This is a genomic window from Staphylococcus sp. GDY8P45P (assembly GCF_017892745.1).
Classification (GTDB): domain Bacteria; phylum Bacillota; class Bacilli; order Staphylococcales; family Staphylococcaceae; genus Staphylococcus; species Staphylococcus cohnii.
The window spans coordinates 288,708-346,378 of sequence record NZ_JAESLS010000004.1 but is presented as its reverse complement, the minus strand read 5'-3'; the positions used below and the strand labels follow the sequence as shown (position 1 = coordinate 346,378).

Sequence of the window (57,671 nt, the reverse complement as noted above, 5' to 3'; positions counted from 1 at the left end):
TTACATTCATCTTTTATCATGTCAAAAATGGCTTTAGCTGCATACGAAGGTGGGGCTGTAGGCATTAGAGCAAATTCTAAAGAAGATATTATTGCTATAAAACAAGAAGTGAATTTACCTGTCATCGGTATTGTAAAAAGAGATTATGCAAATTCTGATGTTTTTATCACTGCAACACGTAAAGAAGTCGATGAATTACTAGAAAGTAAATGTGAAGTCATTGCTCTTGATGCCACAAAGCAAGCACGTCCTAAAGAATCACTTAAAGAACTTGTTTCATATATACGTCAGCATGCACCAAATATAGAAATCATGGCTGATATTTCTACACTTGAAGAAGCACAATATGCTGATAAACTAGGTTTTGATTACATAGGAACTACCCTTCGTGGCTATACTAGTTATACAAAAGGACATATTTTGTATGAAGATAATTTCCAATTTTTAAAAGATGTGCTATCACATGTTCATGCGAAAGTCATAGCTGAAGGAAATGTCATCACACCTGAAATGTTTAAACAAGTTACAGAATTAAATGTTCACTGTACAGTCGTCGGCGGTGCGATTACACGCCCTAAAGAAATCACTAAAAGATTTATTCAAGCAATTGAAAATTAATAATTTAAAAAACCCGTATTCAAATACATGGTTCCTACATGGCTAATGAATATGGGTTTTTATATAATTTTTTATTTAGTATGCTATAGTTCCTCGGCAACAAATATTTTTCTATCTTCCCACTCACCTGTTTGCTCATTGTAATTATCACATGTAATTAATGTTAACTGCTTCTTATTCGATGCTTGTTCATCTAGCACTTCGACTTCATCTGGTTTCACATCATAAATTTTAGTAATCTTATACGTTCTTCGTTCATCTCCAACTTTAAAATAAACTTTACTTCCTTTTTTTGTTTCAGGTAACTTAGAAAACTGATAATCCGAATGACCCGTTAATGTATGACCTGCAATTGCGATATTTTGATCCTCTAATGTTTCGTTTGATTCCACAAAACTTACGCCTCTATCTAATTGTTTGGGCGTGGCAGGTCCTGGATAAACAGGTTTTTTAATATCTGCATCAGGGATTGATAAATATCCTGCCATTTTTGTCTTATCTTTAGGTATTTCTACTTTCTCATTTTCAGAGGTTTTAGATTGTTTGTCATAATGTTCTATTTTATTTTCATTGTCTTTTTGTGCAAAGTAATTATCAATTTTTGGTTTTATAAATAAATAAATCGCTATTATGATGAGTGCTACACCAATTAGTGTGACAAGCCTACTTCCCCATTTTTTCATGTAACGAATACTCCTTTTTCTAAATCAAAATATTCATTGTAAGTATAGCACAACTCATTATCTAACAACGTTAATTTCTCCATAAAACCTTTTATAGTTTTAAAAATTTCATAATGTGGTAGATACTAAAGTATTCAATATATATAAAGGATGTGTTTGTATGTCAGTATTTTCAGATGATGAACGTGTAAAAATATTATCTGACATTATTGAAATTCAATCTGTGAATGAAAATGAACTTGATGTCGCACATTATTTACAGGATTTATTTAATAAATACGGAATTCATACCAACATTGAAAAACTTGAAGGTGAAACTACGAGAGCTAACTTAGTGGCAGAAATTGGTGATGGCAAACCTGTTGTTGGTGTTTCAGGACATATGGATGTTGTCACTACGGGTGATGAAAATTTATGGAATTATGATCCATTTAAGCTCACAGAAGATGATCAAGGTAGATTACATGGACGTGGCGCTGCAGATATGAAATCTGGATTAGCTGCTTTAGCAATTAGTTTAATAGAAATTAAAGAAGCTGGTACATTAAATCAAGGTACAATCAGATTTATGGCGACTGCTGGAGAAGAAGTAACGAGTGATGGCGCTGCTTTATTACATGAAAAAGGTTATATGCATGACGTCGAAGCTTTATTAATTGCAGAACCTTCACAAGATGGCATTGTTTATACACATAAAGGTACAATGGATATTCAAGTTATATCCAAAGGTAAATCTTCACACAGCTCAATGCCTGAATTAGGTTATAATGCAATTAATCCTTTGGTTGATTTTATTCATTATTTAAACAAAGCTTATAACAAAGTAGATGTTAAAAGTGAATTACTCGGTACCCCAACAATGAATTCAACAATTATCTCCGGTGGTGATCAAGTCAACTCAATACCAGCTTATGCTGAATCATTGTTTAATATGCGTACTATACCAGATTACGATAATAATAAATTTGAAGCACTATTTAACAGTATAAAAGATCAAGTTAAACAAGAAAGTGACGCTGATATTACTGTTAATCCTTATGTAAATCGTGACCCTGTATATACTAAAGGGGATAATGAATTCTTAAAATTGGCTAAATCTTTAGGTGATTCTTATTTTGATAGAAACCTAGAAGTAACTTCTTCTACTGCAACTACAGACGCATCATATTTAATGAAGGATAAAGATGAACGTTTCTCATTTGTAATGTATGGTCCAGGCGAAACTGGCCAAGCACATCAAGTTGATGAATATGTTTATAAAGATACTTATCTAGCTTTTATAGATTTATATAGCCAATTATTACCACAATATTTAAATACTTCTAAATAAAATAACAAAACACATAATGTAACTACCATGAGCTCAATAAGTAAAGGCTAAAATATAAACCTCATACTCAAATAAAGGACGAATCCATATGAAGTGGATTCGTCCTTTTAGATTTAACGCCTTACAAATTTGACCGTAGCATGCTTGCTTGAAATATGATGTATGATAATCCGAGCGTGTACGCCATCTTTTCATCCAAGTCACTAAGACTTTTGGTTTCTTGTAATCATTATGGATGAACATGAATATTTATTTTTTCATCTCTAACCAATTAATTAATTCATTTAAATTATTAACTGTTATTGTAGGATTCTGTCCATTATAATCAAAATGTTCTTTTTGTCTATTCACCCAAACCGTATCAAAGCCAAAATTTGTTGCTCCAGTTACATCCCAAGAATTAGAAGAAACAAACAATATTTCTTCTCTTTTCAAATGATTATATTTCAAAATCAATGCATAACTTGCAGGGCTTGGTTTATATTGCTTAATTTCATTAACACTCATAACCGTATTGATATCTTCACTTAATTCAGAGTTATCAATCAATGGTCTAAGCATATTATCGTTTCCATTGGATAGTATGCCTACATTGATATTCATGCTGTTCAGCTGGGCAAGTACTTTAGGTACTTCGTGAAAATATTCTAAATTTAAAAAAGCATCAAACAAACGATTTATATCTTCTCGATCATATTTTATTTTGTGCTCATCCATTGTGTAACGTAAAGCTTCTTTTGTTAATTCATCAAATGGGATATATCGTTGCATAATTTGTTTTAAAAACATGTGATTTAATTGCGTTTTTCTCCACAGTTTAGAAATAGATGTTGCTAGTTCATCATCAAATTGGGTCATACCTTTTTTTAAAGAGGACATGTCAAAAAGTGTTCCATAAACATCAAAAATAATTGCTTTATACATTTTAAACCTCCTATTCAAAACACACATTTACTATTCTTTATCACGTTTCAACAAAGTCAAACAGTTTCTTATCATTTTTGTAAAATGATAAAGGTCATTGAAAGGTGATGCATTCTATCATTTATTAATTTTTTGTAAATTTTTTAATTATAGCTTTATTATACTACAAAACGGTTATAGAACAGTAAGAAGGGAGGCTGGTTGTTATGAGAAGAATGTTTCTATTAGATTTATTAAACCTCTTTTTTATCGCCACAGGTTATATGTTGATGATTACTTTAATTTTATTTTCATTTGACTTCTTACAAATACAAACAACCGGTTCAGTATTTTTAGAATCATTGAGCGCTATTACCATTTTTCAATTTTTTAGCAATCCTATTTTCAATGGTTTATTCACTTTGTTTTTAATCATCTCTTTCCTATTATTTCTGTACAAAGCATTTGAACTTTATCAAAAAGAAAAGTAAATATCATTGTTATTCAATCATTCAAAGCTCAATTTTATATTATTACAGTAAAGTAACTATTTTTTATTTATAACGCGTATCATCTAACTATTTTAATTTTTATAAATTTTATATTGTAACAATACATTTTAAGTTATATAATATTCTAAGAGAATGTTTCGTGCTATACCTCTAGGCTTTTATTGCCATCTATCATCATAGTTATATTCCATTCCCAGAATTAAACTTTATGCACCCATTAACACAAATGGTATCGCACTGCATTCTCAACAAATGTGCAAAAATTGCTCATTTGAAAAGAGATCTAAAATCACTTTCAGGCAGTGATTTTAGATCTTCTTATAATGCGCTTACTTTAATTTTCCATTAGGATAAACCATAACTTTTAATGAACCACTTTTGTTTGTTCTCGCTCTTTCCATAGCCTCTTGTGCATTTTCTAAATCATATGAATCGGTAAACATTGTATTTAAATTTGCTGCAGTTGAAGATAACATTTCAATGCCCATTGGATAAGTATTAGCATATCTAAAAATACCTACAACATTGATTTCGTGATTAGCAATAAACGGTATATTTAATTCAATGTTTTCTTGTTGAGGCAAGCCAACTATTGCTAAAGTTCCTCCATTGTTCAAGGCCGCTAATGCATTTTGTAGTGCAGTAGGATTGCCTGCAGTTTCAAAAGCATAATCTACACCTCTATGATTTGTTATTTCATTGATACGAGTTATAACATCCTCTTCTTTAATATTTATAGCATGTGTTGCACCGAGTTCTAATGCTTCATCCAATCTTATTCGTTCAAGATCTGACACGATAATTTTTGTAGCTCCAAAAGCTTTTGCTGCTACGACAGCCATCAACCCCACTGGGCCCATGCCCATAATTACTACTGTAGAACCTGGTTGAACGTTCGCACGTTTACATGCTTGTACACCGACTGAGAATGGTTCATTTAATGTTGCTTCTTCATATGATAACGCATCAGGAATATGAAATAGAAACCCTTCAGGATGACTTATATATTGACTAAAAGCGCCGTCAATAGGAGGTGTGGCTAAAAACTTAACGTCTGGACATAAGTTATATTTACCAGATTTACAGTATTCACACTCTCCACATGGAACACCAGGTTCAATAGCAACTCTATCTCCAGGTTTAAAATGTGTTACTTCTGGACCAATATCAGCAACAATTCCCGAACATTCATGTCCTAAAATTAGTGGTTTTTCAACTACAAATTCTCCTACACGACCGTGTTCATAATAATGAACATCTGAACCACAAACACCTACTGCCATCACTTTTACTAAAACATCTGTCGGTCCTAACTTAGGTACATCTACTTCTTTAAGTTCCATCTCAAATGGTTTATTTAATATTGAAATATTCATTGTTTCTGGAATATTATTACTCATTTTAAATTCCTCCTAAAAGTTAATTAATCTTTAATAAGCTCTCTGTCATCGTTTTTGTCTGTGCGTATATATTCTTATAAACTTCAAAATACTGCTTATATTTTTTATGATTTTCTTTATTAGGTTTATATGTCTCTCCTAATGCTATAAATGTTTCAGCACAAGCTTCCATTGTATTGAACCAGCCTAAACCATATGCAGCGAGCATCGCTGCACCTACACCTGGTCCTTCTTCATATTTCAATGCAGTGACTTGAGTATTGAAAATATCGGCTTGCATTTGTAACCAAAATCTGTTTTTTGCACCTCCACCAATTGAAATAATTTCATCAATTTGCCTACCGTTTTCTCTCATATATACAATAGATTCATACAGTGAATAAGTAATACCTTCGACTGTAGCTCGTGCAAAATCCGCTTCTTCTGTATTACTATTTATGCCAATAAAACTTCCTCTAATATATGCATCACCATGTGGTGTCCGCTCTCCTTGAATATATGGTGAAAACAATAACCCATTTGCTCCAATTGTAGATTTCTCAGCAAAATTCAAGATTTCATCAAAAGAATACGCTTTAAAAAGCATTTCTTTTAACCAATTTAAACTATGACCTGCACTTAACGTAACGCCCATTGCATATGACATATTAGGCATGGCATGTTTAAAGAAATGAATATTGTGGCCATAATCTACTTCATTGTTTGAAGTACACGATAAAATCACACCTGAAGTTCCTATACTACATAACGTTTGACCTTCTTTTATAACACCAGAACCTAGTGCACCACATGCGTTATCTGCGCCACCTGCAAAAACAGCAATATCTTCGGTAATGTTAAGTTCATTTTTTACAATTTCTGTAACGTTACCGACGTAGCTATGCGACTGTACTAACGGTGGATATATATCACCAAAGCTCAACTTATCACCTATTTCTTTTTCCCAGTTATTTGTTTTAGGATTGAAGAGAAGCGTACCTGCTGAATCACTATATTCCATAGCAATATGACCTGTTAATCGATAGCGTACATAATCTTTAGGCAGCAAAAACACAGATAATTGTTGCCAATAATCCGGCTCATTCTGTTTCATCCATAAAAGTTTAGGTAATGTAAAACCTTCGAGTATAGGATTATTTAAAAGCGTTTTTCCAAATTTATTTTCTAGTTCTTCGCATTGTTTAGTAGTTCTAGTGTCATTCCATAATATTGCATTTCTAATAGGTTTGTATGATTTATCCAATGGTACTAAACCGTGCATTTGTCCAGAAAATGAAAGACCGCTAATACGTATATTTGCCATTGCATCTTTATTTATCAATTTTTTTATACCTTCTTTTACTGCATCAACCCACGATTCAGGATCCTGTTCATTATAACCAGCATATGGTTGACTCAATTTCAAAGGAATACTTGACTGTTCAATAACATGACCACATTTATTCACAGCGATAATTTTCACTGAACTCGTACCTAAATCTACACCAAGTACAACATTTTCCACTTTACCTCTCCCTTTCTTAATAATTTTCAACTTGTGTGTTTAATGTTCTAACTTTATCGTCTCCAAAGCCAGGTTGGTGAACTTTAATATAATAAGTGATTGCTGCACCTACGAAATAACAAATTGCAAAAGCCCATACAACGCCCACTTCATTAAATAATGGTAAAATAAGCGTAGCAATTAATGGTGCAATAAAATTACTCAATCCTGCCGCAAGATTATGTGAAGAAAGTGTAGCACCAATATGATCGGGCTCTAAGGCTGTAAAAATCGCAAAAATAGGAACAAATGCTGATTGAGTGATACCAAATAATACTGCACATAAAATTGCGATTGCAAACACATCACCACTTAGAATTGGTAAGTAATAGAATAATAATGTCGTGATGCCACAACCAATACAACCGAATAACATTACTTGGCGTTTCCAACCAATTTTATCAGCGATAATACCCCAAACTACATCTCCAACGATACATGTCACATGCATTGTCCCCCATGTCCATAACCATTGTTGCATTGAAAAACCAATAGTTTCCGTAAATAATACTGGGAAGATAATAACTAACCCAAATAATGATAATTGATTGATGATACGTACGATAAAAACTTTAATAATGTCTGGATTTTTATACACGACGCCGATATCTTTTAATACTTTAGTATATCTTTGTTTAACTGAAAGCGTTATATTCGGTTTTACATCGCGTTTTCCTACAACTATAAATGCGATTAAACCGCCGATAAAAATCCATATTAAAGACATCCATAATGTTCCATTAAAACCTATAAATGGAATAGTGAAACTAGGCAAATAAGTACCAATTACTCCCATACCTACTGAGAACATTGCCCAAAACCAACCTATTGCTGTGGCTAGTCTTGCTTTATCAGTAATATAGGTCACCCATACTAAGAAACCATATAAAAACAAAGGATAACCCAATCCTCTAATACCGTATAACACTAACATCATGGGTAAATTTTCCATTCCTATTCCAAACAGTAAAAAAAGCACATGGAAAATCAGCCATATCACCGTTCCTAATGCCATTATTTTCCTAGGACCGTAAACATCAGATAAAACAGCCGCTAGCCATGACCCCACAACTACCATCACACCATAAACTGTAAAAACTAAAGAAGCCTGACCACTAGAAAAGCCGATATCAACAATATTTTTTGATAAAAATGCCTGTTCAATACCATCTCCTGTCATAAAAATAAATATAGCTATAAGTGCAATAAAAATAATTTTCGGAATACCCATCCATGTTTTTGGACTATCTTTAGAAATTGTAACGTTATCCAAAATATTTCCCCCTTATTTAAAAAATGATTAAAATAAACTTAAACGTTTAAGTTTTAGTGATTAAGTTAACGGGATTAAAATCAAATGATTTTAAAAACCCGTCTTGCTTAAATAATCTATATAACTATAGCTTTTCAACTGTATATAACCATAACAAGCATCAACAGCTATTAGATTAAGAATATGTTTTCAAGTTTTAATCATAATGTCTTATCCTCAGCAAATGAACATGATTCACGGATAATTAATTTCGTATCTAGTTCTACCGAAGAAACATTTTCCCCTTGAATTAGATGATTGATCATTTCTCCAGCGACACGACCTATCTCTTTTGTAGGTTGTGAAATGACTGATAATTTCGGAGTATAAATTTCATTCCAATAACTATCATCAAAACCAATTATAATTACATCTTTAGAGATTTTTTTGCCACTCTCTTTTATTGCTTGTAACGCACCTAATAACAATAAATGATTAGTTGCCACAATGGCTTGAACATGTTTATTAATTAATGATTTCGTCGCATGATAGCCGCTATCAATTTGCGCATCCGTGCCCAGTTGCTGATTACTATAATAAATAATTTGTTCATCTAACTTTATATTATTTTTCTTCAACGCTTGTTCATAACCCAATTTTCTCTCTGAGGTTGTGCTAATATCAGGATTTGCTAACAATAACCCTATATTTTTACAGGTACTATCAATAATTCTTTGAGTTGCATTAAACGCTGCTTTTTTGTTATCTACGCTTATAGAAGGTAAATCTGCGCCATCTATTTTTCTATCTATTGTCAAGATAGGTGTTTGCTTCCACTCTTTCTTTAACTTCAATTTAGATTTTACAGGCACTAATATAATAGCGCTTACATTTTGTGCGATAAACGTTTCTATTAAGGCTTGTTGCTTTAGTTCATTTTCCTCTGACGACACAACAGCTACATGTAATTGATGTTTTTGACATTCGTTATTTAATTCTGTCAGTATTTCTGTGAAAAAGGGATTTTGATCAGGTACAATGAAAACAATTAAATTAGATTGTCCAGTTTTTAAACTTCTTGCAAATTGGTTTGGTTCATAGTGCAGTTTATCAATTGCATCTAATACTCTTTGCCTCGTCTTTTTTCCTAATTCAGTACTTTTGTTATTTAAAACATTAGAAACGGTCGCAATAGATACATCAGCAACTTTTGCTACATCATGAAGTGTAGGTTTGTTTTTTACCATATCCCCCACCTTAAACGTTTAAGTTATTTGTTTCGACATATTCTTGTCAGCTAAATTCATTATATATATTTATAATAATAAATGCAAACGCTATCATAAATTTTGGAAATTTTTCATTATCGCGTAATTTGAATGGACACTAATCATTTTATTACTTCAAAGGGTGTTTTATTTTCCAAAATAAAGATTTTGCAATTTACCCTTATATTCAAAATACGAATTATTAATTCTTACTATCATTTTAATAAACTTTATTTGTAACCTAACTATTTTGTATGCGTCAGTTGTACAATAACGTTAATAATTTAATTGTGAGTGTCACATAATAAAGTAAAGGTGATCTTTGTGATAAGTTCTCTATCAATAAAAAATCATTATATGACTGAATTAGCGAGATGCATAAATGAAATCATTATCTTAATTCCTATAAATAAGTCGTGTAAAATAAATTTAAATGGATCGATGATAACCATTGACCATGCTTGTATAATTAATAATGCAGATTTATATCAATATATTGATATTGAAAATCTAATAGAACTTAAAATACCACTCCCTTTATTTATAGAAAAGGATAAATCCATCGTTAACGCCTTTTTTGATATCAAACAAGTTAAATATATAGAGCAATTTCGTAACTTAATTTTGCAAAAATTACATAATCACATTCAAAATCGAAAATACATGCATCTTTATATATCAAATATTATTGAATTTTTACTTAAAGAAGCAAAAGTCCATTTAGATGATCAATATCTACCAACTTTGTATACCAAGCATCCTTTAGTTCAACGTCTGACTCAATACATACATAAACATATCAATGAACCCTTAACTACAAAGCAAGTGTCTAAAGCTTTTTATATATCACAATCGTATATATCTATTTTATTTTCCAAAATATTAAATATGAATTTCAAACAATATACAAGTTCTCTTAAAATTGCATTATCCCTATTTGATTTATTAGAAAAGGAACAAAGTATTTACGATGTCGCATTAAAATATAGTTACACTAACGTTAGTACATATTCTAAAAACTTCAAATTTTATGTAAAAATGCCACCCAAATACTATATTCATCAATTCAGGAAAAATGATTTGAATTCACCGTACCAAGTTTCTTTAAGCACATCTAACTTAACTAAGATTATCAACAAAATGTATAACTTTCCTCATAATCAACATATTTCGTCTAATCAAATCGTTTTGGATAAACTGAAATATACTCACAAATTTAATGTGACACGTACTTTTATCACATTTGAAGATTTACATAAGTTAATTTCATTTAATCGATCAAATTTTTCAATTAAAATACTATCGCTAATTTCAAAGCCAAATTTAATTTTACTTCACACTAATTTCGATGATTTAAACAAATTAGATTATCACAACGTCTTTGAAGCGATCAAGCAATTGCTTATCAAAGGTTTTGAAATAACTTTAAAAGTTGACAACCCGCCTTTTTCGCAAACAATTGATTATCAAATCATCAAAATATTAAATTTATTAACACTACTTAATGATAATATTTCAAATGTTAGTTTGCTTGTTGAGACAAATCATAAAACGTTTAAAAATGATCAAAGATTAATTGAAAACTTTAAACAACAATTTCCCACTTTGAAATGTGCGGTAAATGTTAGACACATCTTAGAAAATAGTGGGAATTTTGCAAGGTTCCAAAAAAATATTGGTACATTGAATGCAGATTATTATTTTATTGATACTGATTGCTACTTACTAAAAAGCATACTATCAAAAAATTGGTTCAACTCTGATAATACTTTTGATACCCGTCAGCTCATCATGCTATTTTTAAACCAATTACATCCATCTATTGCTAAAAAGATAATTTTTAATAATGTCACGCACTCTAATTTAAAACATTACTATAAAGCAATGTCCGTATCACCACATATTTTACTTATGCATTTATTAACTGAATTCCAAACATTAATTGGTGGCTTTGCATTTCCATATTTTTCTGAAGATGATGACCAATTTATGTTGGTTAACCATAATTGTAGTACGATGCCAATTGTTCACGTTTTCAGTTTATTAAAACCTTTTTTTAATTTGCATATCGCTAAATTGCCTTACGGTTTAATTGGAAAATCTAAGCACCACTTTCACATACTATTATTTAATACTTTAAATTATTCAACACAAAAATCTGACCTGGTTGCAAATATCGTTCATAATTACATCACCGATTTTCCAGTTTACACTCGAGTACTTAATGAAAATCACGGTCTCATATCACAGTTAATCCCAAATAATCTCGACTTAAGTTATATTGATTCCAAAATTCTCGAACAAATCAACAATGCAAATATTCCTCTTTCTAAGTTAACGATGCATAGTTATCATAATTTATTGACGATTAAAGTTTCAGAATCAGAAATAAAATATATCATGTTTCCGATTCACTCTTGATGAACAAAATGATTCGAAAGCAAAGTAAAAGAGACTGTGACATAAATCCCCATTCTCAAAATAAGTGGGCAAATCCTTAACAATGGATTTGTCCTCTTTATATTTAAAATCTTCCGATTTTGACCGTGCATGCTTGCCTGGGGTATGGCTCGAGCCTGTAGTCTCTCACTCATACTATTCCCCCGGGCGTCAGCACGTTACAAAATCAGTACAATTTGCATTTTTATTCAAAAAATAAGGCCCTTTCGTATAATTTAATAAACACTACTAAACCAAATTAACGAGGTGCCTTATGTATAAAGATTATAACATGACTCAAATTATACGAATGTGATGATTGTTTAAAATGTCCACTTAAAAATTTATGTATGAAAAAATAATTCAAAAACGAATAAGAAGATAATGAAGCATTTTAATTGGGAATATTTTAAATCTCAAATTAATCAACAGCTTTCAGAACCAGAGACTAAAAAAAATCTACAGTCAAAGAAAAATTGATGTAGAACCAGTTTTTGGATTCATGAAGGCTATTTTGGGTTTCACTCGAATGCCAGTTCGAGGGATAGAGAAAGGCAAAAGAGAATTAGGATTTGTCCTAATGGCATTAAATTTAAGGAAAATAAAGAAAACGACAAATTTCTACATATTTCAATAGAAATTATCGTTTTCTGTTTAGTCAGATACATTTATATCCCGAACTCGTTTACTCATTTATAATATTTAAATCTTTTATTTTTTAAACGATATTAAAAAATGATTGCAAATATCCAACAGTATCTTCGTTAATCTCATATTGTTTTTTAACTTTACCTTTTTCCAAATGAAGCACTTCATCTGCACATGAAAGTAACATTTCATAATCATGAGTTATAACTAACACAGTATGCCCTTCATTTGCTAATTTATTAATGATTGTACTCATTTCACGCATATGATGACCATCTAGACCGCTAGAAGGCTCATCAAAAATCAGAATATCTCGTTTCGTTTCTACTGCGCTAGCAATAGCTAAACGCTGCTTCTCTCCTCCAGATAGCGATAAAGGATGTCTATCAAAATGTTCAGATATATTGTAGTTTTGCAAACATCGCTTTATTGTCTCATCATCTAAAGTTGGATTACTCAACCTCAGTTCTTCTTCCACACTTTCAGCAAACAATTGATTATTAACATCTTGAAATACCAAATAAGTATCTACTAGGCTTTGTTGTGTCTTTATCCTCTTTTCTCCAGTATCAATAAAGCCTTTAAATTTTTTCTCGACACCTGTTAAACAACGTGCAAATGTTGATTTACCTGAGCCATTATGACCAATAATCGCTGTCACTTTGCCCTTACTAATATTGACATCATCTATATTTAAAGCTAATTTCTGTCTTCTTTTATATTTAAAATAATAATTTTGCAAATTTAAGTATCCCAATTTATTATTACGTTTAGCTTTTACATTCAATTGTTCTAAATGAATGTTTCTTAATCCTAGAGTTGCTAATTGTTTATTTGATAAAGCATTAAATTGTTCGTTTTCATAAATTTCACTTATTTTCCCATCTTTCATTATAATAAAGCGATCTGCTACTTCAGTTAAATAATGTAAACGGTGTTCGGCAATGATAATTGTTTTACCTTCATTTTTCCAAATTTTGATCATTTGTTGTATTTTAAAAATGGTATTAAAATCTAAATTTGACGAAGGTTCGTCTAAAATAATCAATTCATGACCATATACTTGAATAGCACTACAAGCCAGCATTTGTTTTTCGCCACCTGACAAATTAAATATGTCCCTATCTAAAAGGTGTTTAAAATTAAATTGTTCAGCAGCTTCTTTGATTCGTGTCATAATCTGACTGGGTGATATACCATAATTCTCAAGTTCAAATGCAAGTTCACTTGTCGTATTCAAACAAAAAAATTGTGACCTTGGGTTTTGGAAAACAGAGCCACTTTGTTGTGTTAACTCATAAACATCTTGCTGTTGTGCATCTTTATGATTTATTAAAATTTGGCCGTCTATGTCTCCCTTATAAAAGTTAGGAATAATACCATTAAGCAACCTCGTTAAGGTAGTTTTTCCACAGCCTGAAGTCCCAGTTAAACAAATAACCTCACCATCTTCAATAGTAAGGTTAATATTATTTAATATCTTGCTTTTGCTTTCTTCGTATTTAAAAGACACATCTTTTAATTGAATCATATTCTACCCTCACATTACATAATAAATGATACAAAGTAACAGTAATAATATTAATAACAACCAATCTAACCAACGAATTTTAAGGGAAATAATTGATGTACGTCTATGCGTTAAATTCAAACCGCGTGTAATTGAAGCAATTGTTAATTCGTTACCAATTTTCACAACACTGTTTAGTAATGGGACAACACGATATTCAACATATTGTATTGGATGTATAAAGGCGATTTTCAAAGATATACCTCTCATTTTCATAGCATCCTTTATAGCAGCCGACTCTTCTCTAATTGTTGGCAAAAACCTAAACATAACGGCAATCGGGATCGTGATTTTTCTTGATAATTTCATCCGTTCTAATCCTGTTATTAACACTTCAATTTGTGTAGTTTTAAAAATATAATAGCCCATTGCAAGTGAAGGTAAAAAGCGTGTTATGATGCCCGAAGGTACAAAAATCAATAATGTGGCAACTTGGTTACCACCAATCGTTACAAATGCTTCTCCATACCACGCTATCACAGTTAAAATCAAAATGAATAACCCTATTGTATATTTCTTAATACATAATAATAGTAATGCTGGAACAAGTATTATTATTGCTCTTAAATACACTTCAACACCTGTAACGCCACCTGTTAATGCAACTAGTGATATCATCAAGATTAACGCAATTTTAATTCTTGGGTCTAAATTTAATAAATAGGTCTGTGGGATAGTTTGACTATACATTTTAAATCATACCTGTACGTTTGAAATGTTTTTTTAAAATTAATTTTGCTATATAAACGCCAATCCATGCACCAATTATTGTAGTAATAATAATAACTGGTATCATTTCAACAGAAAATAAAGTGGCGACAGTATTCTGATATTCAATACCGTATTTGTCTTGAATAAAAGATAAATATGAATTTCTCATAAAGTAAAATGGTATAAATGTACCAATAGGCCAAAAGGAAAAGAGAATATACCCTAAACAATTGTATTTCCAGCTTTTATAGTGTTTCATGGCCATTAAGCCATCTGCAATTAATATAACAGGTATACTAAATATCAACGCAATCCATGGATGCCCCATTATAGCTAAAATAAGACTTACAATCGTACCGCATATCGTCAATGCACCAAATTTTTGAACTTTTGATATTAGTAATATAATAGGTATGCCACCTACTAAACCAACCATTGCAGGAAGCAATAACATGAATATAGGTATAATACCTAAAATGCCAGGAGGTGCTATAAAAATAAAATATATTGCCGTAAAGAGTCCTATATTTATTAAATCTTTAACTTCTATCTTACTATTATTCATCTAAAACTCCCTCTTTACACATAACGATAAATATTAATATTACAAGTAGACATAACTAAGCTATAACATCATTGTAGACTCAAGATACTATAATTGAAAATAATTATCAATTACATCGTATTGCATAGCTCCTATTATTTATATTATAAACGAAAAACTTCTCAAAAACTAACTTTCCATTTCACATTTAGATATTCATTTATTCTTATTTTTCACAAAAATCAATACGTCATTTCTAAAAGCAAAGATAATACATTTTGTCATCATACAAGCCATTCCTCAAGATTATATGTGTCATATTACACTTTTTAAGTGTTATTCAACTTTAAATTTTCAGAATATATTTACAATTCCGAATTTTCTTAGTATATTCATACGTATCACTACTTCATTTCATTTTTAAAAATTATTGAAGTAAACGAAAAATATTTAATAACACCTTTCTCTTTAAACAACGGGATATGAAGTAAAAGGTGTGTATTTAATTTGTATAACTATTAAACAGACTTATATTAAGTAATACATGGGAGGATTGAAAATTATGGAGAAAATGGAGAGAGCTGCACAATTAATCAATGAAGATAGTAAGTATTTTGCGAAACCGGGAAGAATAAAATACTATCCATTAGCTATTTCTCATGGCTATGGCGCAACACTCGTTGATATGGATGGCAATACATATATCGATTTACTTGCGAGTGCTAGTTCACAAAATGTAGGACATGCACCTCAACCAGTGTCAGATGCTATTAAATCACAAGTAGATAAATTCATACACTATACGCCTGCTTATATGTATCATGAACCTTTAGTTAAACTTGCTAAGAAACTCTGTGAAATTGCACCAGGGGATTATGAAAAACGTGTACTTTTCGGACTTTCTGGTTCAGATGCAAACGACGGCATCGTTAAACTTGCAAGAGCGTATACAGGAAGACCTTATATCATCAGTTTCGTTAATGCTTATCACGGTTCTACATATGGGTCATTATCGATGTCTGCCATAAGTTTAAACATGAGAAAAAAGTATGGCCCAATGTTACCAGGATTATATCATATTCCATTCCCTGATAGATACAGAGGTATGTTTGGTAGTCCAAACGCTAACACTGTCGATGAATATCTTGCGCCACTTAAAGAAATGTTTGAAAAATATGTACCTGCTGATGAAGTAGCTTGTATCGTGATTGAAACGATACAAGGTGATGGTGGATTATTGGAACCAGTCGATGGTTACTTTAAAGCTTTACAAGATTTATGTAAAGCTCACGGCATATTATTAGCAGTGGATGATATCCAACAAGGACTTGGTCGTACTGGTGAATGGAGTTCAGTTTCACATTATCATATTGAACCAGATTTGATTACATTTGGAAAATCGTTAGCAGGCGGTCTGCCTATGTCTGCAATTGTAGGTCGTGCTGAAATAATGGATACATTAGAAGCACCAGCACATTTATTTACAACTGGCGCTAATCCAGTAAGCTGTGAAGCGGCATTAGCTACAATTGGTATGATAGAGGATGAAAATTTACTTCAAGCGAGTACAGATAAAGGTGAGTATGTACGTAACCGTATGGATTCATGGATCGAACGATTTGATGCTGTTGGAGATGTTAGAGGTAAAGGGTTATCTATCGGGATAGATATCGTTTCTGATAAAGAAAATAAGACACGTGATGCGGAAGCCGCATTAAAAATTTGCAATCGCTGTTTTGATAATGGTGTTGTTATTATTGCAGTAGCTGGAAACGTACTCCGTTTCCAACCTCCGTTAGTCATAACGTATAACCAACTTGATACAGCATTAAATGTCTTAGAATCTGCGATTGAAGATTTAGCATCTGGAAAATTAGACAATTACGACATTGCTGGTCAAGGTTGGTAAAATTGGAGGGATCAATGATGCAACAACAAATAAAACTCACAAATGTTATAAAACTTAGCGGTGCTTACATCGCTTATCTCATAGGTTCTGGTTTTGCAACTGGACAAGAAGTTATGCAATTTTTTGCATCCTTTGGCATATATGGTATATTCGGAGCTTTAGTTAGCGCATTATTATTCTGTCTACTTGGCTCTACCTTAATGATGAAGGGATTTGATCTTCAATTAAAACAGCCAGGCAGAATATTTAAGTATTATTGCGGCAACATCTTGGGTACGCTGATTGAATATTTTACAATTATTTTTATTTTTAGCATTGTTGTCATCATGATTGCTGGTACAGGAGCTGTAGTAGCAGAACAATTCCATCTCCCAAATCTAGTCGGTGTACTAGGTATGGGCATTGTCGCAATGATTACAGTTATTTTAGGATTGCAAAAGTTAGTCGATATTATTGGTACCGTTGGACCGATTATTGTCATCTTAACAATTGGTATTTGCTTAATTGTTTTCTTCTCAAATATCGGTAGTTTATCTAATATGCTCTATTTACCAGAAAGCGCTAAAAATTTACAACCAACAACACATTGGTGGCAATCTGGCGGATTATTTTTCTGTTACAACATCTTAGCAGGCAGTATCTTCTTTTCACAACTTGGTCAACAATCAAATAGTAGAAAAGAAGCTGGTATTACTGGAATTGTTGGAGGCTCTGTGTTGATGTTAACAGTAATTGTAATGATTATTGCGCTATTAGTGCATTCTGATCATGTATTTGAATTAGAGGTTCCTGTACTTTATTTAGGTAATACGATTGCGCCGTTTATAGCATTTATATTTTCAGTATGTATTTTATTAGGGATTTATTCTACAACTGCACCAATGTATTGGTTAGTTAAAAATGAATTTATGAAGATTTTCCCATCAAAACTTAGCGTTCCTGTAACAGTTGTGTTAGGTATTATTTTTATAATTTGTGGTACATTACCTTTTGGAGAATTAGTATCCATTATATATCCATTTGTAGGTTATATAGGAGCAATTGTTGTAGTTATCATTTTTGTGCGTACGTTATATAATAATTTCGTCAATAAACGTAGTACATAAATGACAGCCGTTAAAATTCAATAAAAAAAGTCCAAGACATTAATTTATGCCTTGGACTTTTTTATTGAGTTTATTGAAAACAGACTATCTATTGCCCACATCATGACCGATTTCTACTGTTTTATCATTTTTATTATAAAGCGCAGCTTGTACACTTCCAAAGTTAGGATCATTACGTTTTTCTTCAATTTCAAAACCTAAACTTTTGAAAATGTCTATATCTTGCTGGTCAGTAGCATTTTCATAAAAGATTTTGCCTCCATCGTTATAAAAACGCGGTTTATTGATAGATTCTTGTAGCGTACCATCGTTACGCAAGTAATCAATAATCACCTCATTTAATGTAGTCGGAATTTTGTTACCACCTGGCGTTCCTATACCCATATAATAATCAGGACCAACTACGATGCTCGGTGAAGTAAATGAACGTGGTTGCTTGTGTTTCGCACCATAATTTGGACTAGATGGATTAGAAGAGAAGTTGCTCAATGAATTATTCATATAGAACCCTTCTTTCATATACTTTCCTGAACCAAAGAAGCTTGCTAATGTATTCGTTGTACTTGTCAATTGTCCATTTTTATCAACTACTACAAAGTGTGTTGTACTTGTATTATCGATGTTATTGGTATTAAAATTACTTTCAAAATTAATTTCATTTAATCTACCTAACAAGTAATCTTGTGAAAGATATTCATCATAATCTTCATCTTGTCCATTTACAATATCCCTATTTCGATACATTAAATCTCTAGATTTTAATATACCAGTAATATAATCTAGACGATTACCTTGAGCTGCTTGATTATTTGTAGCTTCGTCAATTTCTAAACCTTGAAGCATCAATGATCCTCCTAAAGGATTTGAAGCCGCATAAACTTTATTATTTAAGTAATCTGTACTCACTGGCTCTTTTTTCTCCGTTTTATAACTTTGAAAATCTTTTTCTGTTAGTTTGTCATCCGTTTGCTTAGTGACACTTTTACCAACTTTATCATAGAAATAATTAGGACCATTGTCTCTAATACCTTTCAATGTTTTAGCTAAAGCTGGTTGTTTAATGACATCACCTTCTCTTTTTGTTTGCTCTCCTTCAAAGAAAGGTGAATCTCTATCTACGTCCGAACCATATAGTTTCAAACTTCTTTCTAGTTCTGAATCAACTTCAAAACCTTCTTCAGCTAAAGGAATAACATAGTTCATGATTTTCTTTCTATCCATTTTCCCCGCTTCTTTATGTGCATCTTCAAGACCTCGAACGAAACCTGGCACACCGATTTTATCTTTTTGTTTGTAATTAAAGGAAGAAATATCTTTATATTGCCATTGTTTCGGCGCAACATTTTCTTGACCATCGTAAGCCAGCATTGCACCTCCACCACCTAGACCTGATGAGTGTGGTTCAGTGACAGCAAGCGCATATGAGACACCGATTGAAGCATCAACTGCATTACCGCCATCTTGCAAAATTTTCTCTCCAACACGTGTAGCAATCGGATTATTGGAAGCTACACCGTAATTTTTATCCGATATGTCTTGTTGATGATCTGCAATTTTATTCTCATATAAATCATCTTTATTATAATTATCCTTTTTCGTAATCATATAAAATGTGAAGGATATGATAATAGTAAGGAGTAATATTACGATGAGCGTTTTTTTATTGTAAATACTCATAGCTAAGCTCCTTTAGACAAATATTGATGGTGTGAAGATTTAAGTTCATTTTGTTCATAATGGTCTAAACCTTCATTCGCTCTAGCGAATACAATTAGTAAGAATATTATCAATACAACTGCAATGATTGTAATACTTACCCAATGGTCTTTAATGTTCATAAATATAACCTCCATTCTCTTTTTTAAGATTAATGTTGTCACCTTTTATGTTGTTTAATAATTTAGTTTCTTCAATTTTGTTGGGTGTAGATTTAGTCAATTTACCACCCACTGTTTTTATTGGGGTGATCATAAACCTAGAATTTTTACCATTCCAATTTTGTTGGACAGCTAAGCCTTGTTTATTCTTTGATAAGAAACCTTCTGAGGTGACATTACCTAAACTATAAAAAATGCTAGCGTCTTTATAATTTTCAATTTCCTGAACAACTGTATTATGTCCGACGATGACATCAGCACCCGCATCTACTAAAGAGTGTGCATATTTTTTTTGTCTTGTTGTTACTGACCTTTCATCAGTTATCCCCCAGTCCACATTAACTACTACATAATCATTTTTTTCTTTCAATTTTTTTATTAATGGAACATAGATATTGGGTTCCAAGCTGATGGACGTAGTATTTTTCAATGGATCTGTGTAATCAGACTCAACGTCTGTAAAGGAAACGTTTGCTACTTTCTTACCTTTCACCGTTTGTTGTACTGTTTTACTGTTAATAGGATTAGAACCATTACCAGTTAAAAAATTATAACCATTTTGTGCTTCAACAGCTCTACTAAAATCTCTTGCTGTAATATTATCAGTGACTTGATTTATGATATTTAAACTTTTAATATTTAAACCTTTTAAAAACATTACATTTTCTAAATTTTTAGTAATATTTGTTTTTCTATCATCTGAAAATTTGGTTAGTTTCAAACTTGCTGTTGAATAATCACTGTTTTTTAACATGTCTTCAACGGCGCTAAAGGTATCATTAATATTGTTTTTTCTCGTATGACTATTTAATTCCACATTACCTAGATATGTTAGTTTAATTTCATCTTTTCCTTTATTCATAGCTTTAACAGGCTCAAAATCCTGATGCTTCAACACAAATACTAACAAAATCAACGCTATAATTAATATCAAGCCGGTATATATGGAATTCCTTCTTTTATGGCGTTTTGTCCATTTCAAAACACGCTCATCGATAGAGAATCGTTTAGATTGCTTCATATATCTGCTCCTTACTAATTAATAAAGCTATAAAAGAATAAAACAATGTATGTAATACATGTTAGTAACATACATGTAGATAAAGTAATTACAACACCTTGTTTTTGTATAGTATTTGCAATGATACCTGGTATTACGACACCAATACCGGACATTTCTACCATCTCAAACGGGGTTAAGGGGTAAATTAAGTCAAATATAAATTTTAATACCATTCCAGTTAATATCATTGCAGCAAATTTCCTACGCCCGTAGAGAATGACAAAGCGACTAATACCATGGTTCACAATAAAATATGTAATGCAACTAATGATTAGTACAGATAGTAGCATGATTGGTTGATCAAATATGAGAGCTAGATATCCTGGTACAACTAATCCAGCAGGACTAATACCGAATTTCTCGGCAAAAATGAGGCTTAAAACAATCCCCACGAATAATGAAAAATATAACTCTGAACCTATCATATTAATGTATCCCTTCTATATATTGTGCGATTTCTTTTCCTGGTCCATGAATATTACCAACACAGAAAATCAAAGCATTGTGTGATTCTGCATAAAGCGCACGTTCAACTTCATTTATATTTTTACCTTCAAAATTCAAATATTTTTTATCAGGTAATTCTCTCATTACTTCCGTAACCATTTGAGTACTTTTTCCGGTACAAATTAATGTATCGAACGGTACATCTTTTATGAAATTCTCTGCAAATTGTCGAGTTCTATCTACCCTGTCTGAACGACAATTTAAGATAATCACGATTCTTTGATATGGGTAATTATATGACTCTACTTTATTTAAAATGGCTTTAGTAGACTGTGGCTCATTTGCTGCAAAAGCATTCACATACACATTAGTTGTATTATTTGCATTAAAGTATTTAACTTCTACAGCACCTACATCAGGTGGTGCATTTAACATGCCCCTTAAGGCAGTATCTCTGTCGATGCCTAATGCTTCAGCTACACCCATTGCAATTGCTACATTATCCGGAAAGACAATATATCCAAATTCTCGTAAATATGATTCTGGTACTTCTTCCTTATCAACAACAATTAATTTTGTTTTACGCCGTTTAGCTACTTTAGCAAAAAATTTAGTATAATCATCTTTCATTACGACGAGATGACCTTTGTATGGAATAGTTGCTGTAAATGCTTGAGCAACCTCATCTAACGTTGGCCCTAACACATCCATATGATCTTCCATTACATTAACAATGACGCCAATATTCGCTTTCACTAAATCTTTTTGGAATGTAATTTGATAGTCTGGATTAACTGCCATACACTCATTAACTAATGCATTAGCTCTTTGCTTCACAACTTTTCTGACGATATCACGTTGTTCACCTATATTTGCACCTTGAGGTTTTCTATATACAGGATATTCTCTTGGTGTAAACCAATACATCATGCGTGCATCTGTACCAGTTGTTTTACCAATCACGCGGTATTTATCTTCCCGCAAAATACTGTAAATCAAGCGTGTAATCGTTGATTTACCTCTAATACCATTTATATTAATACGTATAGGAATCTTTTCTAATCTGTCAGAATGTCTTCGTTTTTCGACAATTCCTAGCCATAGAATTACGCCTATACAAATTATGATTAGTAGCAAACTCTGTCCCTCTTTTCATCTGCGTATTTATTAATTGCGTGCAAAGATCATTAATCTAGTGAAAATATCTAGCACAAAAAATGGCCTTTGTGTATAAACAAATCTTTATACCTTTCAATACTGACATGCTACCACGTAGTTGTTGATTTTATATAAAGTCTATAAATTAACTGTTAATTGAATGTAAATACACATTTACATTCAATGTAAAATTATATTAAAGGTTAAATGAAATACTTTCATATCAACGTTAATCCTTTTTCTTCAATAAAAAAATTTAAGTAAAAAATATTATAAAAATTTTTTCATCAATTAATAATAAAGGCCGAAAATATGAAATATAATATTTACTTGAAATTTACACATTATTAAAATTCGAATGTTATCTTAAGGGTGAAAGGAATTAAAGATACTTTAGGAGGATGGACATGAGCAAACCTGTAAAGCTAACTGTTTCACTTTATCTCATTATTGTTGCACTCATAACTTGTGGTTATTTAATCATGATTTTAGTAGGTAGCTTCCAAGGTAATGATATGCGTGGTGCAGTACTTGATACAGATAATACAAGACATATTGAAAATGTAGATGAGACCAACAATACTTCAAAACCTTCTGAACCATCTACACAAGAAAACCGCTCTACCCCTAAACATTTGCAATCTAAACACATGGCTCAACCAACAATCAATCAATATAACACTATAAAAACATGGTCTTTAGATAATGACGCATCTAAAAACCATGTTTAATTTTTTGTCACCTATTTTTGACAATTTGTTCAAAATCTAGTTATTATGTATTTTTTACAAAGGGGTATAATTTCAAAGCGTCTGAATTTTCAGATATAATAAAGATATTAGTTTTCTTATTATATCTGAAATGAGGTTTTTATTATGAGTAAATTTACTGATCAAGAAAAAATTCAAATATTAGAAGACTTGATTAGCATTAAATCAGTTAATGACAATGAAATCGAAGTTTGTGAATATCTGCAAAAGTTATTAGCAGAACATGACATAAAATCCGACATCATTAAAATTAACGACAGTCGCGCAAATTTAGTTGCTGAAATCGGTAAAGATGGTCCAGTATTAGGTATCTCCGGTCATATGGATGTTGTCTCTGCGGGCGATGAAAGTAAATGGACATATGATCCATTCAAACTTACTGAAGTTGATGGTAAACTTTACGGACGTGGCTCAGCTGATATGAAATCAGGTTTAGCAGCATTAGTAATCAGTATGATAGATATTCATGATCAAAACTTATTACAACACGGAAAAATTCGTTTACTAGCAACTGCTGGTGAAGAAATTGTAGGTGAAGGCGCAAAAGCTTTTCAAGATAAAGGATATATGAATGATGTTGATGCACTAGTGATTGCTGAACCTTCTCAAGATCGAATTATTTATGCACATAAAGGATCAATGGATATTCGCGTCACTTCTCGTGGCAAGGCTTCACACAGTTCTATGCCTCAACTTGGTTTCAATGCAATTTCACCATTAGTAAAATTTGTTTATAAAGCTGATGAAGGCTTTGAAAAATTCACTAAAAGTAATGATTTATTAGGCAATGCAATTATGAATGCCACAATTTTCAACGGTGGTAATCAGGTGAATTCCATTCCTGAACATGCTGAGTCTGAATTTAATATTCGTACGATTCCTGAGCATGATAACGAACAGTTCATCTCATATTTCAACGAAATCTTAAAACAAGTCGAAACTGAACAAACGGATATCGATATTGACACATACATGTCTAGACCACCTGTTTATACTACAGGACAAAACCAATTAGCTGAACTTGCTGTTGAAATGGGAGAAAAATATTTAAATACTACATTACCAACTGAAGCTTCACCTGGTGTTACCGACGCGTCTGATTTACTAGTAGACAAAGATGAAAACTTTTCATTTATCATGTATGGCCCTGGGGCTGTAAGCCAAGCACACCAAGTAGATGAACACGTGGAAAAAGATATATATCTGACATTTGTTGATTTATTTACAGATTTCTTCTCTACTTACTTAAATAATTCAAACGAAGTATGATTGTAAATCGATTATAAATACCATTTTGATAAAATAGTATAAAATCAAATGAGCATGGGACATAAAGTTCTTGGACAAGTGAAAAAAGACAATTTCTATTGAAATAATATAGAAATTGTCTTTTTCATTATTATTTTGATTATAGTTAGCTCGTTGATCTACTACTTTCTTATATCAAGTGCCATTAATACAACGCCAAGTTCGCTTTTGACGCGTTTGTTTTCCTAACCTATACTACATTTTTCGTGTTCAATAATGTGACGTATTTTGGGGAGACTCTTGAGGGAACAAGACAGTCTGAAACTGTCCCCAAAGAAAGCGAGCCAACAATACGAAATATTGCATAAAAAAGAAGCACTCAGATGAATTGAATTAAATCATCTGAGTGCTATTTTTCTGAAATTTATGTTCCAGACTCTCTATCGCGTTAAAACATGATTATATCAGTCTATAATTTTTTTCAACTTATTGATAAATTGTGCTCTTTCAGGAATTGGGAAGATAGGATGAATATGAAATAGCTGGTATCCTGGGATAAAGTTATGATGAATACCTTGAGCATTTAACACTTGCGATAATTTAACCGCGTCAGGATAAAGCGTTTCTTTTGTACCAATTGAAATGGTTATTTTTCCTAATCCATTGAATGATCCGTAAATTGGCGAAACTCTCCAATCCGTTAATGACAGTTCACCAGCCCATAGACTAATTAAATATTTACTGCCCTCAACACCTAACATGGGATCAATTTTTTCATAATTGTAAACTTCAGGATGACTAAATGTACCGTCCAGTACTGGTGAAATCATCACAATATCACTTGGCTGTGACATATTCACTGTTTTTAAATACTGTGCAAAAGATAATGTAATTTGGCCTCCAGCCGAATCGCCCATGATAACAACACGCTCTGAACTCACCTTTTGTTCTAATTCACGTCTATAAATCTCTTCTAGTAATTCAAAAGTTTCCTTATATGTTGCATGTGGAATTTTAGGATATATTGGCATTATTACTTTTGCATCAAAGGCTGTTGCCAACATATCTATATATTCAAAATGATATGGCAGTGGATCTTGGAACCACGCTCCACCGTGAATGTATATCACTACTTTTTGTTGACGATCTTCTTTATCATTCACAATATAATTGGTTACATTGTGAATTTTTTTAGTGTAAACAGCATTGTCAAAGTTATAATTCGTACCTTCGTACTCGCCTTGTGTTTGTTCTTTAACAAATTCAAGCGCTTTTTGTGCGTTTGCTTTCTTTTCAAATGGTTGTTTCATCTTTGTTGCTCTAATCATTATTTCATACAAAAAGCTTTTATAACTACGTTTTTCTAAAAGCTTGGCGTATAAATATGAAGCTATCACACTAACACTTGCAATGGTTAATATTCTTTTTAGCATTTCATATTACCTCCAATGAACAATTACTTCGTGACTTGGTTAGTATCAACAATAAACTAAACTATATATTGTGCTCCATCCATAAGTTTAATAAACACTTAAACATTAACACCTCACACAAGCCTACCATGCTCAAATATGTTGTGTGACTAGTGCGCTTCACACATCAAAATATAGCAAATAATCCTTTTAAGAAAATGCTATAAAACGCCTTTTGGATACAATTCTCCAAAACTAGAGCGAAGTTGAATTATCGTTAACTCATTTTATTAATATGTATTGTACATTTCATTACGAAATGATGTAATGTTAATTTGTATTAAGTTAGCTCTCGAGTATAGCTGAATCTATTGAAAATGATTGATTTATCATCATTGACATATATAATTCATCATAAAAATGATGGTCCATATAAATAGATTCATGTTTGATACCTTCAATTTTGAATCCTAATTTCTCATAAAATTTAACTGCCGGAGTATTAGTTGTAATGACAGTTAATTCTAGTCTTCTTAACCCTTTACGCTCAGCCCATTTTATTGTTTCTTGAAACATCTTTGTTGCTAACCCTTGATGGTGTTTTTCATTTATCACACCGGTCACAATATAACCGATATGCTTAATTTTCGCTAATCTACTAATATGTACAGATAAATATCCTAGAATGTCATTTTCATCAGTTTTAACACCAATATAGAAATTGTGTTTAATATCATCAACAAGTCTATCTTTATTAAAACTTCTTTCATCAGGTAAATAGAGCATGTATTGTGTCTCTTGATCAATCTTTTTCATGCAAGTATACAGCGCTTCAGCTTCATTCGGACATATTCTTTCTATGCGCATAAATACTCCTCCTCAATTCAATAGATTAATCTTATCATACATTATTTTTATTATATATGATACTTGTGATTTAATTTACCTCATTTTTATTTTAGACAATTTACTTTTAATTATAAGGTTTTTAAATTGAAACATCCTATTATTAGTATTACTTTTATGTTAATAAACTAACAACAGGATGTCTAATTACTTATAATGCACAACTATTTCATATTCATTTATGATTTTAAACTTTCATACATTATGGATAATTGGTGTTCTATTTGTTGCATATCAATAAATCTACCTTGACGATGCATTTCTTTACCGTTGAGAAAGATCAAATCAACCGGTACTGTAAAGATAGATAATTCACCAGCTATTTCTTCTACATTACTTTGATTAACCACACCTAATGGTATGTCTGGGAATTCACGCAACATGTCCTCAATTTGCGGCAATACCGCATGACAAACACTGCAATTATCTCTCATTACATGAATGACTACGAGCGGATGTTTGTTAATAAATGAATGATATTCATCCATGGAACTTAATGTTTGAGTCATATAGAACACCCTCCTTAATTATAAAGTGTTTAATATTATGCACCATATATAGTATACTTCGCAATTTATATGCTTTTGACTACAAAATGTGTACGTAATCATCATATCTAAATATATTTACAAATCATTATTGAAATTTGGCAGTAATCGTTGAATACGTGTTCTAGTTTCCTCTGTATAACCTTGTAGTCCACCTGTATGAATAAACAAAATTGTTTGTTGATCATCATATTTTCCTTCTTGAATTTCTTTAACCATACCTCTAAAAGCTTTTCCTGTGTAGGTTGGATCTAAAACAATACCTTCTTGTTGTGCAATATCAATATAAAATGCTAATTCTTCATCTGTTGCTTGTGCATAACCTAATCCAATATAACTATCATTAATGGTAATTGTATCGAATGTATCTATGTTTTCATCTAAATGATTAATGATTGTTTGCACTTTATTTTTAAAGGCTGCTGCACTTTCATTGACTGCATAACCAATTATCTTTGTCGGTAGGTTGTGACTGTGTTTACCAAACCATAAACCTGCATATGTGCCACCTGAGCCTACAGCTACATTAATAGAGTCAAAATGACAACCTAATTCAGCCTCTTGTTCTATAACCTCTTCAAAAGCATTGATATAACCATGCGTACCTATCCAATCTGATGCGCCAGTTGGTATCATAAAAGGTGTTTTGTTTTTACTTTCTAGTGTATGACTCAATTGTGCCATCGCTATTTCTCGAGACTGATCGTCGTCAATCACATGTACATGTGCACCAAGCATAGCATCTAAGAATAAATTACCTTCAAAAGATTTCATTGTACCTTCTAACACGAGATGACATTCAATTTGATATTTTGCGCATAGTGCTGCTGTTGCTCTGGCATGATTAGATGTGATTGCACCTGTTGTAATAATCGTATCATAGCCATGATCAATTATATATTGTATCGTATACTCTAACTTTCTTACTTTATTCCCTGATATTTCAGTACCAGTATAATCATCTCTTTTAATATAAATTTCTTTGCCTAAACGTTTACTTAAGTGTTCTAACTTATGAATAGGCGTGGGTAAGTTGGCGACATCTAACTTTCTATTTAACATTATTTTTAACCTCCTGCGTCAATATTTCTTACACGTCCGGAATAAATACACTTGCCTCGCTATCTCTAGGATAATAATAACCATTTGGTATCGTTTGCAACTCAATTAAACTTCCCCATGGAGTTTTAACATATACCGTACGATTACCAGCTGTATCTTCATATTTTGTATTACTGTGAGGTTCAGAGATAGGTTCTCCCCCAGCTTGTTTGATTTTATTAAGCGATGCTTCAAAGTCGTCCACGTAAAATGAAATATGTGTATAACCTATGTCTTGTAAATTTACTGCGCTTTTTTGATTTGCATATACAAATTCAAACATCTCTATATTAGGGCCATCATTGAACACCATCATTCTCTTTTTAACAATTTCAGCACCATTCTCCAGTCCCAATACATGTTCAACAAATTGGCCACCTCTAGGTTCATCCATTTTAGTTTGGCTATCATAAGCAATACGACCATCTAAAGCCTCCTTAAAGAAAGCCGTTGCTATTTCAATATCAGGTACAGTTAAACCAATATGATTAATACCTCTAGCCATCAAGTCGTAATCCTCCTTATATATCCTTTTCGTCTGTTTCATATCATAGCTAATATCAGTCAATACAATAAGTTTACTAACAATTGCTTGTGACTTGGACACACCGGATACTGTTAAGCATGTGCTATACAGGCAATCAATCTAGCATTTAATGACTTTCAGCCAAGTCAAAATGATTTTTCAATAAAATATATCGATTCATATCTTGATAATTTTCACCATCATACATGTCCTGAATATCAGTTGCGACAAAATGAAAACCTGCATTTTTAGCAACTTTATTACTAGCAATATTTCTTACGTCTGCAATAATTGTGAGTTTATTCAATTCTAAAATTTCAAATGCATAATGACATATAAACACAACACTTTCCGTCGCAATTCGCTTACCTGTATATCCTTTCGCCATCCAATAACCTATTTCTGCTTTTTTATTTTTTAAATCGATTTTATGTAAATCTATTGTGCCAATCAATTCATCTTCATAATAGATTAGAAATAATTGACCTTTACTTTCAGCTTGATGTTGTATCATCATTTTTAAATATGATTTTTCCGCATCTACAGTGAGATCTTCAGTAATGAAATCTAAAAATCGTGATAAATGCGTAAAATTTTCTTGAATGGTTTCAAATAATGATTCAGCCATTTTAAGATCTGGTGGTCTTAATGAAACGTTCGGCAGTATTTCTATAAACGGTCTATATTGCATTGTCTCACCTTCTTTAATTATGTCTTATATCATATCTTATTTGTAATTTCTGAATATTTCAACATTTTAATGATTAGACATAAAAAATAGGAGTGCCTCAGATATCTAATTAATACTTTAATATCTGAGACTACTCCTAATAACATGAAGTTCAAGTTAGCTAAATGACTTAGCAAATTATTACTTAATAACCTATTATTAAGGCAATAGACATACCAATACAACATATGATTACCCATACTAAAATTAATTTCCAAGCAAATTTAAGCCACTGAGTATAAGATATCTTTCCAACAGCTAAAGCACCCATTAAAATTGCAGAAGTTGGAAATAAGACATTACTGATTGAATCTCCATATTGAAACGCAAGTACAGTAATTTGTCTATTGATATGTAATAAGTCAGAGATTGGTACCATTAATGGCATAGTAGTTAATGCTTGTCCAGAACCTGATGGTATAAAGAAATTCAAAAAGAATTGTAAGATAAACATCGCGATGATAACTGCCGAGGAAGGTACATCTGTAAGCAAGGTTGTCATACCATGTACGATGGTATCTATTACTTGGCCATTTTCTAAAATGACAATGATACCTTTAGCAAAGCCAACAATCATTGCGCCAAACAAAATATCTTTCATACCTTCTATCATGGCTTCAAATGTACCGTTGACGCCCAATCCTCCTATGACACCTGCAAGTAAACCTGCCAATAAGAAGTTAGCACTCATCTCGTTAAAGGACCAACCATAATTAAAAATACCAAACACATTTAATACGATCGCTGCAACAATGAGTAGTAAACCAACTTTCTGTCGCTTCGTAAAACGTGGCGTATCCATCGCTTCCGTAGATTGTCCTTCAACTTTTTCCAGTTCGTATACAATACTTTTCGACATATCTTGTTTCACTTTACGTGCATATATCATCACTGTTGTAATAGCTACCAACAAGATAAAGATATAAATAATCGAACGCAACCCCCAACCTGAAAATAATGGTAACTCCGCTACAGATTGTGCAACACCTACAGTAAATGGGTTTAACATACCACCAATAAAGCCACTTGCTGCTCCAAGTATAACCATTGCTGCTCCAGTCAACGCATCATATCCTAATGTTCTCGCTATAATAATTCCAATAGGAACAAAGATAATCGTTTCTTCTGCTAATCCAATTGAAAAACCTAATATAGAAAATATCGTCATAGTCAATGGAATCATTAGTACTTTATAAGATCCTAATGTGTTCATTGCTTTATTCACACCATTTTCAAATGCGCCTGTTTTATGGACAATACCAAATGCGCCACCCACTAAGAAAATGTAAAATACAATTTCAGCGCCACTCTGTAATCCTTCTGGAATTGCTCGAAATATATCAAAAAACGAAACGCCATGTTGTGACACTTCTTGATATGAACCAGATATAACTAATGTTTGTCCATCTTTTTTTTCACGTGCATATTCCCCAGCTGGTATTAAATATGTAAGTAAACTTGCCACAACAATGATAAATAATAACAATGCATATGTATGTGGTGTTTTAAATGTTATCTTTTTAAAAATTGATTTGAACATTTTAAATATCCCCCATTAAATGGTTTTTAATTGAAAAAAATCATAATCTAAAAAATAACCTGATCAATCAATTTAATAAATTACTGTTATAATAATACACTTTATAGATATTATGCTGAATTTTCAATCTATTTTTAAATATCTTTAACTAAATCATAAAATATTATGATTTTGAACGTGCATGCTTGCCTGGGGATATGATTCGAGTCTGTAGTCTCTCGTTCATATCTTTTCCCTAGGCGTCAGCACGTTACAAAATCACGATGGGAGATATTTAGTACAAATGAAAAATATTTTGACTTAAATCCATTCAAGCTAATCATTTCATGTTGCAGCTATTTTATATCTTTTAAAATATTATGATTTTAAACGTGCATGCTTGCCTGAGATATGATTCGAGTCTGTAGTCTCTCGCTCATATCATTCCTCTAGATTTCAGCACACTATGACATCATTTTAATTTATCAGGTTTCGATTCAAGACGAACGTGATGCAAAACTTCACAAAGCAAAGAAAACGCCAATTTCTATAATATTTCAATAGAAATTGGCATTTATTTTTAGTCAGAGAAATTAAAGTCTCTAATTTTTTACTTATATCAACTTAGAAGAAACGTTTAACAGCTGTTGACATTGGAGGAATTTCATCTAAATCTAATTTTTTATCTTCAGTAATAGATCTGTATGCCCATTTACCGTAATTAATTGCTTCGTCTTTAACAATTTTACCAGGTAATGGCGCAGCATTTGGATCAACATAAACGTTGACAATTGTTGGTCTATCTTGAGCCATTGCTTCTTCTACAACTTCATCAATTCTATTAGGATCTTTAAGCGTATAACCAACGCCACCACAACTTTCCGCAAATTGTGCTAAGTCTATATCAGTGAAGTTGATTGCATATTCTAATTCACCAGCAGCTTGTTGTTCATATTTAATGAATGATAATTCTTGGTTATTTAAAACAAATATAGTCATTGGTAAATCATATTGTACTGCTGTTGCAAAGTCTTGCATTACCATTTCAAACGCACCATCGCCTGCTATACCCACTACTTGACGGTTAGGGTAAGCACGTTTTGCTGCTAATGCACCTGGTAATGCACAGCCCATCGTACCTAACCAACTAGAAACGATGAATTTATTATTCACTGTTAGATCTAAATAACGTGTTGACCATACAGTAGATGTACCTACATCGATTGAGAAAATCGCGTCATCTGTTCTCACTTGGTTGATTGCATCCATTAGACGTTCTGGACGGATTGGTGAACTTTCATCTGCTTTATCTTTATCCATCCAAGAATCCCAAGTTGCTTTTCTTTCTAATGTTTTATTTAAGAAATCACGATTTTTCACGTGTTTGGCACTATCTGTTAATTGTTGCAATGCTAATTTACTATCACCAATTATACCTGCATTCACGTCGAAACGATGTCCAATATTTTCTGGATTTGTATCGATTTGAATTGCTTTGATATTTTTCTTAGGTAAATAGTCAACATAAGGATAGTTTGTACCTACCATTATTAGTAAATCAGCGTCTTGAATCGTTTGATAAGACACTTTAGTACCAATTTTACCTAAGTTACCCAAATTATATGGGTGAGCATCTGCTAAGATACCTTTAGCAGGTAAAGTAATGATTGACGGAATTTTAACCGCTTCAATAAATTCTTGCACTTCGTCTTTAGCATGTTTAGCACCAGTACCGATAATCATAACCGGACGTTTACTTTTATTAATAAGCTTAGTGGCTTTTTTAATGCTACGTGGTTTTGGTGCAACACGTGCTGGTGGTGCAGTGTCCACTGGTGTATTGGTTGTATCTTTCACTTTGTTTGTCAATAGGTTATTTGGCAGAATTAAGACTGCAACACCTTTTTTCTCATAAGCCGTACGGATTGCTTCATTAACAATACCGAATATATCTTTATCATTCTCAGAGATTTGACGGTTATAAACAGCTACATCGTCTACCATTTTGCTAATATCTGTCTCTTGGAATGCTTTTGTTCCTAAAGCTGTACTATCTGTTTGTCCTGCTAAAATAAGTTGAGGAACATTATCCATTTTCGCATCATACATACCATTAAGTAAGTGAACGACACCTGGACCACCGATACTTAATGCAACTCCAATTTTACCAGTCAATTTTGTATGACTTGCAGCTGCTAAACTTGCTACTTCTTCATGACGTACATGAACAAATTCAATATTATCTCTTTCAGTTCTTAAACTATCTACTACCGCATCTATAGAATCTCCTGGGATACCATATAAGTGGTCTATCTCCCATGCTTGTAATGCTTTTACTAATGCTTCATTTGCTTTAATTTTTGCCATTGTAAAAATTGCTCCTTCCAAATTTTAACGATTTATTTTTACCCTAAAATAGTTAATACTGTGTTTTAACACTACGCTTAATATAAAAAGATTATGAGTATCGGGAGAACGATTGAACTTAATAATGCAGTCAAAATCATACCAATTGAACTAAACGCACCTGCTTCTAAATCAATATCAAGTGCTTGAGCTGTACCAAAAGCATGTGATGCGTTACCAAATGTTAAACCTTTTGCAATAGAAGTTTTAAATCTTCCAAATTTAATCAAATACGCACCTAAAATGCTCCCGATTAAACCAGTTGCTACGATAAATAACACTGCTATTGCATCCACACCACCCATTTGGTGAGATACTTGAATACCTACAGCAGCTGTAATTGATCTTGGTAACATCGTAACAATAACTTCTTTTGAATAACCAAACATTTTTAATATGACATAAACAAATGCAAAGTTCAAAATTACTGCTGTAATCACACTACTAAATATAATTTTACCATTAGCTAATATTTTATGACGATTTTGATATAGTGGATACGCTAATGTTACCACTGTACAATTCAACAGTTGGTGTATCCACTTTCCACCGACCATATATTGTTTATAATCTAAGTTAAATAACAATAATACAACGATAATTCCAATTGATGATATAAGTGCAGGGTTTAAAAATGGGCTCCGGTATTGAAACTGTAATTTTTTTGCTCCAACGTACATAAAAACTGTCAGTAGAATCATTAACAATGCTTTTAGAAGTACCATCTAATCTTGACCATTCCCGTATTGTTCAGCTTTAACCATTTTTTCAGCAATAAACCCTGAAATTAAAGCAACACAACATGTGCCTAGAACAATCATGATAAAGAATAAAATAAAATTAAAATTGATCATATTAGCGACATCCATAATACCTACGACAGATGGAACAAAGAAAAATACCATGGTAGCTAAGAAAAATTTAGAGCCTTCTTCTACCCATTTTGTTGGAATAATTTTAAATTGTAGTAATAAGAAAAATAATATTAATCCAACGATACTACCTGCAATCGGAATATCAAAAATCATTTGAATTTTATTACCAATAAAAGTAATACCCATAATAATTAATGCTTGAAACATAATTTTGATTATCTTTAGCGCTACCTGCAATACTCATCACCCTTTTTATTACTTTTGAACTGCTGACTATTTTTAACTACTTTGTTGATTACATGACTAAGTATAACGCGCCATTAAATATAATAAAAATATTGTTTTTTCATAATACCAATTACTTTTTTCTATGAAAGCGATTTTACATATTCCAATTAGCTATAGTTAATAAAACAAATCAACTATTTTACTATGTGTCCTTTTCAAATGATTTCATAGCATAGCTTTTACAACTAAAAATAGTGGGAACAGGATTGGAATCAAAACATCCGTTTGATTGCGCAATCTACTCCCACCAATACCTAAAATTACTCTACGCTATGGTTGAAATTTCTATTATTAACACACAATTGATTCAATCGTTTTATTCAAATGTTGTTTCATTATCACATAATATGAATACTAACCTACGTCTTTATAAACGTTGTTTCATAAAATCTATCCATTGTCTGGTTGCATAACTTAAATATTTATCTCGTTTCCATATCACACCTAATTCCCAACTCATGCCTGGATCCTCAAGTGTTATATTTTTAAAGTCACTGTTTAATAATCCCACTATATTCTCTGGTAAAATACTTACACCTAAATGAGCATTTAAAAGATTTTCAATAAAGTTCCATTGTGAAATCTTGGATATTGTATTAGGTATATAACCTGCATTTTTTGCCGCTTCGATAATCTTATCATTCAAGTAAAAATCTTCATTAAAAAGTATAAAATCTTCGTCTTTTAGCATGCTCATTTTCACTTGTTGATATTGAGCAAGACGATGTTCTTTATTCAAAACTAATTTCAACTCTTCTTGATATAATGGCAAGGAATGGAAAATAGATTGGTCTACTGGTAATGTTGTAATTCCTATATCTATTTCATCATTAATTAATTGATGTTCAATCATTTTGCCACCGTTTTCCACTAAGTTATACGTTACATTAGGATACTGCTGATGGAATTCACCTAAAATATGAATAAACTTATTCATATTCATGACTGCAGACAAACCAATGCTAATATGACCTGTTTCTAAACCTAATAAACTATTAATTTCTTTAGGCAGATCTTTGTATAATGATAAGATTTCTTTACTTTTATGATAAAAAACTGAGCCAGCATCCGTTAGGACAAGTTGACGTTTGCTTCGATCAAACAATGGCATATTCAATTCTTTTTCAATGTCTTTAATTGCTTTACTTATCGTTGGCTGAGCGATATACAATGATTTAGATGCATTTGTCATACCTTGTTGGTTTACTACTTCTACAAAATACTTCATATGTTTAATATCCATATGCGTGCTCCTCTATACTTAACTTCAATGTGTATATCCTAGTATACGGTTATATACTATTTTTTCAATCTTTTTAGTTTATGCATTATTTAATGTATTGAAATGATTAGGACTATTGAAAAATCATCCTGATATGTATAATCAATTTCTATGCTCATTTTCACTATAAAAAAGAGAAACCAAATATCACACTTGATTTCTCCTCTTTTTATAGTAAATGATAGATTTTCATAAACTCCGCTAAATTAAGCTAAGTTAGCATTGTCTGTATTTCCTTCATCTGAATCTTTTAATTTAATTATTTTAAACCCAATAAATCCAAAAATAACTGAAATTATAGGAACTGTATAATTCACAATAGCAAATGGTGCATATTCCATTACCGATACGCCTAACGTAGATGCGATAAATACACCACATGTATTCCAAGGTACGAATACTGAAGTTAATGTTCCACCATCTTCTAATGCCCTAGATAGGTTCTTAGGATGTAAGCCTTTGTCTTTAAAAGCACTCGCATACATTCTAGAAGGTACAATAATAGATATGTATTGTTCTGAACATGTAAAGTTAGTGCCGATACAAGAAATAATCACTGATGCAATCAATGAACCAGTTGTTCTCGCTACTTTTAAAATCACCGAAATTAATGCAGATAGCATACCCGAATATTCCAATACGCCACCAAAAGTCATCGCTACTAAAGTCAATGAAATCGTATAAAACATTGATTCTAAACCGCCACGATTAAACAGTTCATCTACAAGTTTATTACCTGATTCAATCGTATATCCTGTTTGCAAAGCAGTCAGCGCTTCCGTTATGCTTCCACCTTGTACAAAAATTTGAGCAAAAAATCCAAATATAATGCCGACACAAATTGCTGGAATAGCTGGAACTTTGAACGTTACTAATACAATAACTACTAAAGGTACTAACAACAACCATGGTGTAATCACAAAATTATCTTGCATAGTGTTAAGAATTGCATCGATACGCTTCGTATCAAAATTTTTATTACCATACTGCATACCAATAAAGAAAAATGCAATTAACGCAATAATCACAGCTGGAATTGTGGTATAGAACATATGTTTAATATGCTCAAATAATTCAACACCAGATAATCCTGAAGCAAGATTTGTCGTATCTGATAATGGGCTCATCTTATCACCAAAATAAGCACCACAAATGACTGCACCAGCGACCATGCCTGGAGAAATACCCATACTAACACCAATACCCATTGATGCAACACCAACAGTAGCCATTGTCGACCAACTACTACCGATAGCTAACGCTACGACACCACATAATATAACTACAACTGCTAAAAAATAACGAGGGTCTATTAACTGAAGCCTATAAAATATCATTGTTGCTACGACACCGCTACCAATCCATGAGCCAATAACTAAACCTACAAGTATAATAATAACAATCGCTGGCAAAGCATGCCGTATGCCCTTGTACATCATTTCTTCTACTTCACTAAATTCATATCCATGCAACATAGTCACAATGATAGCGACCGCAGTACCAATCATTAGAGGAATATGAGGTTCTTTTTCTAATACAGCCACAGTTATTAACATCGTAATAATCATAATTGACAATGTAACGACCGCCGACGTAACACCTAGTGGCTTCTTTAAATCATGTTTTTCTTCGTTATGCTTATCTTTTGGCTTTAAAATAACAAACACCTACCTTTGTTAATTTATATCATACTTAAAAATGTATGCGCTTTCAATAGTGTATTTATAAATTTTTAATGAATTTTATCTCAATTAATTTATTGTTATACTTAAAATCAGCGTCATTACTCGACTTACTCTCCTGTCTGTAAACTTCAAATAATGATTTAAATTCTTTGATTTTTACAACAATAAAATATAAATGCGATTAACAAAGGTGGTATATACTAAAAAAGTCTAGACGACATTGCTTCGTCCTAGACTTTTTTATATTGTCTGTAATTGAGTTAGTAGTGCTTATGCATGAAGTGAAGTTCAGGTAATCATTTTATACTTTCTTCAATATTCGTCATCTTTGCCAAGCTGAGATGACGAAATTATTTTAATAAAATTAGATTTCTATCCGCGCTCTAAAGCATTTTTATGAGGCATATTTACTGAAATTGATAGCTATGATGACCTTTTGCAAAGCCTTTCGCCGTATAAATCCAAGAACCTCCGCCTTGTTCAATATCATTAGCACAAATCACTAACTGATCCGTCCCTGGGATAAATGCTGGATGGGTTGAACGAAGCATATGCCCTTGATCACGACCCGGGATTAAAATTTGTCCAATAGGATAACCTTTTTTATTAAACACTAATACTCTGCCCTGTCCATACATTGCTACGTATAAATTATCATCACTGTCTATACAACATGAATCTGGCCCTTCGTGTCCAGTAAAATGGTAAGGTATAGAAGCGCCAAATGGTGCAATGGTTACACCGTCTTCTAGTAAATCAATACGATGTAATCGGTTCGCATTTGTTTCAGTTACCCAAAGTGTTTTTTCGTCAGTACTTAAAGCTACGCCATTGGCAACAGCTAAATTTTGAAGCACAGGTGTTATGGATTTATAATCTGGCGCAACATAATATACGCCACCTTTAAGATTCGTAGAGTATCCTCTAAAATCAGTAAAATAAAATCCACCTTTACTATCAAACACTAAATCATCTACACAATATTCTGTGTCAATGTCTGACACAATCGTCTCTTCTGCTTCTCCCTCAGCATTAACTGCAAACACGCCGCCTGAACGCTCAAAGTCACCCAAATAACAAACAAATAATCTTCCATCCTTGTGGATTTTAACAGCTGCAGGATTTTCTTTATGTGATGTAAAAAGCTGAGTTACTTTTTTGTCTGGCAAAGTCACATGAAAAACAGTTCCCCCAAACACTTCGCAAAGTGTTAAATCACCATTTCTATCAAAGCATAAACCTTCTAATTGTAATCCTTCATCTGAAATTTCCAACCAAGGTTCTGCAGTTATTGTTTGTAGACTTTGTTCCGATGCTAAAATTGGCACCACAGAATGATTCTTGTGATCATATGATAATGCCGGTAGATTATTCCCCATCATACTCCCTCTTTTCTTTTAATCTTTTCTTTCGAGCTTGTAATTTATATTATATGGAACTCAAATCACAAAATAAAATATTTATATTTTAATTCAAAGTCATTTATTGCGCAAAAAGACGGAGTAATGAAAACAATGAGTCATTACTCCGTCAATCATATTAAATATTTTAAAGTCTCAATGATACCTATCAAAAATATAATTCAATCGCTAATATGCTTCTCTAATTTGATTGAGAATCTGTTCTGCCATAGCTGCATTTGCGCTCGGTTTTTCTTTTAACAGTTCAGCGACTCTAGCGATTTCATCACCTTGCGCACCCACAACAATTGCTAATGATTTATATTGTAAACTCATATGACCTTTTTGAATACCTTCCGAAACCAGTGCACGACATGCTGCAAAGTTTTGAGCTAAACCAACTGCAGCTACAACATGACCAAGTTCTTGTGCTGAATCAACTTTCATTAAATCTAAAGCAGCTCGAGCAATAGGTAAGACACGTGTACCTCCACCAACTGTTGCCAGTGTCATTGGCACCTCAATCGTACCAATTAATTTTTGGCGTGTTACATCATATTGCCAAGTAGCTATACCTCGATACTGTCCATCTTTACTCGCATATGCGTGAGCACTAGCTTCAGCACCACGCGTATCATTACCTGTAGCTAAGACAACTGCGTGAATGCCATTCATCACACCCTTGTTATGCGTCGCTGCACGATGAATATCTACTTGCGCTAACACAGATGCTCTTTCCATTCTACGTGCTACTTCGGCACCGTCACGTCCACCTTTGGATAGTGATTGAATATCTATCTCACCTTGTACTTTAACAACAGAAGCAGTGGCGTGATTAGATAGAATACTCATTAATATATCTACATCTTCAAGTTCCGTTTTTAAATAAGCAGAAATCCCCTCTAATATTGTATTTAACATGTTAGCACCCATTGCATCTTTTGTATCTACAAATACTTTGAGCGATAATAACTCCGCTTCTGGAAAAGTATCTATTTCAATTCGACGGTAACCGCCACCTCTTTCAATAATACTAGGATAAGACTCATCTGCAATTTGCTTAATCTTCGGCTCAAGATCTTTAATATTTTGAGATAAACGTTGTGTATCCTTTACGTTATCAAAAACAATTTGTCCAATCATTAATCGCTCACTAGCTACGACATGAAACCCACCTGTTTCGTTGACTAACTTTGCACCATAGCTTGCAGCTGCAACAACAGAGGGTTCTTCAACCATCATTGGAACAACATATGATTTGTCGTCTACAATAATTTCAGGTAGTAACCCGACAGGCAACGCACCTTGACCAATCACATTTTCAATTAAACTGTTGGCAATTTCTTCTGGAATTAAAGGATGTGTTAATAACATATCGTGATTATCTTTATTCAACCAACCATAATCAAGTAGACAATCTAACTTCTCCTCACGTGATAAATGGCGAAAATCTTTACCTAAAGGTAACATTAGGCATCCCCCTTTTCTACATATAATGCGATACCTAAACCGCCACCAATACATGCAGTTGCAATCCCGTTTCGTTTATTTTCTTGTGATAAGATATTTACTAAAGTAGTCACCAATCGTGTACCACTTGCACCTATTGGATGACCTAAAGCAATGGCACCACCATATAAGTTAAGCTTATCAGGATGTATCTCTAAATTGTTTTTAACCGGTATACTTTGAGCAGCAAATGCTTCTGTCATTTCCACAACGTCAATATCATCCATGTCTTTCTTGGATTTTGTTAATAATTCCGTCACTGCATGATACGGCGCGTACCCCATATAGATAGGATCACAGCCAATTTCCGCGTGTTCACCTAATGTTGCAATAATTTCAAAGCCTTCTTGCCTTGCATAATCCGCATCCATCAAAATAATTGTTGATGCGCCATCATTGATACTTGAAGCATTCCCACCTGTGACAGTGCCATCTTCTTTAAATATTGTTTTTAAAGTACTTAATTTTTCAATACTACTATTGCCACGAATGCCTTCATCTACCGTCATTAATTCGCCTTCATTATCTGTTAATGTAACAATTTCATTATCAAATTTACCTGCTTCTGAAGCTTGCGCTGCTTTATGTTGTGAATCGTTCGCAAACGCATCTTGTTGTTCTCGTGTGACATTATATTTTTCCGCTATTTTCTCTGCTGTAACACCCATTGGTACATTTAGAAATGCATCAGTTAAACCGTCATGCATAAAACTTTCAACTGGTGTTGCTTCTTCATCAAATAGTATTTTGGGCGCATTTGTCATACTTTCAATACCTCCAACAGCTACTACTTTTGCTTCTCCTAATTGGATTTGTTGCTTGCCAAGTATGATAGATTTTAACCCAGAACCACAAACTTCGTTAATCGTCATCGCAGGTGTTGTATTAGGCACACCAGCATTGATACTAACTTGTCGTGCAGGATTTTGGCCACTTCCAGCCTGAAGTACATTGCCATAAATGACTTGCTCTATCATTTCAGGTTTGAGATTAATGGCTGACATAGCAGCCTCTAACGTTTTTGTACCTAATTCTACTGCAGTATAATTACTTAATTTACCTCTGAATTTTCCTATAGGTGTCCGCTTGGCACTTACGATTGCTATCTTTTTCATTATTATTCTCCTTTTGAGCATATTGTAAATAATTGTCTTTTATACATATGATTTGATATGATACAATTGCTTATTTATTAAAAGAAAGGTGTCGATACACTTTATGACAGTTGGTATTGATCAAATCAATTTTTATGTTCCAAATTTTTATGTAGACATGGCTAAACTTGCCGAATCTCGTCAAGTTGACCCAAATAAATTTCTTATTGGCATTGGGCAAAATGAAATGGCAGTTAGCCCAATGAGCCAAGATATTGTAACTATGGGTGCCAATGCTGCCAAAGAAATCATCACTGAAGATGATAAAAAACAAATTAGTATGGTTATTGTTGCTACTGAATCTGCTATAGATTCTGCTAAAGCATCTGCGGTTCAAATACATAATCTATTAGGTATTCAACCATTCGCGCGTTGTATTGAAATGAAAGAAGCTTGTTACGCTGCTACGCCTGCCATTCAATTAGCGAAAGATTATATTGCCAGCCGCCCTAACGAAAAAGTTTTAGTTATTGCTAGTGATACTGCTCGCTATGGTTTAGAATCTGGCGGTGAGCCAACGCAAGGCGCAGGTGCAGTTGCTATGATGATAACACAAAACCCACGTATTCTTGAACTAAATGATGACGCAGTCGCATTTACAGAAGATGTATACGATTTTTGGCGTCCAAGTGGACAACCGTACCCGTTAGTGGATGGTGCATTATCAAAAGATGCCTATATCCACTCATTCCAAGAAAGTTGGAATGAATATGCACGTAGATATAATACTACATTAGATACATTTAAATCATTATGTTTCCACGTACCATTTACTAAAATGGGTAAAAAAGCACTCGATTCTATCTTAACAGAAGATATCAACACAGAAACTAAAGAACGATTAACTACAGGGTATGACGCAGCAACTTATTACAATCGTTATGTAGGTAATATTTATACTGGGTCATTGTACTTAAGTCTAATTTCATTGTTAGAAACACATACTGAATTAAACGCTGGTGATACAATTGGTTTATTCAGCTATGGTTCAGGTTCTGTTGGTGAATTCTTTAGTGGTAAATTAGTCGAAGGCTATCAAGATGCACTTGATATAGAAAAACATAAAGATCTATTAAATCATCGTACAGAAATCTCTGTTGACACATATGAAACATTTTTCAAACGTTTCGACAACCTTGAATTTGATCATGATAAAGAGTTAGCAAATGAAACAAAAGGTATTTTCTATCTCGAAAGCATCAGTGATCATATTCGTAATTATAATACATTAAATTAAGTTTCAATTCACTTAATCTTACCTCACTTCATTTAGTATGATTGGTGACATAGAAAATCGAAGGTTAAATACAATTCCAAATATTCAAGCCCGTAAATGAATTTTTTGATATTCAATTACGGGTTTTTTTATATAAAATAAAGAGGATGACTTTTACTTCACTTACATAAAAGCCATCCTCTTTTATTATGTTAAACACATTATGATTAGATTACCTATGAGATTTAACCACGGTTCGTTTCGTCTAAATCTTGCGTTTCAATATCTCTTTTGGGTTGTAACGATAACCCTAAATATTTACGTTCTTCATTTCCATCTTTATATAAGGAAATCATCATTAAGATAACTACAAAACTAAACGGTAATGCTGAAATAATTGCCGCAGATTGCAGTGCATCTAATCCAGTGTCACCACCAGCCAATAATAGTACGTACGCGATAGCTGCTAATGCAAGTCCCCAGACAATTTTTATAAATCCTGACGGATTCAATGTACCATATGCAGTTTGCATACCTAAAACAAAGGTTGCAGAGTCTGCAGAAGTGATAAAGAATGAAGCGATTAATGCTAACGCAATAATTGATAGTATAAATCCAAATGGCAACTCGTTAAATATACCGAATAATTGCGTTTCTGGTGGCATTTTAAATATCTCGCTATGAGATTGCCCTACGTCTATACCAGTTACACCAAATGCACTAAACCAAATAATACTAATCACAACTGGTACACCTAATACGGCAATTACAAATTCGCGAATACTACGACCTTTAGAGATTCTCGCAATAAATATACCAACAAATGGACTCCAGCTCATCCACCAGCCCCAATAATAAATTGTCCAGCTTTTCAACCACTCAGCTTTTTGTTCATTTAATGGTGCCACGTCTAAACTATTAAAAATAAGTGAATTAAGGTAATCACCAGTACCACTAGTCATCATATTTAATATCAGTACGGTTGGTCCTACAATAAAAATAACAATAAGTAATAATGCTGCTAAAAACATATTTAAATTACTTAAATATTGGATACCTTTACTCAAGCCACTCCACGCACTATATAAAAATAACACTGTAACTACAGCAATAATAATTCCTTGAACAACAGCATTATTCGGCACACCAAATAAATAATTTAAACCACCGTTTATTTGTATTGCGCCTACACCTAAAGAAACTGCTACACCAATAATAGTAGCAAACACCGCTAAAACATCTACTACGACACCAATTGGGCCATCCACTCTATCGCCCAACACTGGTCTTAGCGTTCTAGAAATTAAGCCATTTTCTCCTTTACGAAATTGAGAATATGCCAAGCCTAATGCCACTACACCGTATACTGCCCAAGGATGAAATCCATAATCAATAAATGAGGATCTAAAGGCTTGTGCCATTGCTTCCTTTGTTTCAGGATCTGCTGTTGGCGGCGCTAAATAATGTGATATCGGTTCTGAAGAACCATAAAATACGAGACCTATGCCCATACCTGCACTGAATAACATCGCTAACCAAGATACCGTGTGAAATTCCGGTTTATCTGTTGGTTTACCTAATTTCAATTTCCCAATAGGGCTGAAGACTAAAAATACACAAAAACCTAAAATTACTGTATACAGTAACATATAATACCAGCCAAACGTTTTTGTTACCCAAGAAGAAATAACGCCAGTAATTTCTCCAAATTTAGCTGGAAAGATAGCTCCAATAACTACTAATAAGCCTACGACTAGTGCCGAATAGATAAACACACTAGAAAACGACTTTTTTGTATTATCCAAATTTTCCACCCCTCTAATAATAATAAAAAGACGTTTTATAGGATAACACACTGAGTAAGAGAAACAACTTTATATTTTTAGGAAATTTTATTGATAAAAAATACAAAATGTATAAAATAATAATATTTACTTACAATAATTTTCAGTCAGGAAACTATGTTATATTTACGGTTTTGTACTATGTTTCGGTCTATAAAGTGTTTGCATATCTACTTTTTCCAGTTTCAATAACTCAATTTTAGTATCAATGCCACCACCGTAACCAGTAAGACTACCGTTTTTGCCAACTACTCTATGACATGGAATTATAATAGAAATCGGGTTTGTACCAACAGCACCACCCACTGCTTGTGAAGACATATTTGGTTTATTTCTTTTAATACCTATTTCTTTAGCAATATCACCATAAGTGACAGTCTCTCCATATGGTATTTTCAATAAAACATCCCAAACTTGCTCCCTGAATTCGGTTCCTATAGGTTTTAGTGCAAAATCTATTTTAGGATTATTTCCAGAAAAATATTTATCAAGCCAAATAATCGCTTTTTCAAAAATTGGTAAGTCTGCTTCTGTTAACGATTCATCATAATTTGATTCAAAATCATCATGTTTAGGTAACCACAATCCTGTAATTGCTTCGCCATCCGACGTTAGTGCAACCCGACCAATTGGTGATTCATAATATGTCTTATAGTGCATCGTATCACTTCTTTCTAGTATATTTTGTAATTATCATAATCCTTTTAAATTTTAATGTAAAATAGATCTTGATACTTCTTCATAATAGAAAGCCCTCGTAAGTAAATACATAGCTTCTTAGTTACTGCGTACCAAAAAGCGCAATTACTACATTGGACTCAATTTACCATGATATATTTATTTCCACCTGACCACTCAATTCACTTGCTTTATGATAAAGGACAAGAGAAAAATCTAATTTTATGCAAATAAATTTCGTCGTCCTATACCAACAAAGAGGACTAGTATTTAAAAAATTTAAAATGATGACCCGAGCTGAAGTTCATTCATAAGCCCTATTAATTCAATAAATTGAGTAGTGGCGTTAATTTTCACTTAACCCATCTACTGACAATATAAATGAGCCTGGAACAAATCAATGATGTCCCAGACTCAACGTAACTATGAATAAAAGAAATGTCTTCACTATTTAACTTTCCGTGTTGGTATAACGATTGCACTTGCTAAAACACCACATAATACTAAACAAGTCCCTACTATGAAGCCTACACCTGCAGCAATATGCATGTTTTGACCACTCTGAATAATACCAGTAAAAATAGAAGTCATAATTGCAATACCAAATGCACCACCTAATGTAGAGCCCATTTTAAAAATACCTGAAGCGACACCAACTTTTTCTGGTGGTGTCGTGGAAACCGCTGTACTTAAAGCTGGTGTAGCAAATAATCCTGTACCACCACCAAAAAACACAGCGCCAATTAGCGCTACAACAACATAAATAGCAGTATCAAAAAATGTCAAACTAAACATTAATACACCTAAACCAGTAAATATTGGTCCAATAATCATCGCACGTTTGGCACCAAATCTTTTTATACTTTTCTCACCTAAGCGAATGACAAGCAATAACGAAATTAAATAAGGCAATGTTAACAATCCTGCTTGGAAAGCTGTTAATTTCAAACCACTTTGTACGTACATATTTAATAAGGCAATTACTCCAACGCCAGTATTTAATAAGAAATTAGCTAAAACAGCACCAATATAAGGTCTATTTTTAAATAAATCTAAATCAATAAATGGCACCTTTTTGACTCGTTCTACTTTAAAAAATATGTATATACAAATTAAAAATATGACAAATAACATTACTGTTACAGCATTTAGCCATCCTATTTTATAACCCTGTGTAATTACAAAGCTAATACTACCAATCATAATAATAAAAATAATTAAACCTATATAATCAAACGGGCTCGCTTCCGCTTTATTAATGCGACTTTCTGGTAATTCACGCAATAAAACTAAAGCCAAGATTGATAATATAATCGATAATATGAAAATGGATTGCCAAAAAATAAATGTAGCCATTGCACCTGCAAAAAAGGAAGATAAGCCAGTACCACCAAATGCACCGATTGACCAAAAACTGAGTGCTTTTTGTCTATCATCTCCATCAAAAAAGTCATTCACTATAGATATTGTGGCTGGCATGATAATCGCTGCAGAAAAGCCCTGTACAATTCTACCAAGTAGTAGCATCACAATATTTCCAGAAACAATCAACATCAGCGAACCGATAATACTCAACACTAAAGCAATTCTAGTTAATTTCACTTCACCAAATTTATCTGATATATTCCCAGCCACTACCATAAATACACCTGTCACAAATGATGTTAAACTCACTGAAATATTTACGATATCTGGACTCGCATCAAAAGTAGTTTGTATTTTAGGCCCAATATTCAAAAAAGATTGAGCAAATAACCAATATGTTAATATAGATAAAACAATACCAGTTAACAACATGCTACCTGAGACTTTTTCTGTCTTCATTGTCATAAAAGCATCCCCTATTTCAAATAATGATAATGATGAATCCATTCGTTCATCATTTTATAAATTTGAATACTATAATGAGTTATAATACAATTTATAAAAATTCATATACCTAAAATATTATCACTATTTTATAGAAAATTGGGATGTTACCCTCTAATTATTATGAATTTTCTGATAATTAAATTTAAAAAACTTAATTTTTTCTTAAAATTGACAATATCAAAATAATTTTTTGATCGCTTTAGCAAAATATCTTTTGAAGTACGTTACATTGTGTTGGCCTCTTTTATTGATAGTATAATAGAGTAATGCCTTCTCAGAAATCATTAATTCACTTAATATATCTACAGCTAATTCTGTTTGAACAAACATTTCTTGTTTAATGCTAAGCTGTTGCTGTCCTTCAAGCTCTCCTACATACCAATAAATTTGTTTGTCCTCTTTAATAATCGTTTGTTGTTTCATAAATGCCACAAATCCTGGATACCATACTGAAGGTGATATTAATATATAACGGCCAAAACTTTCTGGACTTTTAAATAATGTATACAAAGAAAGTAATCCGCCTAATGAAGCACCAGCTATACCGATATCTTCAGTTCTTTGAGATATATTAAAACATTTTCTTAAATAAGGAAGCAAATGCTTAGTTATCCATAAAATATAAGCATCTGCTTCCCCTCTATAATTAATCCCATCTACGACTGCTCCCCATGGGCTATATTCCTGATTTCTATTGTTGGGAAGCACTCCGACAAATATAATATCTCGCTCAACATCTTTAAATAACGCGTCTCCATCTTGCACTAATATCAGCGGATAGCCACTTTCTTTCTTTTCATCATATGCTTTGGGCAATTTCACAAAAATCACATGTTCTTGAAAATGAATCTTAAATGTTTTAACATTCATTTTAATCACCACCTTCTTAGCAGTTCAAAAACACCACGCTTTAACTAGAGAAATTAAATAATTTTATTTTATTTTTCTTAGCATACTCTAATGCTAAAATTTCTAAAATATTGATAAAAGCTAAATTATCTTTAACTTTAATATATTGAAACTTTAACTTTTTTTCATTTGCTTTAATGTTTTTCATTTCCGCTTCATCTAAACCGTGATGTTCTATATAAGCCTTTCTAAATTTTGTAGTTCCAGTGTCTGAAGCTGAATTAAATTGTCCTAATTTATCATATAAATCTTTTTGCGTAAATTTAAAACCAGTCATAAATCCACCAGCTTGTCCTACAAATATTGGTGTTTTATTTTCAAAAATCACAAAAACACCTTTTTGTTCTGCAACTTTACTTCTACTTTCATTATCAAAAGCAAGCGCATTTGCTTTATCATACTTAAATATTTTTTTTAATTGCTTATTATAGTCTTCTAACAAAGTATTTATTTTTTTCTCGCCATTCAATGTAATCATTCCTTTCTTTTTTCATTTAACATATACACCAAATGACCTAATATTAAACCTTTAGTTATCATACGTACTTTTTTGTATTAATGAAATAGCTCAAAAGTCTTCATCGTAGTTTTATTTTTTCTATATATGCTTGTTTTTCATACAACGAAAAACGTGCGTATACAGATGGTTTATCATGTAATAAACTCCGTATGCGCACACTTTTAATCTCAAATTTTAATTGGCTTTAAATAATATTGTAAACTCGTGTATGCCACAGTAAACACATGGTAACATTCACAAATGAACACAAATATTTTATTTAAGATAATTTAATACTGTTAATCCTACAGCTTCTGCAGAAACTCGCATTGAACTTTCACTGATATTAAATTTAGGATGATGGTGCGGATGAATATCACCGTTTTCTGGTGCAGCTCCAGCATAAATAAATGTGCCAGGAATTGCCTTAGCGTAGTAAGCAAAATCTTCTGAAGGCGGTTGTGGCTCACATCTTTCAACACTTGAAATTGCATCAGTATCCGCTTCTTGTATAGTATCTACAACAAATTTTGTGAATTCAGGATCATTGTACAAGGCTGGATAATCATCATGGTAGTCTAATTCACATGTGACACCAAACATTGCTTCCAATCCTTCGGACAAACGTGTCACTTCTTTTTTAATTGTATTTTTAGTATCATCGGTTAACGCGCGTACGTCACCTTCTATTTCAATACTATCTTTAATCATATTGAATTGTCCTTTACCATCAAATGAACCTATTGTAACAACACCCGTTTCAAACGGATTTAATCGTCTTGAAACAATCGTCTGTAATGCATTCACAAAGTATGCACCTGCTACAATACTATCATTTGCTGTATGTGGAGACGACCCATGACCACCTTGACCATTGACTTTAAGCTTAAAGAAATCACGTCCAGTTTGCACGTTACCTTCTCTGTAATAGATATTACCTGCAGGCATATGACTCATGACATGAACACCCAATACATGATCAACACCATCTAAAACACCGTCTTTAATCATTGCTTGTGCACCACCAGGAGGTACTTCTTCAGCTGGTTGATGTATGACAACAACTTTACCATTAAATTGATCTTTTATTTCAATAAGTGTTTCTGCAAGAATTAACATATATGCCGTATGTGCATCATGCCCACATGCATGCATGACACCATCATTTTTCGAAGCAAATGCTAGGCCTGTATCTTCTTGAATTGGTAAAGCATCAAAATCAGCACGAATTGCGATTGTCTTGCCTGGTTTACCACTATCAATAGTAACTTTCAAACCATTTGGACCCACATTCGTTTCAACTTTACAATCTTTACCTTCATAAAATGCTTCTATATATTTAGGTGTTTCTTTCTCACAAAAAGATAGTTCTGGGTGTTGATGTAAGTAACGACGTATTTCTATCATACGTGTTTCTTTTTCTTTCAATGTTTCAATCAATTGTTTCATTATAATCATTCCTCCAATGAAATATACGATACCTTAAAGCCATTATATTCTTTTCAAATGACAACGTTGTATTAATGAATTATGCTCTATTTTGCTTCTTAAACGATGGCACAGCTAGAAGAATAATGACGAATGAAAGCAATGCCATTAATACGTTTAACCATAAACCAGCCATCGCACCAAACTTCACATTTGTAGCTTCTGTAACAACGCCATATAAAGCTCCTGATAAAGCTATACCAAATGCGCCACCCAATGAGGAAGCCATTTTATAAATACCTGAAGCTACACCAACTTTATCTTCAGGAGAATTAGATATCGCCATATCTGTAGAAGGTGTTGCATAAAAACCTAAACCTAATCCATAGAGTAAATAACCAATAATACATACAACGACATATAGCGCACTAGGTAAAAATGTAAATGATATTAAAATAATACCAACCATATTAAACGTTGTACCTAACAACATAGGTTTTTTAGCCCCTACTTTTTGTAAAACTTTTTCACCGACTCTAATCATCAACAATACAGTAACCAAATATGTAATCGATAAAAGTCCTGTTTGGAATGCGTTGAAACCTATACCTTTTTGAACGAATGTATTGGCTACAAGCAAAGCACCTGCAACACCATTTAGTAAGAAATTGGATAATGTCGCCCCTGTATAAGCTTTGTTTTTAAATAATTTAAAATCAATTAATGGATTATGTTTTTTATTTTCAACTATTACAAAAGCTATGGTTGTGATAATAAATACAATAACTAGTCCTATTATTATAGGTGAAAGCATGCCAAATGTACCACTTTGAGTGATTACGACGTTAATACTTAACATCATAATTACAAAAAGCATCAACCCAGTAAAATCAAATTTCAAGTTTGTTGTATTATCAGATTTGGTTTCCGGTGTGCCTTTTATTAATAACATTGCAACTAAGGCAATAATAATAGATAAAATAAAAATCCATCTCCAACCAATAAAAGTTGAAACCATACCACCGAATAGAGATGCTAATCCTGATCCACCCCATGAACCAATCGACCAATAACTCAGTGCACGCTGTCTATCTTTACCTTCAAAATAAGTCTTCATAATTGCTAAAGTTGAGGGCATAATCGCTGCTGCTGATAAACCTTGAATTACTCTTCCTATAATGAGCAATATCGGCAGGTTACTAATTATAATCAATAAAGAACCAATGATACTTAACCATAAACCAATATATGTTATTCTCACACGCCCTACTTTATCTGCTAAGCTTCCAGCACCAACAACAAACATTCCTGAGAATAGTGCTGTAATACTAACAGCAATACTTATTGTGCCAATATTACTATTAAATGATTGTTGTAACGTAGGAACTACGTTTAATAAAGATTGCGCAAATAACCAAAAAGTGACAACTCCTAATACAATACCTAATATTAATTTGTTGTCACCTTGATAACTCTTCGTATTTCCCTGTTGAGTCATTTGTTCATCCTCCTAAAATATTTTTAAAATGACAAATAGGGAAGATTAGCTTAGTTGGAAAATGTACTTATTATCGACATTTTCAATAAATGATACTTGCTATCCTCTCTATAAAATATAGTAGTAGGATATATTTTGTTAAAATATATAATAATTGTGGTTTTTAGTATCGATTATTTTCTAAATAACAATTGTAGTTTTAAATGACAAAAATGAACTATATTATTTTTGTCATTTTGTACCAAACTGCAAATGAATAAGCTGATTATTTTATCGCCAAACATACGACACAGCGATATATCAATTTTTATGTCACTCTACAACTACAATTAAAAGTATTTTTTAAATTCAATCATTTGTATTGCATTGGTTTGCAATTTCAAATGATAAGAAATCGTATCTACGACATCCACTTCGCTGACATCTAACTTAGGGTAAGAGATTCTGTTAACATAATTGATGGTCTCTGTATCCATGCCATGTTGTGTATTGTACTGCTGCCAAACTTGATAAAGTGCACCATTATTTCTATCTAATGTTAAATGCTTTATTTTATACGAGCCAGTGGTGGCATTTGATATATTGAGTTGGTACTCTTTATGACTTAAATAATCTGTTTGTTCATTTGTTGTATAATACGGATTATAATGTTCTGCATCCCACACTACGATTTGAAAATGGTCCCTCTGCCCTACAACCATGCAGTCTTCGTTTTTAAAAAGCACTTGGTTAAATAACTTTTTAAAAAACATACTTGTAAAAAATGCAGGCCTTTTCCCATCAAATTGATGATATAAATCAATACCATTTAATTCGGAGGTAATCTCATTTGAATTATATTGATGGTGTAATTCATGATTAAGCCAGTAGCCAATTGCTTGTATTTGAGGATTTATATCAATCAACTGTTCAAAAATGATACCTGCTCTAAAATATTCACCATTTGTAAGACTTGTATTACCTGTTAATGTGTTCCAATTAAGCAACACAACCGAAACATCTTTCCCCTTTATATTGAACACATCAGTAATCTTATTGTACTGTTCTATGATATGTCGTTTAGCTAAATCATACTGTTTACTTTCAATTGAATTAAAATTGATAATATCATTTTGATTTGCACTAAACGCTATACTATTAATACTTTCACTTGATTTATCCAAAATTTGTTTAGCAGTTGCCAATTCATTGACATCAGTGATGTCCGTATTAAGTATAATCTGAGTATGCTCAAAATATTCTTTAAATAACCTTATTATTTTTAATAGTACATTGGCTTTTTTACCCTTCAAGTAAATGACTAATTTAAATTGTTTTCTATTCGGCACTGTATTATAAATATGCTCTAATAAAAATCTTAATTCGTTTGTATATTGTACAAATTGTGATGTTAATGTTGGAGGATCGATTTCAATTCCTAAACCAATGTGATGTTCAAATAAAAAACTTAAGCATTCATCTACTTTCATATATGGATGTATAGTAGGAATAAGTTCATCACTTTCAATAACTTTATTTTCAATATAGCCTTTTAAAATAGGATCTTTGATAAGCACATGGCCCAAACCTAAAAATTGTTGTACTTCTATCAGTTGTTTTCTGTATCTTTGAAAAAGTAATGTATCAAGGCTACCTATTTGAATCACATGATCATAATCTGACAAATCGTGTGTTTGATTGTAATTCAGCGTAATATCAATGACTTTTTGATTATAAGGAGATTGAATCATAGTACCAAGCGTTTGTTGGATATAAGTATTTAAATAGTATAGATACATTTGATAGTTTTCCGATTCAATTGTTGTTTTGGCAGTGTCCACAATATCTCCAACATGATACCTTTTTCTATATTGCGAAGGCGTTAATTTGGTGTCTAATTTAAAATATTTCAGCAGCATATTAGAGTTACTAAAACCATTTTTCAAGGCGATGTGAGTAATAGCATCATTTGTTTGTACTAAGTCGTTTTTACAATGTTCAATTCTAATATGATTAACATAATGATTGAAACCAATTCCCATATGTTTTGTAAATAACTTTGACAAATATGTGTGACTTAAATGCACCTTCTCAGCTACCTCACTTAACGTGATTGGTTTGGTGAAGTTTCTTTCAATATATTTACATACAAAATCTAAGCGGTGATCATTAACATCATGTTCATGATTTATATTTTCATAAGCTGGCAAATATCTTACAATCATAAACATTAAGTCAATTAACAGTTGTTCCATATATAATCTATAAAACTTCCCTTTTCGAATATAGACGATACCTATCTTAGCCACAACATTCAGAATTTGTTGGTATATAACTTTTTGCAATGTCTGTGGATTTAAAATATATATTTTGTCATTGTAATCACTAATATATTGCTTTAAATACGATTCTTTCAAATGAATGGCGGTATATAAGGTATCTTCCTCTTCTATAAGTCGATAGCGCTCTCTATGATTGATAATAAAAACATCGCCTGCTTGAAATTTATGAATACTAGTCCCACTGACGAATTTCAACTTATTTTTTAACACGAGAACGATACGTACACCATCATTAAAATTAAACACTGAATTATTGTTGTGATTAAATTCGATATTATAAATTTTTTCCATAGCACACCTCTTTATTAAAATATATTTTAATAAAATAAATGTGTATTTGCTATTTTGTTTTTTAATTTGTCGTTAATTAGACATAAAGGAGTGCGTCTCCAAATATACTATAATATTGGCAGTGATTTATGCCGACTCCTGCGGGAATAGCACTAGCCGAAGACTACAGGCTAAGGTAGTGCCCGCGGAAAGCGTGCATAAAAAAACTGCCAACAAAGTCGGAGACTTTGTCGACAGTCTGAGACTAATCCGTAGTTGTACGGATTAGTCTTTTGCTTTAAATATGTGTGTTACATACTAAAACTTTTATTTTTTATTAATTGTTTTTTCAATTAATTCATTCAAATGACGAATATTTTCACTTTGTTGCGCTAGTAGCTTAACAATTTCATCATCTTCACTACCAAGCGAATTTTCGTTTTTGTTATCAACACGAGTTGAAATGGCCGGTGATATATCACTTTCATTTTGCGACTGTGTTAAATCTTTTTTATATGATTTTAAAGCTTCATATAAAAATGCGCGTTGCGTTGTTTGTTGTGCAATTTCGTTATATAGCATTTTCGTTTTTTGATCCACAGATATTGTATTATTTTCTTCATTATATGTGTTTTGTTGTTTGCGGATGCTAAATGTACGATCATAGCTATCATTACCTGCAGACTGATTGATATGTGCATAATTAGATGCCGGCATCTCGCCCTGTAGAGCATGTCCTTCAATATCTACATGTGGTAATATTCGATTTAACCATGCTGGCATATACCAAGATGCTTTGCCAAATAATTGTGTTAATGCAGGAATCAATAATAAACGTACGATAAATGCATCAAACAATATACCAAAGGCAAGTGATAATCCCATAGATTTGATCATCACATCATCTTGGAAGACGAATGCAATAAACACACTAAACATAATAAGTGCTGCAGCAACAACGACTGGACCACTTTCTTTAATACCTACTTTTATCGCGTGTTCATTATTACCTGTTTTACTATACTCTTCATGAATACGGGACATAAGGAATACTTCGTAATCCATCGCCAGACCAAAGAGCAAGCCAATTGTAATAACCGGTAAGAATGCTAGTAATGGTCCCGTTGTATCTACGCCAAATAGCTCAGACATAAATCCTTCTTGCATTACTAAAGTAGTAAAGCCTAATGTTGCCACTAAAGAAAGTACGAAACCTAGAACTGCTTTTAGTGGAATAATGATAGAACGGAAGACAACCATTAATAGTACGAACGCTAATGCTACGATAACGCCAGCAAATAATGGAATAGCTTCATTTAGTTTTTGCGACATATCTATATTAATTACACTTTGTCCAGATACTTCGGTTTTGAAATTATATTTGTCTCTAGCATCATCATTATAATCTCTTAAATCATGAACTAAATCATTAGTAGATTTAGCATTTGGACCTTTATCAGGAATTACCGCTACTAATGCATAATCTTTACTTTTGCTCAATTGTGGCGGTGCAACCATCTTCACATTATCCATATCATTAATATCTTTACTCAAACTTTGTAAATCTTTTTGCAACGCTTCAGGATTATCATTTTGATCTTTCACATTTACAAGCATTGCAATTTGACCATTATATCCTTCTCCAAATTTATCAGATACAATATCATAGGCCTTTTTCTGAGTCGTATCCGCTGGTTTCATACCATCATCTGGTATACCTAGACGCATATCATTAATCGGTATAGCAGCTACGACTAAAATAATAAGTCCAATCAGTACTGCTGCAAGTGGTTTACCAACTACGAATTTAGACCATTTCGTATCTACATCTCCTGCAAACTCTGTTTTTGTTTGTTTAGGATGAATTTGTTTATGGAAAATACTGATCAATGCTGGTAATAAAGTTAATGCACTAATCACTGCGACAAATACACTAATTGCAGAAGCAAAGCCCATCACGGCTAAGAAATCTATACCAACAAGTGACAAGCCACAAACGGCAATAATAACTGTAACACCAGCAAAGATAACTGCACTGCCTGCAGTACCTACTGCTAAACCTATTGCCTTAATGTGATTGGGCTCACTTTTAACAATTTGCCGATATCTAAATAAAATAAATAGTGCATAATCAATACCTACCGCTAAACCAATCATGACTGCTAATGTTAAAGTCACATTTGGAATATCAAATGCATAGGTTAATAATGATATGATGCCTACGCCAGTACCTAAACCAAGTAAAGCACTAATAATCGGCATACCTGCTGCGATAAACGAACCAAACGTAATTAGAAGTACAACAAATGCTACAATAATTCCGATTAATTCAGAAGAACCACCAACTTCAGTAGATTCCATACCTGTACCCATTAGTTCCACTTGTACGTTATGATCATCTTCTAATTTTTCAACTTGATCTTTCACTTTATCTTTTGAATTTTCTTTTAATGACGTTGCAGACACATCATAATTAATATCAGCGATTGCTGTAGATTTGTCCTCACTGATTTGTTTATTATCATAAGGATCTGAGATATTTTTAATATCTTCATCATCATCCTTAATATCTTTCAATGTATCTTTGATATCTTTAGTCATATCTTGCTTCACTATGCCATTATCTGAATCACTTTTAAAGACTACTCTAATTTGAGCTTTCTCACTATCTTGTCCAAATTCGTCTTCTATTTTGTCATTCGTATCTAATGACTGTAAGCCATTCATTGTTATATCATTATCAAATTTAGGCGAACTTATTGTAAGCGGTATAATAATTGCTGCAAGAATAATCAC

Annotated in this window: 47 protein-coding genes and 2 pseudogenes (2 of these 49 cut by a window edge); 10 read left to right on the top strand and 39 right to left on the bottom strand. The window is 32.4% G+C overall.

What is annotated here, in order from left to right:
• Positions 1-618, top strand: partial view of an N-acetylmannosamine-6-phosphate 2-epimerase gene (locus KA873_RS01850; RefSeq protein WP_107505076.1) — the 3' portion only. It extends 51 nt beyond the left edge of the window; 618 of the gene's 669 nt are visible here — the last part of the coding sequence; its start codon lies beyond the left edge, outside the window; it ends in the stop codon at positions 616-618.
• A gap of 83 nt (positions 619-701) precedes the next feature.
• Here the strand turns inward: KA873_RS01850 and srtA are convergent, their stop codons facing one another.
• Positions 702-1,301, bottom strand: a complete 600-nt coding sequence (srtA, locus tag KA873_RS01845) for a class A sortase SrtA (protein WP_107505077.1) — start codon at positions 1,299-1,301, stop codon at positions 702-704.
• Between the two features lie 160 nt (positions 1,302-1,461).
• On the opposite strand from srtA, the gene KA873_RS01840 reads away from it, so the two are divergent.
• A complete protein-coding gene (locus KA873_RS01840) occupies positions 1,462-2,631 on the top strand; it encodes an ArgE/DapE family deacylase (RefSeq protein ID WP_107386185.1) in 1,170 nt (389 codons plus the stop codon).
• 249 nt (positions 2,632-2,880) lie between these two features.
• Here the strand turns inward: KA873_RS01840 and KA873_RS01835 are convergent, their stop codons facing one another.
• Complete coding sequence (locus KA873_RS01835; protein WP_107386184.1) at positions 2,881-3,555, bottom strand: haloacid dehalogenase type II; 675 nt, start codon at positions 3,553-3,555, stop codon at positions 2,881-2,883.
• A 206-nt stretch (positions 3,556-3,761) separates the two neighbouring features.
• On the opposite strand from KA873_RS01835, the gene KA873_RS01830 reads away from it, so the two are divergent.
• Positions 3,762-4,025: a hypothetical protein gene (locus KA873_RS01830; RefSeq protein WP_107384230.1), complete on the top strand. Its 264-nt coding sequence runs from the start codon at positions 3,762-3,764 to the stop codon at positions 4,023-4,025.
• A gap of 350 nt (positions 4,026-4,375) precedes the next feature.
• Here KA873_RS01830 and KA873_RS01825 read toward each other — a convergent pair whose 3' ends face one another.
• From KA873_RS01825 to KA873_RS01810, 4 genes are all read right to left on the bottom strand, one after another.
• Positions 4,376-5,446 (bottom strand): NAD(P)-dependent alcohol dehydrogenase, encoded by a 1,071-nt coding sequence (locus KA873_RS01825; RefSeq protein ID WP_107505078.1) that lies wholly within the window; start codon positions 5,444-5,446, stop codon positions 4,376-4,378.
• A 19-nt stretch (positions 5,447-5,465) separates the two neighbouring features.
• Positions 5,466-6,950 carry a xylulokinase gene (gene xylB, locus KA873_RS01820; protein WP_107505080.1) on the bottom strand — a complete coding sequence of 495 codons (1,485 nt, stop codon included), beginning with the start codon at positions 6,948-6,950 and terminating at the stop codon, positions 5,466-5,468.
• A 16-nt stretch (positions 6,951-6,966) separates the two neighbouring features.
• Positions 6,967-8,262: an MFS transporter gene (locus KA873_RS01815; RefSeq protein ID WP_224395352.1), complete on the bottom strand. Its 1,296-nt coding sequence runs from the start codon at positions 8,260-8,262 to the stop codon at positions 6,967-6,969.
• A gap of 200 nt (positions 8,263-8,462) precedes the next feature.
• Entirely contained in the window at positions 8,463-9,488 is a 1,026-nt protein-coding gene (locus KA873_RS01810) for a LacI family DNA-binding transcriptional regulator (protein WP_107505079.1), read from the bottom strand.
• 345 nt (positions 9,489-9,833) lie between these two features.
• On the opposite strand from KA873_RS01810, the gene KA873_RS01805 reads away from it, so the two are divergent.
• Both KA873_RS01805 and KA873_RS01800 read left to right on the top strand, forming a co-directional pair.
• Positions 9,834-11,930: a helix-turn-helix domain-containing protein gene (locus KA873_RS01805; RefSeq protein ID WP_107521306.1), complete on the top strand. Its 2,097-nt coding sequence runs from the start codon at positions 9,834-9,836 to the stop codon at positions 11,928-11,930.
• A gap of 317 nt (positions 11,931-12,247) precedes the next feature.
• Positions 12,248-12,647, top strand: a pseudogene (locus KA873_RS01800) (transposase); the annotation flags it as partial.
• A 19-nt stretch (positions 12,648-12,666) separates the two neighbouring features.
• Here KA873_RS01800 and KA873_RS01795 read toward each other — a convergent pair.
• Genes KA873_RS01795 through KA873_RS01785 form a run of 3 tightly spaced genes read right to left on the bottom strand, consistent with a single transcriptional unit; the run spans position 12,667 to position 15,442 of the window.
• Positions 12,667-14,127, bottom strand: a complete 1,461-nt coding sequence (locus tag KA873_RS01795) for an ABC transporter ATP-binding protein (protein WP_107384011.1) — start codon at positions 14,125-14,127, stop codon at positions 12,667-12,669.
• 9 nt (positions 14,128-14,136) lie between these two features.
• On the bottom strand, positions 14,137-14,856 hold the full coding sequence (locus tag KA873_RS01790) for an energy-coupling factor transporter transmembrane component T (protein ID WP_107384010.1): 720 nt from the start codon (positions 14,854-14,856) through the stop codon (positions 14,137-14,139).
• A 1-nt stretch (position 14,857) separates the two neighbouring features.
• Positions 14,858-15,442: an MptD family putative ECF transporter S component gene (locus tag KA873_RS01785; protein WP_107505185.1), complete on the bottom strand. Its 585-nt coding sequence runs from the start codon at positions 15,440-15,442 to the stop codon at positions 14,858-14,860.
• 550 nt (positions 15,443-15,992) lie between these two features.
• Between KA873_RS01785 and KA873_RS01780 the strand changes: the two genes are divergently transcribed.
• A complete protein-coding gene (locus KA873_RS01780) occupies positions 15,993-17,330 on the top strand; it encodes an aspartate aminotransferase family protein (RefSeq protein WP_107505186.1) in 1,338 nt (445 codons plus the stop codon).
• Between the two features lie 17 nt (positions 17,331-17,347).
• On the top strand, positions 17,348-18,436 hold the full coding sequence (locus tag KA873_RS01775; protein WP_107384008.1) for a YkvI family membrane protein: 1,089 nt from the start codon (positions 17,348-17,350) through the stop codon (positions 18,434-18,436).
• An 84-nt stretch (positions 18,437-18,520) separates the two neighbouring features.
• Here KA873_RS01775 and KA873_RS01770 read toward each other — a convergent pair whose 3' ends face one another.
• Genes KA873_RS01770 through pgsB form a run of 5 tightly spaced genes read right to left on the bottom strand, consistent with a single transcriptional unit; the run spans position 18,521 to position 22,960 of the window.
• Positions 18,521-20,113: a gamma-glutamyltransferase gene (locus tag KA873_RS01770; protein ID WP_107384007.1), complete on the bottom strand. Its 1,593-nt coding sequence runs from the start codon at positions 20,111-20,113 to the stop codon at positions 18,521-18,523.
• A gap of 2 nt (positions 20,114-20,115) precedes the next feature.
• On the bottom strand, positions 20,116-20,274 hold the full coding sequence (locus KA873_RS01765; protein ID WP_182467335.1) for a hypothetical protein: 159 nt from the start codon (positions 20,272-20,274) through the stop codon (positions 20,116-20,118).
• Positions 20,264-21,334 carry a CapA family protein gene (locus KA873_RS01760; RefSeq protein ID WP_107384006.1) on the bottom strand — a complete coding sequence of 357 codons (1,071 nt, stop codon included), beginning with the start codon at positions 21,332-21,334 and terminating at the stop codon, positions 20,264-20,266. The genes KA873_RS01765 and KA873_RS01760 overlap by 11 nt, the downstream gene beginning before the upstream one ends.
• Before the next feature lie 14 nt (positions 21,335-21,348).
• Complete coding sequence (pgsC, locus tag KA873_RS01755) at positions 21,349-21,801, bottom strand: poly-gamma-glutamate biosynthesis protein PgsC (protein WP_046206761.1); 453 nt, start codon at positions 21,799-21,801, stop codon at positions 21,349-21,351.
• 1 nt (position 21,802) lies between these two features.
• On the bottom strand, positions 21,803-22,960 hold the full coding sequence (gene pgsB, locus KA873_RS01750) for a poly-gamma-glutamate synthase PgsB (protein ID WP_019470028.1): 1,158 nt from the start codon (positions 22,958-22,960) through the stop codon (positions 21,803-21,805).
• A 428-nt stretch (positions 22,961-23,388) separates the two neighbouring features.
• On the opposite strand from pgsB, the gene KA873_RS01745 reads away from it, so the two are divergent.
• Complete coding sequence (locus tag KA873_RS01745) at positions 23,389-23,712, top strand: hypothetical protein (RefSeq protein WP_107505183.1); 324 nt, start codon at positions 23,389-23,391, stop codon at positions 23,710-23,712.
• Between the two features lie 144 nt (positions 23,713-23,856).
• Positions 23,857-25,020 (top strand): ArgE/DapE family deacylase, encoded by a 1,164-nt coding sequence (locus tag KA873_RS01740; protein ID WP_107385993.1) that lies wholly within the window; start codon positions 23,857-23,859, stop codon positions 25,018-25,020.
• Here KA873_RS01740 and KA873_RS13545 read toward each other — a convergent pair.
• The 16 genes and pseudogenes from KA873_RS13545 to KA873_RS01665 form a co-directional block, all read right to left on the bottom strand.
• Positions 25,006-25,235 (bottom strand): annotated as a pseudogene (locus KA873_RS13545) (hypothetical protein); the annotation flags it as partial. The gene KA873_RS01740 and the pseudogene KA873_RS13545 overlap by 15 nt on opposite strands.
• A gap of 228 nt (positions 25,236-25,463) precedes the next feature.
• Positions 25,464-26,432, bottom strand: a complete 969-nt coding sequence (locus KA873_RS01735; protein WP_107505102.1) for an alpha/beta hydrolase fold domain-containing protein — start codon at positions 26,430-26,432, stop codon at positions 25,464-25,466.
• 324 nt (positions 26,433-26,756) lie between these two features.
• Positions 26,757-27,278: a GNAT family N-acetyltransferase gene (locus KA873_RS01730; protein WP_107384001.1), complete on the bottom strand. Its 522-nt coding sequence runs from the start codon at positions 27,276-27,278 to the stop codon at positions 26,757-26,759.
• 218 nt (positions 27,279-27,496) lie between these two features.
• Complete coding sequence (locus KA873_RS01725) at positions 27,497-27,826, bottom strand: thioredoxin family protein (RefSeq protein ID WP_107384000.1); 330 nt, start codon at positions 27,824-27,826, stop codon at positions 27,497-27,499.
• 117 nt (positions 27,827-27,943) lie between these two features.
• The gene (locus KA873_RS01720) at positions 27,944-28,927 is read right to left on the bottom strand and encodes a D-cysteine desulfhydrase family protein (protein ID WP_107383999.1); all 984 of its coding nucleotides are present in this window, start codon (positions 28,925-28,927) and stop codon (positions 27,944-27,946) included.
• Positions 28,928-28,955: 28 nt separating this feature from the next.
• The gene (locus KA873_RS01715; protein WP_107385991.1) at positions 28,956-29,471 is read right to left on the bottom strand and encodes a VOC family protein; all 516 of its coding nucleotides are present in this window, start codon (positions 29,469-29,471) and stop codon (positions 28,956-28,958) included.
• A 148-nt stretch (positions 29,472-29,619) separates the two neighbouring features.
• A complete protein-coding gene (locus KA873_RS01710) occupies positions 29,620-30,183 on the bottom strand; it encodes a GNAT family N-acetyltransferase (protein ID WP_107383997.1) in 564 nt (187 codons plus the stop codon).
• A gap of 184 nt (positions 30,184-30,367) precedes the next feature.
• Positions 30,368-31,762, bottom strand: coding sequence for a YfcC family protein (locus KA873_RS01705; RefSeq protein WP_210140148.1), 1,395 nt, complete (start codon positions 31,760-31,762; stop codon positions 30,368-30,370).
• A 603-nt stretch (positions 31,763-32,365) separates the two neighbouring features.
• Entirely contained in the window at positions 32,366-34,108 is a 1,743-nt protein-coding gene (locus KA873_RS01700; RefSeq protein WP_107383995.1) for a pyruvate oxidase, read from the bottom strand.
• A gap of 77 nt (positions 34,109-34,185) precedes the next feature.
• The gene (locus KA873_RS01695; protein ID WP_107383994.1) at positions 34,186-34,872 is read right to left on the bottom strand and encodes an LrgB family protein; all 687 of its coding nucleotides are present in this window, start codon (positions 34,870-34,872) and stop codon (positions 34,186-34,188) included.
• Positions 34,873-35,259, bottom strand: coding sequence for a CidA/LrgA family protein (locus KA873_RS01690; RefSeq protein ID WP_019470016.1), 387 nt, complete (start codon positions 35,257-35,259; stop codon positions 34,873-34,875).
• A 418-nt stretch (positions 35,260-35,677) separates the two neighbouring features.
• Positions 35,678-36,553, bottom strand: a complete 876-nt coding sequence (gene cidR, locus KA873_RS01685; protein WP_107383993.1) for a cidABC operon transcriptional activator CidR — start codon at positions 36,551-36,553, stop codon at positions 35,678-35,680.
• 245 nt (positions 36,554-36,798) lie between these two features.
• Positions 36,799-38,259 (bottom strand): Na+/H+ antiporter NhaC, encoded by a 1,461-nt coding sequence (gene nhaC, locus KA873_RS01680; RefSeq protein ID WP_210140147.1) that lies wholly within the window; start codon positions 38,257-38,259, stop codon positions 36,799-36,801.
• 425 nt (positions 38,260-38,684) lie between these two features.
• Positions 38,685-39,659 (bottom strand): SMP-30/gluconolactonase/LRE family protein, encoded by a 975-nt coding sequence (locus tag KA873_RS01675; protein ID WP_107383991.1) that lies wholly within the window; start codon positions 39,657-39,659, stop codon positions 38,685-38,687.
• 207 nt (positions 39,660-39,866) lie between these two features.
• The gene (locus tag KA873_RS01670; protein ID WP_107383990.1) at positions 39,867-41,147 is read right to left on the bottom strand and encodes a hydroxymethylglutaryl-CoA reductase, degradative; all 1,281 of its coding nucleotides are present in this window, start codon (positions 41,145-41,147) and stop codon (positions 39,867-39,869) included.
• Positions 41,147-42,301, bottom strand: coding sequence for a thiolase family protein (locus tag KA873_RS01665; protein ID WP_107505216.1), 1,155 nt, complete (start codon positions 42,299-42,301; stop codon positions 41,147-41,149). Before KA873_RS01665 ends, KA873_RS01670 begins: the two co-directional genes overlap by 1 nt.
• 103 nt (positions 42,302-42,404) lie before the next feature.
• On the opposite strand from KA873_RS01665, the gene KA873_RS01660 reads away from it, so the two are divergent.
• Complete coding sequence (locus tag KA873_RS01660) at positions 42,405-43,577, top strand: hydroxymethylglutaryl-CoA synthase (RefSeq protein WP_107505217.1); 1,173 nt, start codon at positions 42,405-42,407, stop codon at positions 43,575-43,577.
• Positions 43,578-43,801: 224 nt separating this feature from the next.
• Here the strand turns inward: KA873_RS01660 and KA873_RS01655 are convergent, their stop codons facing one another.
• From KA873_RS01655 to KA873_RS01615, 9 genes are all read right to left on the bottom strand, one after another.
• Complete coding sequence (locus KA873_RS01655) at positions 43,802-45,361, bottom strand: BCCT family transporter (protein WP_107383987.1); 1,560 nt, start codon at positions 45,359-45,361, stop codon at positions 43,802-43,804.
• Between the two features lie 165 nt (positions 45,362-45,526).
• Positions 45,527-46,060 carry a methylated-DNA--[protein]-cysteine S-methyltransferase gene (locus tag KA873_RS01650; RefSeq protein WP_107383986.1) on the bottom strand — a complete coding sequence of 178 codons (534 nt, stop codon included), beginning with the start codon at positions 46,058-46,060 and terminating at the stop codon, positions 45,527-45,529.
• Positions 46,061-46,525: 465 nt separating this feature from the next.
• A complete protein-coding gene (locus tag KA873_RS01645) occupies positions 46,526-47,902 on the bottom strand; it encodes an MFS transporter (protein WP_481906409.1) in 1,377 nt (458 codons plus the stop codon).
• A 225-nt stretch (positions 47,903-48,127) separates the two neighbouring features.
• Positions 48,128-48,820: an alpha/beta hydrolase gene (locus tag KA873_RS01640; protein WP_107383984.1), complete on the bottom strand. Its 693-nt coding sequence runs from the start codon at positions 48,818-48,820 to the stop codon at positions 48,128-48,130.
• Between the two features lie 40 nt (positions 48,821-48,860).
• On the bottom strand, positions 48,861-49,328 hold the full coding sequence (locus tag KA873_RS01635; protein WP_107521305.1) for a hypothetical protein: 468 nt from the start codon (positions 49,326-49,328) through the stop codon (positions 48,861-48,863).
• Positions 49,329-49,634: 306 nt separating this feature from the next.
• Positions 49,635-50,810 (bottom strand): M20 family metallopeptidase, encoded by a 1,176-nt coding sequence (locus KA873_RS01630; protein ID WP_210140159.1) that lies wholly within the window; start codon positions 50,808-50,810, stop codon positions 49,635-49,637.
• 76 nt (positions 50,811-50,886) lie between these two features.
• On the bottom strand, positions 50,887-52,284 hold the full coding sequence (locus KA873_RS01625) for an MFS transporter (RefSeq protein ID WP_107383982.1): 1,398 nt from the start codon (positions 52,282-52,284) through the stop codon (positions 50,887-50,889).
• A 329-nt stretch (positions 52,285-52,613) separates the two neighbouring features.
• On the bottom strand, positions 52,614-54,896 hold the full coding sequence (aryK, locus tag KA873_RS01620) for a transcriptional regulator AryK (RefSeq protein WP_107504762.1): 2,283 nt from the start codon (positions 54,894-54,896) through the stop codon (positions 52,614-52,616).
• A 306-nt stretch (positions 54,897-55,202) separates the two neighbouring features.
• A protein-coding gene (locus KA873_RS01615; protein WP_107504761.1) for an MMPL family transporter crosses the window boundary here: on the bottom strand, positions 55,203-57,671 show its 3' portion. Its footprint extends 69 nt past the window's final position; the window shows 2,469 of its 2,538 coding nt (coding positions 70-2,538); its start codon lies beyond the right edge, outside the window; it ends in the stop codon at positions 55,203-55,205.

Bases quoted from the DNA above. Each gene is read 5' to 3' on its own strand.
- srtA (WP_107505077.1), bottom strand. From the start codon at position 1,301: ATGAAAAAATGGGGAAGTAGGCTTGTCACACTAATTGGTGTAGCACTC.
- KA873_RS01840 (WP_107386185.1), top strand. From the start codon at position 1,462: ATGTCAGTATTTTCAGATGATGAACGTGTAAAAATATTATCTGACATT.
- KA873_RS01835 (WP_107386184.1), bottom strand. From the start codon at position 3,555: ATGTATAAAGCAATTATTTTTGATGTTTATGGAACACTTTTTGACATG.
- KA873_RS01830 (WP_107384230.1), top strand. From the start codon at position 3,762: ATGAGAAGAATGTTTCTATTAGATTTATTAAACCTCTTTTTTATCGCC.
- KA873_RS01825 (WP_107505078.1), bottom strand. From the start codon at position 5,446: ATGAGTAATAATATTCCAGAAACAATGAATATTTCAATATTAAATAAA.
- KA873_RS01810 (WP_107505079.1), bottom strand. From the start codon at position 9,488: ATGGTAAAAAACAAACCTACACTTCATGATGTAGCAAAAGTTGCTGAT.
- KA873_RS01795 (WP_107384011.1), bottom strand. From the start codon at position 14,127: ATGATTCAATTAAAAGATGTGTCTTTTAAATACGAAGAAAGCAAAAGC.
- KA873_RS01790 (WP_107384010.1), bottom strand. From the start codon at position 14,856: ATGTATAGTCAAACTATCCCACAGACCTATTTATTAAATTTAGACCCA.
- KA873_RS01785 (WP_107505185.1), bottom strand. From the start codon at position 15,442: ATGAATAATAGTAAGATAGAAGTTAAAGATTTAATAAATATAGGACTC.
- KA873_RS01780 (WP_107505186.1), top strand. From the start codon at position 15,993: ATGGAGAGAGCTGCACAATTAATCAATGAAGATAGTAAGTATTTTGCG.
- KA873_RS01775 (WP_107384008.1), top strand. From the start codon at position 17,348: ATGCAACAACAAATAAAACTCACAAATGTTATAAAACTTAGCGGTGCT.
- KA873_RS01770 (WP_107384007.1), bottom strand. From the start codon at position 20,113: ATGAGTATTTACAATAAAAAAACGCTCATCGTAATATTACTCCTTACT.
- KA873_RS01765 (WP_182467335.1), bottom strand. From the start codon at position 20,274: ATGAACATTAAAGACCATTGGGTAAGTATTACAATCATTGCAGTTGTA.
- KA873_RS01760 (WP_107384006.1), bottom strand. From the start codon at position 21,334: ATGAAGCAATCTAAACGATTCTCTATCGATGAGCGTGTTTTGAAATGG.
- pgsC (WP_046206761.1), bottom strand. From the start codon at position 21,801: ATGATAGGTTCAGAGTTATATTTTTCATTATTCGTGGGGATTGTTTTA.
- KA873_RS01745 (WP_107505183.1), top strand. From the start codon at position 23,389: ATGAGCAAACCTGTAAAGCTAACTGTTTCACTTTATCTCATTATTGTT.
- KA873_RS01740 (WP_107385993.1), top strand. From the start codon at position 23,857: ATGAGTAAATTTACTGATCAAGAAAAAATTCAAATATTAGAAGACTTG.
- KA873_RS01735 (WP_107505102.1), bottom strand. From the start codon at position 26,432: ATGCTAAAAAGAATATTAACCATTGCAAGTGTTAGTGTGATAGCTTCA.
- KA873_RS01730 (WP_107384001.1), bottom strand. From the start codon at position 27,278: ATGCGCATAGAAAGAATATGTCCGAATGAAGCTGAAGCGCTGTATACT.
- KA873_RS01725 (WP_107384000.1), bottom strand. From the start codon at position 27,826: ATGACTCAAACATTAAGTTCCATGGATGAATATCATTCATTTATTAAC.
- KA873_RS01720 (WP_107383999.1), bottom strand. From the start codon at position 28,927: ATGTTAAATAGAAAGTTAGATGTCGCCAACTTACCCACGCCTATTCAT.
- KA873_RS01715 (WP_107385991.1), bottom strand. From the start codon at position 29,471: ATGGCTAGAGGTATTAATCATATTGGTTTAACTGTACCTGATATTGAA.
- KA873_RS01710 (WP_107383997.1), bottom strand. From the start codon at position 30,183: ATGCAATATAGACCGTTTATAGAAATACTGCCGAACGTTTCATTAAGA.
- KA873_RS01705 (WP_210140148.1), bottom strand. From the start codon at position 31,762: ATGTTCAAATCAATTTTTAAAAAGATAACATTTAAAACACCACATACA.
- KA873_RS01700 (WP_107383995.1), bottom strand. From the start codon at position 34,108: ATGGCAAAAATTAAAGCAAATGAAGCATTAGTAAAAGCATTACAAGCA.
- KA873_RS01695 (WP_107383994.1), bottom strand. From the start codon at position 34,872: ATGGTACTTCTAAAAGCATTGTTAATGATTCTACTGACAGTTTTTATG.
- cidR (WP_107383993.1), bottom strand. From the start codon at position 36,553: ATGGATATTAAACATATGAAGTATTTTGTAGAAGTAGTAAACCAACAA.
- KA873_RS01675 (WP_107383991.1), bottom strand. From the start codon at position 39,659: ATGATGGGGAATAATCTACCGGCATTATCATATGATCACAAGAATCAT.
- KA873_RS01670 (WP_107383990.1), bottom strand. From the start codon at position 41,147: ATGTTACCTTTAGGTAAAGATTTTCGCCATTTATCACGTGAGGAGAAG.
- KA873_RS01665 (WP_107505216.1), bottom strand. From the start codon at position 42,301: ATGAAAAAGATAGCAATCGTAAGTGCCAAGCGGACACCTATAGGAAAA.
- KA873_RS01660 (WP_107505217.1), top strand. From the start codon at position 42,405: ATGACAGTTGGTATTGATCAAATCAATTTTTATGTTCCAAATTTTTAT.
- KA873_RS01650 (WP_107383986.1), bottom strand. From the start codon at position 46,060: ATGCACTATAAGACATATTATGAATCACCAATTGGTCGGGTTGCACTA.
- KA873_RS01645 (WP_481906409.1), bottom strand. From the start codon at position 47,902: ATGAAGACAGAAAAAGTCTCAGGTAGCATGTTGTTAACTGGTATTGTT.
- KA873_RS01640 (WP_107383984.1), bottom strand. From the start codon at position 48,820: ATGAATGTTAAAACATTTAAGATTCATTTTCAAGAACATGTGATTTTT.
- KA873_RS01625 (WP_107383982.1), bottom strand. From the start codon at position 52,284: ATGACTCAACAGGGAAATACGAAGAGTTATCAAGGTGACAACAAATTA.
- aryK (WP_107504762.1), bottom strand. From the start codon at position 54,896: ATGGAAAAAATTTATAATATCGAATTTAATCACAACAATAATTCAGTG.